This is a genomic window from Psychrobacter aquaticus CMS 56, assembly GCF_000471625.1.
GTDB classification, from domain to species: domain Bacteria; phylum Pseudomonadota; class Gammaproteobacteria; order Pseudomonadales; family Moraxellaceae; genus Psychrobacter; species Psychrobacter aquaticus.
Genome location: NZ_AUSW01000006.1, coordinates 57672 through 115342, shown reverse-complemented (window position 1 = coordinate 115342; position 57671 = coordinate 57672). Strand labels below are relative to the sequence as shown.

The following is a 57671-nucleotide window of genomic DNA, read 5'->3' as shown; positions in this document are numbered from 1 at the left end:
AAAGCTTACTTACGATCAAAAAACGGATCTCAAACGTAAGTTCTCACAGAAAGGTCAAATCTACCAAACGGAAGGTCGTATTGAGCTGATCGCTCACGACATCTCGGATCACTTCCAAAACTTTAAACAGCAATATCTAAAAGGTCAATTGGCTTGTGATTCCAAAGCCTCTGCCATCCGCTACAAGCTTGCGCTAGATAAGATTGGCAAAGTATCATCCGTGGTTGCTATGTCACCGCCTGATACCCGTGAAGGGCATGATACGGTCGATGCAGAATCAAAAGACATCGTACAAAACTGGTGGCAAGCCAATGTTGCACCTGAGTATGGTGGTGATGAAAAAGCTTACACCAAAGCCATTATCGAAGCCTTTAGCCAAGATGATGGTCCTGACATTATGATCGTCGTTGATAAGTTATTAACGGGCTTTGATGAGCCCAAGAATACCGTGCTGTATATCGACAAACCGTTAAAGCAGCACAATCTCATTCAGGCAATTGCTCGAGTAAACCGCTTGCATGAGAAGAAACGCTTTGGTTATCTGATTGATTATCGTGGCATCTTAAAAGAGTTGGATATCACCATTGAGAAATACCAAGACTTAGCGGAACGTACGCAAGGTGGTTTTGATATTGAAGACCTCAAGGGTATGTATAACAGCATGGACACTGAGTATAAACAGCTACCAAGGCTACATAGTGAGCTGTGGGCTATCTTCTCGTCAGTAAAAAACAAGCAGGACGGACAGGCGTTAAGACAAGTGCTAGCGCCTAAGATGCAAGAGGTCGATGGCAGAGTAGTTGATACCAAGCTTAAAGAACGTGATGACTTCTATGCGGCTTTAACCGGATTTTCTAATGCTATGAAAATTGCCTTGCAATCAGCATCCTTCTTTGAAGACAAATCATTCGATAGTAAGCGTGATCGCTACAAAGCCGATCTAAAAGCCTTTGTTAATCTACGCAAGCAAGTCCGTGAAGACGCTGATGAGACTATCAATTACGATGAATACGAAGCGGATATTCGCAGTTTACTAGACAAGCACATTGCGGGGCTTGAGGTAAAAGAAGCAAAGGGCGTTTACCTAGTCGATAACTTAGGGAAAAATATTAAGCCTGAAGCGATGAGTGACGATGAAGCACGTAACCAAACCGATAAGATTACAGGTCGTGTCACTAGAATGATTGAGCAAGACTTGGCTGATGATCCTTATGCGCAAGAGTATTTTTCTAAACTGCTTAAGCAAGCGATTGAAGATGCCAAAGCGATGTTCGATGCACCAGTAAAGCAGTACATGATGTTCTTCGGTCTTGAGCAAGAAGTAAAAGATCGTAACGTCGCGGATGTGCCAAATGAGTTTATTGACGAGTCTGGTAAATTAAACAAACATGCTCAAGCTTATTTTGGTTTGTTTAAGCACTTATTTGATGCTGGTTTCTTAGCGGATAAAGCGTTAGATAATGAGCAGCTTATAAAGTATGCCTTTGCTATTGATAATGCCGTGAACAACGCTGTCGCTGAATACTCAATCAATCCAGCAGAAATAGAAAATGATATCAGTATGAAGTTGCTGCCAATGCTGTTTGCTGATTTGGGTTTAGATAATGCCCAAAAGCTTATAGAAGAAGTGTTGAAAATTACCCGTCTTGGGCTTTCAAGAGAGACAAGAAGCCCACGAGCAGCAAGAGGGTAGTCGCTAATGATTGACAATAACATCGTTTATTATGGTGAAGATAAGATTCACTATGAAGTGGTGCGTAAGGAACTTACCCGCAAGAACACAGCTCACAAGGAAGCAGTCGATCAGCTTGAAAGCTATAGACTTGTCACCGAAAAGACCAAGCCTCGCAAAGTGGTGATTAAGGTGCATCCTGATCAGCGTGTAGTCGCCACAGCACCTATCGATGCTAGTGATGAGATGATATATGATGCGATGATGAAACGTGCTCGATGGATATGGCAAAGCCTGCAAGAATTTGCCAAGCAAAAAGATAATGTATTGCCTAAGCGTTATGTCAGTGGTGAGACTCAGTTTTATCTGGGTCGTCGTTACGTTTTGAAAGTGCTTATTAATTCTGAGGCTGAACCTGGCGTAAAGCTAAGTCGCGGTCAATTAAATGTATTCTTGCCGCAAAGTAATGCACAAATAGACCGGACAATACAAGCTGAAAAAGTGAAAAGTATGGTCGATAAATGGTATCAAAACAGAGCTAAAACCGTCTTCAGTGCCAGATTAAAAACCTTGCTACCAAAGGCTTCGTGGGTAAAAGACGTTCCATTATACAAGGTTTTAATAATGCAGAAACAATGGGGCAGTTGCTCTACAAAAGGCAATTTAATACTCAATCCGCATTTGGTTAAAGCACCAAAAGAATGCATTGATTATGTCATCCTGCATGAGCTATGTCATATAGCTGAGTATAACCATAGTGAGCATTTTTGGCGTTTATTGACGCAGGTGATGCCGAATTGGAAAGAGGTGAAGGCTAAGCTTGATGGGATGGCTGAGCTTTATTTGAATGAGTGAGGGTGAGACGAAAGAATATGGTAAACAATATAGCAAGCACAGGATTCGTTATTAACACTACGTATTAATTGAAATAAAATGCTTGCCTAAGATAGGATTAGTATCCTATTTTAAGTTTAAAACCATTTTCTTCCATATTTATTTGGATACTTTCGCATAAAATTTAGAAACTGATAATGCCTAAAAAAAGCTATCGCTTATCAAGCTCGGTTGCCTTTATTACTAATTTAATCGCTATAACCATTAAATTTAAATTGTTATTTTAGATAAAGTATCTAATTTAGTATTTAAGACACCTGATAGTAATTTTTAAATATATACACGCTGCTGGTTCTGTTGTTGAATTTTTTGTGATATTTGAGTATATAGTTGAGCATTTTCATTTTCACGATCAGTTAGAGTTATTACTAAAGCATAGTTCTCTTTTTCGGAGCTTAAAAGTTCAGCCCATATTTTGTCCTGACGAGTAACTACAATGAACCATTTATCATTAGGATTTCTTTGTCTCATTCTCCAAGTGGATGATTGAACAGTGCCTTTAGATCTCAACTCTGAACTAACATCCCGATTAGATGTAGCATCATCGTTTCTAGTATCAAAATTATGTCTAGTCTCGTTATCGAAATGATTTTGTGCGGATTCAATGGAGTCGTCTTTGATTAGACAAAAACTCATCTTTGTTGCTATATAGTCTTGTCTAGTTGTTTTAACAGCGGGGCAATAAGCTAGTGTCACTCTAATTTCTCTAGAAGCACGTTGTGATCTTAAAAATTCGGGAGATAAAGGTATTTCAATGAAATGATGGTTGTTGTTTTCTATGGCATCTTCTAATAATAGAACTACAACGTTTTCAGTAGATCTGAAAAGCTCGTTTTCATTAATTCGTCCATAACCGGCTATATCTCTACAGACCTCTCTATTCTTGTTAGCTTTGTAACTTTTCTTCAACTCACTCTCAAATGTGCTTTCAATTTCAGGTAGGAGGTTAGCATGGTTAACTAAAAGTGCCCTAAGTAGATTAGAAGAGGCTTCAGGGTAGTTATTAAGAAGTCGACCTGCAAGGTGAGTTACATACGGTGCCGCGAAACTTGTTCCACTCACTTCACTTAATAATGAGCCACCTACAAATTGATTGTTGCAAGTTAATACACCTAAGCCACGACTAGTAGTCTCAAACTGATTACCAAATCGCATTTTTGAAGCTAAGTTCCCCCCAGTAGCTACTAACTCAGGTTTGATCGCTCCTCTTACTGACGGACCACGACGGGTAAAGGGAGAAGGTTGATTTTCGTTAGCAGGGCACAGCTGTGCAATTTCAGGATATCTCTGCTGATCCATAGTAGCGTTATGTCTAGCTAAACTTCCAACAGTAAGCACATTCAAAGCAGGTGCTGGATCGATAATAGTACACGTCTCATGTAAAAGATAATTTGGATATTCGTCTCTCCAACTATTCTCAGGTACGTCAGGATTAGTTGAACCAGTAAAGTTTCCTGCTGAGACTATAAATAGAACATCGAAGTCACGTGCAAGCTTATCTAATATGTATGCTAAGCCACGTATATGTGTGCCATCGTAAGGTGAGTTTTGATTACCAACGGATAAGTTAAAGATACGGCACTGATGTTCTTGTACGAAGTATTCTACAGCCTCAATGATAGAACCCTCAATACAACTTATATCATACTCAGCATTTTCATCTAGAACTTTGCCATTGAAAATCAAGATTTCAGGTTGCCAATAGTTACTTGCTGAACAAGCTTCTAAATCTCCGTATAATGCTACGCTTGCGACCGAAGTTCCATGTCCATTATCATCAAATACGTCCTCTCTACCTCTAATGAAACTTTGGCTTTCTGCTATTGCTGGTGCTAATAAAGGGTGATTGGTAGCAATGCCACTATCCAGAATACAAATTCTAGCTGCATCTTCTGAAGGATGAGGAATATTCCTAGGAAGGGATTCTATACTTACGTTCAATTGATTATAACTGATACCGCTTTCAGGTAATAAGTCAACCATTCTAATATCACAGTGATTCAGTAAATCATCAATAAGATCAGAGTTTAAATCTAAACGATACATTAATAAACTATCTAGATTTATTTTATCAATACGTCTAATTGAATTTGAAGACATCCAATTTTCAAAATTACTACATAATCTTGAACGGTGTGGATGATCAATATTTTCAATAGGCCACAATTCAACATCTAAAGTTAACCTATCTCCCTCTGGAAAGCCTTTATTTCTAATTGCCCAGCTCTTACGATCTTCATTTGTCCAGGTATCAATACTTTCTATCGCTTCTAATATATTTTTATATGTGAGGCTATCGTCCTCATTACCTAGTTTTTGAATGTTATCAGAAAATGTTTCTAAGCCTTCTTTGTCAGTGAAAATAATGCATAGAGTGTTATCTTCTTGACTTATAAAGTTAAGACCATGCTTCACTAATTTCTGTAAATCAACGAAACCACTATAACTGACTTTTAAGATGTGCTTATCAGCTTCAGAGGTAGGGTTTTGGTTTAATACAGTAATCGCATTATTCAAACTTTCAGCTAGTTTTTGCGAATGGACTTTCTTGTCTGGCCTACGAATAGGTTGAATATTAAAGTCTCTTGTCCTACGGGGGTTCTCAAGTGCAATTCTTTTAATTCTTAAGTGTTTATATTCGTTCATTTAGTAAGCCCTATCGACTTTCTCTTGCTAAAGCGTTTTTTAAGTCTTTAGTAGTTAGAAACTCTTGTCCCTTGAGTATCATTCTTTTAATAGCACGGCGTATTACTCTTTCAATATCAGCGCCACTCTTATTTACAAAAAGATCTAAAATTTCCTTTTCTTCTACCTCGAATTCTCTACGTACACCCCTTAGTTTTAAAGAGAGGATTTCTGGCACTAGATTATTTTCAGGGATAGGAAATTCAAGAGTTTCATCAAATCTACGCCAAATGGCAGTATCAAGAATATGCTGATGATTGGTTGCAGCTAAGATTATACTTTTGCCTTGATAAGCATCCATCATTTGTAATACAGAATTAACTAAGCGACGTAGCTCTCCGTGTTCACTAGAATCTGAACGTTCTTTACCAATTGCATCAAATTCATCAAATAGGACAACTAGAGAGTTTTTAGAAATAAAATCGAAGACTCTTCTAAGATTTGTAGCGGTTTCACCCAGCAGCGAAGAAACTATTACATCCAAACGTACAATAGCTAAAGGTAAATCAAGTTCAAACGCTATTACCTCAGCAGCTAAAGTTTTACCGCACCCAGGAGGTCCATAAAAGAGTACTTTTTTAGAAGGTTTCATGCCATAGCTCTGTAAAAGATCAGCACGTCTGTTCTCTTCGATTAGCTCATCAATAGCTGAATGAGTGTTTTTATTTACAATGATTTGTTCTAAAGAACGTTGAGGATGTCGCATATCCAAAAGGGGTAATCCTTGTTCTTTATCTGTAGGAGGTAAAGGGAGTACGTTGCGATCTAGAGGTTTTTCTGACTTCAAATGTTCTCCATACAGAATTTTCTCAAGATCATTTGCCAATAAATGGTGCTGTTTTTGTCGTTCATCCTGAATAACAGCTTCAGTAACCTTACGGAAACTCTCAATATCTCCGTTAGCTCCTGCTGTTATTAACTGTCTGAGAACTTTACCGCTTGCCATTACGTTTACCTCAAGGATCGTAAAAATCGAATATAACCGAAACTATATTATAAGCTAATCCTAAACTGTATCACACTTTAAAATAGTTAATCATTTAGCCACTTTATATAATATCGTAGAGTATAAAATCTTGAAGACAAAACTATATGTTTGTAGCTACTTATTCGAATAGCAAACAAGCTATTACGATTGGCTTGTCTTCTATATTAATTTAACGAACCCGTTCAGCCATTTTTGACTCTAACCATTGTACAACTTCACTTTCTACCCAAGCCACACGTCCATTACGTGCCTTAAATCCATCACGCTCTGTAGATTCTTTTGTCAATTTAACTTGAATAGGGAAGGTGGGATCGTAGCGTTCAGACTTCTTGTCTAACATATCGTAAATTGTCGTACAACTTAGACCAGTAAAGTAAGTAACTTCTTTGATCGGTAGCATTCGAGGCATACGTGTCGCACTTAGATTATCTAAGCCATTTTGATTGTTAGTATTGAAGTTTTCCATGATTAGCTCCTTGTAAGTGAATGAGAGCGTTTCCTCTCATACTCATACCGAGTCCCATATTTATTTACTGCGTCCTATGCTGTCCTTCGGGTTAAGACCTGCTTACCGTTTAGCCATAAAAAAAAGAGCTGATCTTATCAACTCTTTTTTGTCTACATCGCTGAAACGAAGCTATCTATCAACTCACAGCTGTCACGCTTTGCCGTAAGCCTTGTTCAATGCTCGTCACATTATGATTAGCTAACCCATTTTGCTCATATCCTTGATTACTGTTATTAGCATTGCTTGCATCTACTGGGTAAAACTCTTCAAACGCCTCATCGCTATCAATCTCAAAGCATGAGTTCACGTAGCCTTGTTTAGCTGCTACCTCTAATGCTGCTTGATCAAATCCGTGTTCGCTCAGCTCCGCATCAATTGCTTGTGCATCTTGCACCGCTTGTTTGAGTGTCACCCCATCTCTTAGCGTTAAATCCACAAAGTAAATTGGTGTCCGATAGCTTTGTGTGGTGCTTTTACCACGTAGGGTTAGCTGTAGTGGCAAACATGACAGCTTGTTGCCTGATACTGCTGCAAAGTAGCTAAGGCGTGCTGCTAGTGTGCGAATACTATTAAAGCCTGTGGTGCGAAAGATAAAGGCACCAAGCTCATCGTCCTCAGAGAGATTGGCATACAGTCTGCCATAAGGCTTACAAGCACCGCCTTGTGCCAATGGACAGCGATCAGGCGATGGGCATGGATAGCTTTCAACGCCTTTATTGGTTCGACGCTGACATTGCTCACCGTCGCCTACGCATAGTGGGCGTCCGGTCTGCCTATCAAATAGTGTGTACTCAGCTCGTAGGTTTAACTCGGGATCGTTAAACAGCATACGTACCGGTATTTGTCTGAGCTTACCTTGATTATTTGCGCGTAGCTTTTCATCAAGTGGATGATTGATCCAGCCGTCTTTATTCTGCACTTGGCTAGTGATAGTAAATTGATCGTCTTTAGCGGGTAAACGCTTGCCATCCTTTTGAATGACACGTCCAATGCTTATACGACCGAGGACTGGCGGAGTAATAGTTAGACCTTTAATCATGGTGATATTCCTTCTGTATTTTGTTTAGCCGTAAAAAAGCCCACCTACGACGGGTGGGCGTTTATGCACTTATTTGAGTGAGTGGTGTAATTTATTGATTATGTTTGCTGCTTTGCTTAGTTATCGTTAAGAATGACAAAGCGACGACTGCCTTGGCGCGTTTTACCAAACTGCTCGAGCAACTCAGGGTGCGCTTTGGTTAGCGCTTTACTATCAAGACTGGTGCTGTCTTTCGAGCGCTTCCAAGAAATTGCGCCTTTCTCGAACACCGCAATCTCATTGTCGGCAATTAACGTTTGCAGCTGATGCTTTACTTGGTCATGACGCTGCTCTAACTCCTGCATGTAGTCACGGTAGCTAAGCAGTTGCTCAAACAGCTTATTAGCTCCGTCATCTTCACTCAGATCAACTTTGCTTGACGGCTCAGGGGTTGGATAAAGCAGCTTTAAGGCTCTTGCTGCGGATTCAGAATGATCAGGTGTTGGTGGCGTATCAGTTTCCACATATTGCCAGAACAGCCGCTCATGCTCTATTATGCTTTCAATCAGCTTCTTATCACGCTCAACCTTAAATATCTTAGCCTCGTGTCCGCAGAGTAACACGCAGATATGCGCAGCCGTTTTACCTGTGACCGCCAGCTGATGCTGCACTTGGCACGTTACATATAAGGGCACGCCATGCTTCCACAGCTTAGCACCGTGCTCTCCTGCGGTTTTACACTCTAGTATCTGCACCTCATCGCTACCCGTGATTGCGTAGTCTAAGTTAGCCAGCATAAAGTGCTTGTCAGGATCAGGATGCTGCAAGATCGCATTAACGCGGCGTACTTTATTGCCTGTGTGCTGTTGATAGTATTTAGCCACCATGGGCTCCAAGGTATTGCCCCAGTACAGTGGCGAGTAGCCATCAATATCGTCGTCTAGATGTGAATGCAGACGACCGGTCTTGATCATCCACAGCTCAAGCATAGACAAGTAAGGATGGATACCACAAGCTGCTGCTGCGTCAGAGCTACCAATACCTTGCTTACGAACTTGTAGCCATTTCTCATGACTTAAGTTTTTGGTGTTGACCAGACGTTTTGCAGTGGTTGATTGAGTGGTGGTTATGGGCGCTTTCACCTTAACGGTTGCACGCTTGGTTTGTCTTAGTTGAGCGATATGGTTCAATGCGATTGTGTTCATAATAAATTCCTTCATTAGATTTGTTATTGGTTAATACTATTTATTAAAAAGACGGCATAAAAAAACCACGCTCAAGGGCGTGGTTGGTTGTGTTGTTAGATTTTAAACGTCGATAATTAGGCAAGCATCAGTAGCGACTCTTCTAAACCCTTTTGCTTCATCTTCGCCCCTGCACCGAACCATGCTGAATTGAGACGGTTGTCTGTATTCATGGCACGTCTTTCATGATCGACATATTCCGTGATACTGCATAGCAGACCGTAAGCGGTGTCACGAGCGGCATCAAGATCGGCTCCTCGTCCTTGACCGTTAAACATCTGCATTACCTTATTCATCGCTTTGGCGTTTGGTACTGCCTCTTTCTCTTTCTTAGCACTGTTAAATAAAATGATGTTATTGTCCTGATCATTGAACACGCGGCTGAGATAATTTGCTGCTTCCGCTTGAGTGACCCGGCGCTCTGATAACTGCTTCATCTCGTATGAGTGCTCATCCCACTGCTTAACCGACACACCCAATTGCTGCTTGACCTTATCGGCATCAAACGAAGTTGAATGCGGTACTTTTACGACGCCTCCTGAGCCGTCCGCTAAGCTAATTGCTAAAGTGTTATTGCAGACCACACGGATCGATGTGAACTGTGCTGTCGTTGCCAGAGTGCCGTCACAAGCGGTTGCCAGTAACAGATAGCCGTTACTAACGTCTTTGCCCTTAAGCGTTGCTGACTGGCCTGTACGGGCCAATGCCCATAGCTTACGGCCTCCCTTCAATACCCCAGCAGTCTCAAGCTCAAAGTCAGACTGCTCGGTAAGATCACGATAGAATTCTAGAATCTCACGCGGCTGTACTTCTTGATAACGCTGACTAACGACTGATAACGGTTCAAAGTTATCGCTGCGGTATAAAACTTTCTGCTCTGCAAAGGGCAGAATCAGGTTATGCCCTTTGTCATTGTTTGCCATGTAGCTAACATCCGATGACTCAATACGCCAATCAAGCCCTGCTTGCTTTGCCCATACCTCGATAGGCTGCTTAGGGGACAGCTCGTTACCCAAGCCGTGCCAAGGGGTTTCGCCAACGTATGCCATTGATTCGATTAAATGTGCCATGAGAATATTCCTTTTATTGTTGAATAAATTAAGTGAATGAATGGGTTAATTAAAACTACTAAAAACATGAGTACAATTACTACAGCAATACTGCTTGTTCGCAAGCATCGGTAAAGCGTTATTCGGTTGAGCAAGCTCAATCACCGCAGCTAAGGCAATGCCTGCTACAGCACCTATGGCTGGATGGAACTTGAGGGTCTTACAGATACTGACGCCAAGGCTGACTAGCATGGCTGGAGAAAACAGGCTTTCGATAAGTGTGTTGTTAGCATTATCACTCAGCTCATAGACGGCAGATGAGCGACAGCATGGACAGATGGGTTTCATAAGGGCTCCTATTTATTTTGGGCATAAAAAAGGCCTGCACGAGGCAGACCTGAATCAGTTAGGTTAGGCGCTGTATTGACTACAAACGCGCCATCTCATTAAAATAATATATATCTGAGATTACTTTGCTATCGCTTTATGCCTCGACGCCAAGATACGTTGAACCGACTTTGACCAAAGGTACGCATGCCAGGCAACCACAACTTAAGCTGTTGCTCACACTTATCAGGCTTTGTTAGATAGGAGGCTACCCTTACAGCATTCTCAACTTCAAGTGGATTGTCACGATGAATCATACCAATGCCCAATAATCCTTGCTTCTTAAAATCTTCCTTGTTTTCTAGAGTGTTCCAGTTGTAGTAAGTCCCAAGCCCACCCGTTATGCTTTGCCACTTTTCTCCTACCGCTTTACCTAAGTAACCATCTCTTTGTCGCTCTGAGCCATTGTAGATAAGCAAGAGATGACAATGCAGACCGCCATTTATACCGCCTTGTTCTAATGCCCATGCGTAACCTTGCACATGCTCAAAGCACGTCTTCTTGTTACTGATAAGCTCTCGGATTTTCTTCATGTGATCATTGAAACCATCTATCGTCACATAATGGCTGGTTTCTGTTGCGTACTTTAAATCCACCATTACGAATAGCAGTTTTGAATACTGGTCAGTAAGTTTTCTCACTAAGCTTACTAGACTTTTTTGGTTCTGACCTTCGTTATAGCGCCATGCTCTAGTTTCTTCCTCAATATCGTTTTTATACGATGACAGCGTGTTTATAAATCGTTGGGTTTTGTCATGATCCCAAACAACCTCATACGCCGGTGAGTCGCCCACGATAGATTCGGTACTGTCAATAAACGCATGGATGGTTTCAGAATAAAACAAGCCATCATCGAAGATGTCCATGAATGGCTTATACAAGCCATTTAACTGTTTCTTGGTTTCTTCAAAACTGACGTGATCAAATAGCACTCCTCTAACGAGTTTATCAATGTTAGCGACGATTAGAGGTTGATTGAGGTGTAGATATGACATGTTCCTGCTCCTATGAATTAGTGGGTTCATATATTCAGGTTAGTCAGTTTTTTTTAATTACTGGGTTAGCACTCAGTCTGTCAGCTTGAGTAGTTAAGAATATAAGTACCAACTAAGGATAGGTAACCAAGAAACTGCTTTGCACAGGATAAGCTCGGATATTTGTGAAGCTAGAAGTTCTACATGTTCTCATTTTCTAGTCATGCAGTAGAGATGGAGTTACATGATTATAAAGATGAGATGCTAAATTATAACTTCGGAGCACTTTAGCCCATATAGTTAATGGGACAACCTAATTTTTGGTTATTTAAAACTTACAAAAAATCAATGAAATTATAACCAGTTCTCTATAGAATTATCACTTTGTTATTACGCGTGATAAAGGGTTAAGGAGAAAGTTATGGCGTTAAATAGAGAGATATATAATGAAAGAAGATACATACGTAATAAAGTACTATCATTAACAAATAGAGAAGCTGTTTTCCTACGTAATCATCTTGCTCATTCTATAAGCTATGACTTTGAAGAAGTGCCAAATTCAAATGTTAAAAACGGTCTGGTATTAGAGTTTGATAAACGTGGAGATACTAGAGATTTAATTGATGAAAATGTACAACTAATAAAAACGGTTTTACTACCTGAAGTGAATTTTGATTGGTTAAAGAGCAGCTTGAGAGCACGAGTATTTGCATTAAATGTACTGAAAAATGATGATTTATTTCGAAACGCTCGAATAATTTACAGTGACAGCATTATTGATAGAATTTATAGTATTATCGACCATGCGCAAACAATTGAAGATGACAGAATGTCACAAGATGAGATGGCAAGGATATTGCTTGAGATTAAATCAATTTGGGAAAAAATATCTAACGAAGATAATTATACTAAATGGCTTAAGTCAGATGATGGAGAGCAAATAAAATGGGTAATGAATTACCTAAAAGATAAACGCATCTATAAACGTTCTGATATCGATCATTCAGATAACAGTCAAATTAGAGATGCTGTGTTAGCGTCATTAGATTTAATTGATAATCCAAGGATTGGCTTAAACCAAATGAGATCCAGACAATCAGCAGAAAAAGAGCTGATTATTGATAAGATGAAGCGAGCTTGGAGCCAGCAGAAATTTCGTGATAGTGGTAAAACAAAAAAACCTTTCCACTTACCCCTTACTATATCCGCTAATGCTAATCTTAAAGAACTGGCTAAATTTAATAGTCTTACAGACGCTAAACAATTAGAGCAGCTTATTAACTCAGCGCACAAAAAGATCTTTTTCGATGAGGATGGTAAGAGAATATATTAGACTTAGCCTTTTAGCATTAATTGGATATCTTCAGCGCTTAACCCTTTACTTTTCAAAGCCTTTATCAAAGTATCGCTATCTATGTCTAATAGGGATTTCTGATCATTCTCTATTAATGATTGTTCAATCTGCTGACGAGCTGTTTGGAAGTCCACAACTTCACCTTTATCTCTAAGTAAGTCTAAAAAGTCTGCCCATACCTGCATTATCTTGCGACGCTCATCTAAGTGCTGAGCGTGGTTATATACGGCTCTAATGCTACTTTTCTTATCATGAGCCATTTGCTTCTCAATCGCATCACCCATATAGCCAAGCTCATTTAAGTTGGTAGATGCGATATGGCGGAAGCCGTGTCCTGTTTGTTTGCCACCGTAGCCAAGAATATCTAAAGCATTATTGATGAATTCTTCACTATAAGGCTTGTGCATGCCAGTATGGTAGAACACGTATTCATAGTGTCCTGTGATGGGTTTCATCTCTTTCAAAACGGTCAGCATTTGATCTGATAAAGGAACAACGTGCTTACGCGCAATCTTAAGGTTATCAATATCGACACGCCATAGACGGTTAGGGAAGTCGATATGTTCCCATTTCATCATTCTGAGTTCGATAGTACGACAGAAAGAATATGCTAGAAACTTCATACCTAATCGAGTTTGATCGTGACCATGATAGCCTTCAATATCTTGTAAGAGCTTAGGTAGCTCACTAAGCTCAACGTGTTTCATGTGCTTAGTCTTCGCTTTTGGATATAGCTCTTTAAGCCCATCTGTATGATTTACCTCGATTAGGCGCTCTCTCATGGCTCTCCTAAGAATGTTTCCAACGAGATCAATAGTGCGTCTGGTTACTTCTCGTGGTGATGCCCCTTCATTATTAGTCCTGCTTTCAATGTCATCTGCCATTAATTTACAATCTTCAAATGTCACATCTTTTAAAGCAATGCCTTCAAAGCTAGGTATAACGTCTTTGTGCATTCGATTATAGTCCTGCTGATAGGTGCGAGGCGCTACATTGCGCTCACGCTCCTCCAACCATTCAAGCGCATAGTCGTTAAACATTTTTGCCTGTTCGTTGTCTAATTTTTCTTGACGCTTTTTATTTTTTGGGTTAATCCCTTTTGATATTAGAGCTTTAATGTTAGCGTTAGCAACTCTCGCTTCTGCTAAACTCATCTGTGGATATGTACCTAAAGTAGTATTTTTCTGCTTACCATCGAAGCGATACGCACTAATCCAGGTTTTTCTTCCAGAAGATCGTACCCATAGCTGCAACCCTTCTTGATCGCTATGCTTATCAGGGCGTGCGGCGGTACATTTTTCGCTAGGTTTAAGACTTCGAATTTTGACATCAGTAAGCATAGCTTGAATTCCTTATAGAAATTAAAGTAAGCCTTTACCGGAGAGTTGTTTGAGTTATCTGTTGGTATAATTAAATATAGAATTGTCAAACTGTTGGTATAGAAGGCCGTTTTCTAATTCTATACCAACGCTTATACCAACACAATCATTGGATGACCTAGGGATATTTCGGAACACTTGGGAATTTAGAAGTAAGTTATAATAGGGCGGAAGCTTTGCATATAGGGGTTTAAGAGGTTTTTAAGAGGGGTTTAGGCAGAGGATAGAACTAAGATTGGCGGTGAAGGAGGGATTCGAACCCTCGATACGCGATTAACGTATACACACTTTCCAGGCGTGCGGTTTCAGCCACTCACCCACTTCACCGTTTTTAGACGGCTTAGTATAGCCGATACCATTTAGAATGTCACGACTTGCACGCCATCTTTCTTTATTTGCAGACGCCTGCTAGGATAGCGTATAGGCAATAACAAGTATCGATGGTTGAAAGTTGAATGATAAGTTTCGGTAGACTCAAATACGATTTAAAAAACAGCATAATAATGGCAGCGATGACAGCTGTGATCAGTCTGACTTCAGCGCACGCGGATGACTTTACCCAGTGCAGCCAATCTTTTTACGGCGGTGTTTATCCTGAATTTATCAATACCAAGCTCAGCAATCAAACGCAAGCGCTGTGCATGGATGGCTTTGCCGTTATGTATTCGGGTGTGTCACGTACGCCACTGTGGTCGGCAGAGTATTTGAACCGTGATCGTCTACAACAAGCCAAGCAAATAGACCGCGAAGACAGCTTTCATGAAGAAAGCAGATTGCCACAATCGATGCGTGCCTCATTGTCCGATTATTCAGGTTCTGGCTATGACCGTGGGCATTTAGCGCCCAATGCGGATATGGCAACGCGCAGCCAACAGTATGATAGCTTTAGTTTGGCCAATATTGCCCCGCAGTCACCACGCAACAACCGTTATATCTGGCGCAATATCGAGTCTGCTACCCGCTATTTAACCCAGCAGTATGGTGAGGTTTATACGGTCACAGGTGTGGCATTTACCGATAAAAAAACCAAGCAATTGGCTGACCGCGTGCTCGTTCCTAGTCATTTCTTTAAAGCAGTTTATATCCCAGCGATCAATCAAGCTGGGGTCTATTATGCACCAAATGATGAATCAGAACGCATAGAAGTCATCAGCATCGATGAATTGGCCACCGAGATTGGTGTTGATGTGCTACCCGTATTAGATGCCAAAACCAAAACACAGGCATTTGCACTGCCCTTAAAGGCAGGTGAGAGCTCGGATCTACCTGATGCCACAATAGAAGAACCCGCTTGGATGTTATTTGTTTTTGCCATTTTTGAATGGTTATTGGCACAACTACGAGCATAAAGATTCATTGGCTGAGTAAATGCGGACGCTATACAAACCATGTAAAAGGCTGTTAATAAAAGGGATAACCAAATGATTGAACCATTTGCCAACAATCACCAAAGCATGCAAATAGGTGAGCTGGTCATTGAGAATCAAGAAGACAAAATTATCATATATGGTGATGTTGAACTGACTTTAGACGCTTCTGGCTATCAGCAAGCCCAGCAGTTGCACAAACTCACGACTGAAATTATGCAAGCCTTTCAAACTCGTGACTTTTCTCGTGATATTCCTCATAACCTTTATAGTAATAATGAGGTCAAGTCAAAAGAAAATGATGACCAATCGGGTAAAAATATCGACAATCCCTTCCTGTAACTCTTTGATATGGTTTTATTTTTATGGAAATAATAAAGTATAAAAAAATTACTAGGTAAAATCTAAAAATTGCTTATAATGAGGCAAGACATCGCTTATGTCGCGCAAGTCTTTGAAAAAAAGCTTATAAGCCATTGCGACAATTCGCTTCTAAACAGCATAAAATCGCAGCGCTTGTAATAAAAGATTCTAGCAAAGGATAAGCATAGAACATCAGAAACATACTGTTTCGCATCATCATTATATGAAGGGAGTCAATTTATGAAATTATTCACAAAAACCACGTTAGCAGTTGCTGGTATCAGCTTGGCCAGTATGGCATTTGCCGCTGATCCATTGGCCAATACTACTTGGCAGACGTTTGACGAAGGTCAGCCAAAAGGTACGGTAAAAATCACTGAGTCAAATGGCGTATTAACCGGTACACTTATTGCTGCTAATACTGCTAAAGGCAAAAAGCACGTTGGTACGACGGTCATCAAGGGTCTGAAATCTGATGGCGGTGGTAAATATAGTGGGGGTACGATTACTGACCCAGCAAAAGGCAAAGACTATCGTATGACCGCAACGCTAAGCGGTAACACATTAAATATCAAAGGTTACATCGGTCCATTCTCACGTAGTCAGCAGTGGAAAAAGAAATAACCCTATCACTTTTTTGAATAGTGAATGTAGTCCTAAAAAAATCCCGCATTACCGAAAGGTTTTGCGGGATTTTTCTTAGATCAATTTTAACTATATTGATTTCAGTATAAAAACGAGTCAGCGGAATTGGAATGAATTTTTTGTAGCATCGAGCTGCGAAGGCAAAGCAAGCAGGAAAAATTTATACCAGTTCCGCGTTAGAATATAAGGCTAGATGTACTTATCTACCGAACTCTGGATATGCTTCCATACCACATTCGGCAAGATCAGCCCCTTCATATTCATCTTCTTCAGATAGACGTAGGCCAATGACGGCTTTGATAATTGCCCAAACGATTAAGCTTGCCACGAATACCCAAACAAAAATAGTAGCAGCACCAGCAATTTGTCCTACAAACGATGCCGCTGGATTGGTGATTGGTACGATAAGTAGCCCAAACAGACCAACCACACCATGAACTGAAATCGCTCCGACTGGATCATCTATTTTTATTTTGTCTAATGCCAGAATAGAGAGCACAACGATAACACCAGCGATTAAACCAAACAGCGTCGCTTGCAATGCCGATGGTGTAGAGGGTTCTGCCGTGATGGCAACCAATCCTGCAAGTGCACCATTTAAGAGCATGGTTAAATCAGCTTTACCAAAAATAAAACGAGCCAACAATAACGCACCAATGGCACCGCCTGCTGCTGCTGCATTGGTGTTCAAAAACACCATAGCCACTGAGTTGGCGCTAGCAATATCACCAAGCTTGAGTACAGAACCACCATTAAAGCCAAACCAGCCCATCCACAATATGAGGGTACCGAGTGCTGCTAATGGCAAGTTTGCCCCTTGAATAGCGCGTATTTCACCCTTAGGACCATATTTACCCTTGCGTGCGCCTAATAGCAATACGCCTGATAAAGCGGCGGCAGCTCCTGCCATATGGACAATACCAGAACCTGCAAAATCAGAAAATCCTAAATCGCCAAGATTAAATAAGCCAAAAACATCTTTGCCGCCCCAAGTCCAGCTGCCTTCTAGTGGATAAATCACCCCAGTCATGACCACAGCAAAGAGTAAAAACGACCATAGCTTCATGCGCTCAGCCACAGCCCCAGATACGATAGACATACAGGTTGCGACAAACACGACTTGGAAGAAAAAATCAGACGCGGCAGAATAAACAGAATCACCACCAAAGCCATTTTCAGCAGAGGCGGCTAATGCGTCTTCTACTAGTGTCTCACTGCCGGCAATACCACTCAAAAATAAATCGCCGCCATACATGATGGCATAGCCGCATATCATGTACATAGTACAAGCGGTAGCAAAGAGCGCGATGTTTTTGGTTAAAATCTCAACCGTGTTTTTTGAACGAACCAGACCAGCTTCTAACATAGTGAAGCCCGCTGCCATCCACATGACTAGCGCTCCACATATCAAAAAGTAAAACGTATCAAGTGCGTACTGGAGCTCAAAGATTTGATTCTGCATATTAATTCCCCCTTGAATTGATGCAATACAGCTATCGGTAGATCTATAATGTTGTGTCTATAGGTTGGCCTTGCGCTTTAGATAGCGTCTGGACCTGTCTCGCCTGTACGTATCCGAATGACTTGTTCAAGAGCCGTGACGAAGATTTTGCCATCACCAATCTTGCCAGTGCTCGCAATGCGAGTGATGGCTTCGATGGCAGGTTCGACCATCTCATCGATGACCGCCACTTCGACTTTTACTTTAGGTAAAAAATCCACTACGTATTCTGCGCCGCGATAGAGTTCTGTGTGGCCTTTTTGGCGACCGAAACCTTTGACTTCAGTAACAGTGACACCTTTTACACCGATGTCAGAAAGTGCTTCACGTACATCATCAAGCTTAAACGGTTTTAAGATCGCAGTGATTAGCTTCATAAAAAATTCCTTATGTGTGTGATGCCGCAGGTTGATACAGGCATTGTGGTGCATCGTATCGCTGCCATGCTTATTATAAGTCATTCAAGAACTGTGCCAATTTACTCAAGGAGGTAGGTAAGATTGGATTTATTTGTTTAAAAATGACAACAGCATTGGCAAAAATACTACCCATGCTGCGACGATAAAAGTCGTCACTATAAGCGTAGGTAATATGAATCAACCTTTGGCGTTAAACCAATGAAAACTTTATTATAACCAACTTTTTAGGTGCTTGGGGGCGCTATGCATGTATTTCATGTGATGATTTGCTAACCTGATTGAATAGATTGGCATGATGAAAGGTGTAGGACAAAGAACCGGTGTCCAACAATAGTAACGAGCGAAGTCTGATATTGGCATTTATGCGCTGCCCTCAAATAGAGAGCGTAACGCTATAAGCCGCTTACGCTTTGGGAAAGAGGAGGTATGGGGTTTTGGTACTGCCCAGTAGTTTTTTTGTGTCGCTACCTTTTAGCAGTTCGTGCAGACGCGATTGGCCAAAAGCACCTGTCATCAGCAGACCTATATTATTTTCATTTTGATAATAATTTAAGGCGGCCGTAACGTCGCGGCAGTCTAGTAATGCTTTTTTGGACTTGATACCCGCTTGTTTGAGCCGAGCATAAGCTTCACGCAGGGCATCGCAATTTTCAGAGTTGTCTTTACCTACCATGACAATATGAACAGTCAAGGCTCGAACGAGTGACGTTTTACACAGCCAGTTAAGCAGTTTATGAGACGTTGGACTGTTATCAAACGCAAACAACGCATTAGTAGGGGGCAAAAATGGTGCATGAGTCACCAAAATGGGGCAGTGGCTGACTCTGATAAGTTGGCTTAAAGTGGATTTGCAGGTGACATTGTGACCGATGACGATCAATTGCGCTTTGTCATCGACGTAATCAATACTTTGATTGAGATTCTCATGACGATGCAAGGTATAGGTTTTAATTTTATGGTGCTGCTGCGTGCAATAGGTTGTGGCTTGATGTAGTAACAATTTGCCTTGGGATTTTAATTGGCAATTATTTAAATGCTCTTTGGTCGTAAACTGTTCGAGCAAGGTGTTTTCATCATCAATATTGAGGCAGCCAGAATAGTTTACAGCGGCTTTTTGTTGCAAGTTGGGTACAGAGTGCAACAGACCCACTGGTGCTTGTAGACGAATCGAAGCCCACATACTTGCCTCTAATACAGCTTGCACATGATCAGGGCAGTCTAAACAGGCAATCACACTATCTGGCTTTAAATTACTCATAAGATCATCACATTATTCCAATAATAAAAAGGCAGCTGCTTAGCTTAAAGATAAGACGGCGATGCTCGTGCCCAATTTTCTGTGCCAAGACAGCTGTTTATACAACTATCTCACTCATGAACCATTAATCAACGTTAGCTTGGTACGTAGACGCAGTTTTACTTAATCTAGCAGGCCAATATCTCGGCGATCGTGGACAGAGAAGCGATCGATTAACGTTCGGCTCGCATTGTTGAGTCCTATCACTTTGACATCAATGCCTTCACGTTGCAAGCGCATGACCAGTTTATCCAAAGTATCAACGGCGCTTATGTCCCAAAAATGTGCTTGACTGACATCAATTTGAATGCTGTCCAAGGCTTCTTTGGTATCAAAGCTGCCTAAAAATTGCGTCGTAGAAGCAAAGAAAACTTGCCCTTGCACGTAATAATAGCGGCTGTTATTACTGTCATCATACTCGCTAAATATGGTTAAAAACTGACCAATCTTATTGGCAAATGCCAGAGCAGATAGCAGTACACCAACGCCCACACCGTATGCCAAATTGTGCGTAAAGACGGTGGTCAAGACGGTCGCTAACATGACGATGTTAAATGACATAGGATGCGTTTTAAATTCGCGAATAGACTGCCAATTAAAGGTACCGATTGACACCATAATCATCACAGCGACCAGCGCTGCCATGGGGATTTGGCTGACCCATTCACTTAAGAACACCACCATAATCAGCAAGACAACCCCTGCCATCAAAGTAGATAGGCGTGTCCGTCCGCCAGATTTGACATTGATCATCGATTGACCAATCATCGCACAACCCGCCATACCACCAAAGAAACCCGATACCACGTTAGCGATACCTTGACCACGACACTCGCGGTTTTTATCACTGGACGTATCGGTTAATTCATCAACGATCGTCGCCGTCATCATAGATTCTAACAAACCAACGATGGCCAGCGCGATTGAATAAGGCGCGATGATCAGCAAGGTATTTAGGTTTAAAGGAATGTCAGGCAGCAAAAACATAGGTAGCGAATCTGGCAAATCGCCCATGCTACCGACGTTACGAATATCAAGATTCATGTACATCGCGACGGCGGTCAATCCAACGATACAGATCAGCGGGGACGGAATCACGCGACCGATTTTGGGAATAAGTGGGAACAGGTAAATAATCGCCAAACCAGCGGCTGTCATGATATAAACGGTCATGCCGACACGCTCGTTCAGAGGGTTAAGCTCTGGTAGTTGCGCGACAAATATCAATATCGCCAGCGCATTGACAAAACCAATGACCACTGAGCGAGAGACAAAGCGCATCAAATTACCGAGTTTTAAGACGCCCATTACGACCTGAATAGCGCCGCACAATAAGGTAGCCGCCAGTAGATACTGCAAGCCATGCTCGGCGACCAAATCGACCATCACCAATGCCATCGCCCCTGTCGCCGCCGAAATCATACCTGGGCGGCCACCGACAAAACTAATCACCACGGCGATACAAAATGAAGCATACAATCCGACTTTTGGGTCAACGCCAGCGATGATAGAGAAGGCAATGGCTTCAGGAATCAAAGCCAATGCAACGACCAAACCTGACAAAACGTCACCGCGAACGTTGGAAAACCACTCGTCACGTAAGTTATCAATAAAAGATGTCATAAGTACACTACATAGGGTTAGTGGCAAAAAAAGTAATCATTACTCATTCATAAAATGATTGCATCGCTACAAAAATAGCGCTCCAACTTTGTTTTGCGGCAACATGCATGGCATCATGTTGTGGCTTTGAATTGTTAACGGTCAATAATCAGTGTGTCTACTGCTTTGCTTGCTGGTATCACCAATACTCTCACCAATAATAAATACGATGATAAATTCAGTGAAATGACTTAAAAGTATGGTTTAAAACAGACTGCTGAAAGTAAGGTGTTTAAAAATAGTACCTACAATCGTTTATAGCGCCAGCAATGACTTGCTGTAATAGAGGGTGATAGATCATCTAGTAAATAAAAGCCATCGTTTGATATAGCATTCGCTTGATATAGCAGTGCCACAAGGCGAATCGTCGTCAAAGAAAGATGACAATAGCGCGATACATGTAACAACATGCTAAACTAAAATGCTTGATTAAATAGCCAGTCCCATACAGATTGAGGCAGCTATTATAGCATTAGCAATTTAATATAAAAACAGGCGCATAATAGCACAAAGTCATAAAAAACCAGTACCGAAATCTGAACGATACCGTTATGATGCTTCTCATCTTAACGGCATCACTTAGCTTGTTGACACAATAGGTTTGTTGGCTGCCATTTCGCCCGTTCAATAGAAGGAATAGACATGACCACCAATACTACAACAGACGTTTTACTTCATAAAGGCAGTGGTCTACAAGTCGTGGTCGGTTTGGGACAGTCGGGGCTGTCAGTGGCTCGCTATCTGGCCAATCAAGGTTATCAGGTAGCGGTCACAGACGCTCAGGCGGCTCCAAGCTTAGCCAATCAATTGCCAATCGAAATAGTTGTTCGCCAATTTGGGGCGATTGACGCAGAGCTATTGCAGCAAGCGGCACGTATTATTATCAGTCCTGGTATCTCCCTTGCCACCGAAGCCGTTGCCGCCGCCCGTCAAGCAAATATCCCAGTAGTCAGTGATATTCAGCTGTTTTGTGAAGCCTGTAGAGTACCGATAGTAGCAATTACGGGTTCTAATGCCAAAAGCACGGTTACCACATTGGTTGGGCAAATGGCTGCTGATGCGGGAGTTAATGTCGGCGTTGGTGGCAATATTGGCGTGCCAGCACTGACCCTACTGGACAATACTGATATGGAACTGGCGGTACTTGAGCTGTCCAGCTTTCAGCTAGAAACTGTGACCAATTTGGGCGCGCAGGTGGCGACGGTACTGAATATGTCACCCGATCATTTAGATCGTCATGGTGATATGCTTGGCTATCATCAAGCAAAGCATCGTATCTTTCAAGGTGCTAAGTCCGTGGTTATTAACCGCGAAGACGCTTTGACTCGCCCGTTAGTCGCTGACAACTTGCCTAGAGTAAGCACGAGCATTCATGCTCCTGATAAAGGTCAATATGGTCTCATCACTGATCCTGAAGGCCAGATTTATCTTGCGCACGGTACAGAAAGGCTACTATCGGCAGACAAACTGTTGATTAAAGGTCGTCATAATTTGCTCAATGCGCAAGCAGCGTTAGCGCTGGGCGGACTTGTTGGCTTACCACTTGCGAGTATGTTAGAGACCTTACAGCAGTTTACAGGCCTTGAGCATCGCTGCCAATATGTGGCAAGTGCTGCTGGGATTGATTACTTTAATGATTCAAAAGGTACTAATATCGGCTCGACTATGGCGGCCATCGAAGGGTTAGGCGCCGTCTATGCCCCAAAAGACGGTAAACTGTTATTGATTTTGGGTGGGCAGGGCAAAGGTCAACAATTTGGCGAGTTGACCCCTTTTATTAATCAGTATGTGAGCCAAGTACTGATTATTGGTGAGGATGCTCAGCAGATTGAACAGCATCTACGGGCTGCAAAAATCAGTGATGACGTGGCGCTGCATCAGTGCCAGACTTTAGAAGCGGCTTTTGCAACTATTCAACAAGTGACTAAAAGCAGCTTATCACAAGTGCAAGCGGTATTATTGTCCCCAGCTTGTGCCAGTTTTGATCAATATAGTGGCTACGTGGCTCGCGGTGAACATTTTATTGCGTTGGTTAATCAGCTAAAGGTTGTGCAATCAACGAGTCTGGCTGTTGATTAAATGCCTTAATAGCAAAGCATGTTATAGCGGCATATCGATGAGTATTTAAACGTATTCAGCGTTTTCTTGATAAATGATTGTTTTGCTTATAGATTGCTGCTACTGTCAATCATGATTAGGCAGTCGAGGAGCATATTGTGTCATTTGCTCGATCTATCTAAGGCATGTCATCAATTAAGCCAAACTAGTACGATCTACTTTCTTTTTTCAAACGGTGGCGTTTAATAGACGCCGTGTTTTTTCGTTCGTTAGTGTATATAAAATTATGGCGCTCTCTTCTTTTTTTCGTAGCTCGTCCCAATCCAAGCAAGCCTCTGGCTCAGATGGTGTTCTTTCTATGCCGTCAGCACGCGCCATTTTACTATCAAGCGTCGGCTGTATGCTGGTGCTGAGTCTGTTGATGGTGGCCTCTGCTTCTATTCCTTTTGCACTCAGTCGCGGTATGACAGAGCTGTATTTTTTTAAAAACCAATTGCTATATATGACGATTGGTCTGATGGTTGCTGCCCTACCTTATTATGGTGTGTCTTTGCGAACATTATATAAGACTGAAACTCAGTTTATTTTATTGGGTATTACGGGCATATTGTTAGTGGCAACGCTGTTTAGTGCACCGATTAATGGTTCTAAACGCTGGCTGAATTTGGGTGTGTTTAATTTTCAGGTGGCAGAGTTGGCCAAGCTGGTCATGATTGTCTTTGTATCGGACTTTGTGGTGCGCCGCTCTTTTGAGGTTCGTAATGGCCTAGATGGCTTTTTGCGCATTATGTTGGTGGTGGCGTTAATCACTATCCTGCTATTATCACAGCCGGATTTTGGCTCCTTCGTCGTTATTTTGGGTACCATTTTTGCGATTTTCTATATCGCTGGTGCGCCTTATAAGCATTTTTTAGCATTGGGTGCGGCGGCCATTGGTGGCGCTGTGTTGATGGTAACGACGGCACAGTATCGCTTGGTACGTGTGATGTCATTTATGGACCCGTTTGATGATGTGCAAGACACAGATTATCAATTAGCGCGCAGTTTGATTGCTTTTGGTCGCGGACAGTTTACCGGTGTGGGTTATGGTGAAAGCGTACAGAAACTGTCGCATTTACCAGAAGCACATACCGACTTTTTATTGGCAATCACTGGTGAAGAGTTGGGGTTTGTTGGGGTCACCATGGTTTTGGTCCTCGAAGCGCTGATTATCGGTAGTGCCATGCGTATCAGTTATAATGCTTTAAAACGTCGGCAGATGCGTATGAGCTATACAGCTTTTGGTATTGGCGTAGTGTTCATTGCTCAGACGATTATTAATGCGGCGATGAATATGGGGGCGATTCCGACCAAAGGTTTGACCATGCCATTCTTTAGTTATGGGGGTTCTTCTATGCTGATTAGCTTGGTAATGGTAGCGCTATTGCTAAAAATCTATAAAGAAAGCCCTGAGATAGAAAAGAGTCAGTGCCGTTATTATTGATAGGTTTTATAATATTAAGAAGTGTTGAACAACGTCTGACATTTTTTTAAGCTTAAAGCGTCACTATTAGCGTAGTGGCGCTTTTTGGTTTTTGTTGGTGAGAGAAAAAGACTATTTGGGCAGATGAAGCTGTTGTTTGCCTTGTAGCGGCGTGTTGTCCCATTGAGCGATTGCTTGCTTGAGCATATTGGTGGGTGTATCTTTATCGACGGCTGGTTGCTGTAATAGTTGCAAGGCAACAGCGATGAGCTGGCTTGGATCACGTGTATCAATGGGCTGAGCCAGATTTTGCTTGGAGAGCTTTTGCCCATCAGGATGACATATTAATGGCAAATGATACCAGTGATCGATAGCAGGCAAGCGAGCGGCGTGCATGATACTGATTTGCGCCGTGGTCATGGGTAAGATATCCAAACCACGCATGATATGAGTGATTTGTTGTAATCCATCATCGAGACTGGCAGCCAATATATAATTAATCATCCCATCTTGACGGCTAACCACCATATCACCTAGTGTCTGCTGAGGGTTATTCCATTGTAACCCCTGAATACCATCGTTAAAACCAATGCTATAGTCTGGCAGCTGTATGCGTAGCTTATGTTGCTGTCTATTAAGGTCAGCTTTGACACAGCAGCGTGGATAACGTTGTCTAGGAGGCTGTACTTGGTTGATCTCTTCGTAAGTTTTGTCTGGTATTTCTTGTGCCCAATATTGCTCCAAATCTTTACGTGAGCACTGGCAACCGTAAGTCAGCGGACGTAGGGCTGAGGACAGGTAATCATTGTAAATATCTATCCGCTCAGATTGATAAATGACATCGCCATCCCAGTGTAATTCAAGTGCCTCTAAGTCTATCAAAATTTGCTCAGTGAACTGCCGATCACAGCGTTCAGTATCTGTATCTTCGATACGCAGCAGCCATTTGCCACCCAGTGATTTTATGTGGCAAAAGCTGGCAAGGGCAGTCGTCAATGAGCCAAGATGCAATTCACCAGTGGGTGAGGGAGCAAAGCGACCAATTGGTTGTACTGGTATGATTGAAGTGGGCATAGGAGTAGGGTGAGTTTTCAAAGTAGGAAATTATCAGTAGAAAAGATAGGAGATAGAATAATAAATATCTTCGTAAAAAGATATTTGTGAAATGAGGTGTTTTGTTAGTCAAATCAATGTGAGTAAGTTTGAAAGTCTGTATCAGGTATGATGCATGACGCATTGACTAAAAACTAGCCATCTAAAACGCAGCAAGCGACCAATGATATGGTCGCTCGTACTTATATTTACATTAATTATTTACATTAATGATATTTGGTTTAAGCGCCTTGGTTTTGACGTTCTTTAATTTCAGACAGTGTTTTGCAGTCAATGCATTGCGTCGCGGTTGGGCGTGCTTCAAGGCGACGCAAACCAATTTCTACGCCGCAAGTGTCACAAAATCCATAGTCTTCATTTTCGATTTCTGCCATAGATTTATCGATTTTTCGGATGAGCTTACGCTCACGGTCACGCGTACGCAAAGCCAAGGCAAACTCTTCTTCTTGCGTGGCGCGATCGTTGATATCCGGCATGGCACTGGATTCATCTTGGATATAAGTCTTAGTACGATCCGCTTCGCCAATCAGTTGGCTTTTCCAGTCCAATAAAATAGCCTTAAAGTGCTCTAGCTGTGCATCAGACATGTATTCTTCGTCTTCGGCAGGCACATAAGGAGTAAACTTAACTTCACTCGGATTCGTGGTCAGGGTGCTCATATGGGTATCCTACTTTTTCAAATTAATTCAATAAAACGACGTATCAAAAGACAAGACGCTATTAATTTTACAAACGCTATAATTTGTCCCTTTATAAAACGTTTTACCACCTAGTGACACAAATAACACAGCGGATTTAATAATACGGTACTTTAATGTGCTTACATCGATATGTCGATGGTCAGATATATGGTCATACATATTTTTATTTAAATGGTATTGTCTAAATAACGCGAAAAATCACTAACGATAAAAACTCAGCTTATGATCAATGTAACCATTCTCGCTATTATAATTCTGCCTAGCATCAAATATGAAGCGGTCTTCCTTGATTGTATAAGTTGTATCATTGTTTCTCATAATAATGAAGCGATTTTTCACAATGCCAGTATTTTTACTCTAATGGCTCGTTTGCATAGCATCGAAAAATATCCGCTCAAAGCCTAGAAAATAAGGGCTGGCATTAACATTCTTGACAATAAATCTGGGCATTAAGTATCTAGTCTTTCAACCCAGCTTGCAACCGTTCCATTGTTGGCTAATTGCAACCAACGGTAACCGGGGCGCGCGTTTTTATCGTAAGAAAAGTTATCTTCATAAGGTTTGAACTGATAGCAAGTAGAGGGTGTGCTATAGACGGTAACACCTTGACGATGGCGAACTTGCTCTTGGTGAGTATGACCGCTGATAATCACTTTTAAATGTGCAAACGCCGCCATCTGCTCCCAAAAAGTCTCAGCGTTCTCTGCCATATGGTTATCAATCCACTCAGAGTCTACTGGTATCACATGATGATGCAAGGCAATCAGGGCAGGTTTATCACAAGTACTGAGTTTCTCACGCAACCAGTCAATATCGGTAAGCGTGATTTCACCTGCCACTTTACCAGTGATCGATGAATCCAATAACAAAAGTTGCCAATTATCCGTCTCAATAACATGGCGGCTTAATAAGCGTGCGTCAGCAGGTTGAGCGATCAGTTCGCGTTGAAAAAAAGGCAGATGACTGTCCATCTCATCCGTCACGTCATGATTACCAGCAATACAAACAAAAGGAATGTTGGTCGCTTGTAATACCTCAAAAATATAATCGTAGATAGCAGGCTGAACCTTACTTACTAAGTCACCAGTCACAATGATCAAATCACAGCGAGTATCTGTCTGCAACGCTTGCTGCAGCGCCGTCTCAAAACATTGCTGACAGAGGGTTTCATTACTGTTGTCATTCGTAGTATAAGCAGGGGCAGTCGATAAATGTAAATCCGTAATTTGTAATATGATTAACTGCTGATCTGGCGTGCTGATTTTATTGACAGGATAGCTTAGCATTGGGTTAGTCCCTCATCGAATTAAAACAATTGATGTTGCTAGAACGAGTATGAATAAACGGACTACTAATAATTTTTTTCACAGCGTAATGCTACTACGAGTACTTTTACTGGTTCACACCACACACGCTAGTAGTCAATCAGTGCCAATAGCATTAGGGCAATTTTATAACACAAAGCGAATAAAAGCTCTAGCAATATTGATGAAATAAAGTTGGATAAGGCAATAAAAGAAACAAGTTATATGAAGCACGCCATGAGGGTAGTTAATGGCGTGCTGACCAAAATTTTGTGGCTATTATTTTTGAAAATATAAATGCGATAAAAAATAAAATCGCTAATATCAAAACGATAGAGAGTCCAGTTTGGATATCGAGCCAAATACTGCCCCAAACGCCTAAGGTGACGCCAAGCTGTGCGATAAGCAACGATATAACGACCATTTGTTTTGGCGATTTTGACCACAAACGTGCTGTTAGCGCGGGCAATACCAATAAGCCACTGATGAGTAAACTGCCGACAGCTTGTAAGGCGATCGCACAAAATCCTGCCAATACCCCCATGAAAAACAGCCGCTGGCGTGTCGGATTGATACCCTGAATACGTGCCAGCGCTTCATGAGTGGCAATTTTAACTTGTGCGGGCCATATATAGGCAAGCAACCCCAATCCAACCAATACACTACCAGCAAGTAACGGCAAATCTGCCCAATCAAGCTCAAGCAGATTACCGAATAAAAACCCCAATACGTTGGCTTGTTGATCGGTCAATTGGGTTAAGGCCAATAGACCCAAACACAGTAATGATACGGCAACGACGGCCAGTACGGCATCAGCTGGCAGACGCTCATCATCCATAAATACCAGTCCCAAAACCACAGCGATGCTCACCAAGGCGATACCAATGCCCATCGGTAATTGCCACCATGCTGCCAACGCCACACCAAGTAATGTGCCATGTGCTAAGGCATCGGCAAAAAATGCCATGCGTCGCCACAATACCAAACAACCCAAGGGCGCTGATAGTAGCGCTAAAATACTGCCTGCGATCCAAGCAGGGGCAATGATGGCTAACCAAGCAGTCATAACAAATATCCGTAAAAGTTTTATAGAGACTAAAAGCTGTTTTTATGTTGAATAACTTCAGTTTCAGTACATTTGATTCTGGTTGTTATCGTTAAAGCTCGCTTGGTGCGTGGTGCTCACAAGCATGGGGTTGGTGCACATACGGCTGCTCATAATGATGACCAAACAGCTTTTGAAACTCAGTACTAATGGCAAGCTCGCTTGGTTGTCCCTCACAGCAAATGTGTTTGTTCAGACAAATCACTCGCCGACTGCCTTTCATCACCCAGTGCAAATCATGTGACACCACCAACATGGCACACCGCAAAAAGTCAGGCAACTCATCAATGAATTGATATAGCCAAAGTTCAGTATCAGGGTCAAGCCCTTGCATTGGCTCATCTAAAATAAGCAGATTGGGTTTGCTCAATAGGGCGCGTGCCAATAGTACTCGCTGCGTCTCACCACCTGATAGATGCAGCATTTGCCGCGATAGCAAGTGCGTCAATGACAAATTATCAAATATAAACTGTCGTTGCGCGTGCGTTAAGCGTTTCTTATCTGCTTGTGCCAATAAGTCACATACACGTAATGGCAATATCGGTGGTATCGCAAAGCGCTGCGGCACATAGCCGAGCTGCAAAGGCTGATGTGCTATGAGGCTACCTTGAGTCGGATCAATCAAACCTAAAATGAGTTTGACCAACGTTGATTTACCAGCGCCATTGGGACCGATAAGACTGACCGTCTCATTGACAGCGATGTCAATATCAATATGTGAGAGTAAGCGTTGTCTTCCAATGTGATAACTGATATTACTTAAGCTCAGTAGTTGATGGGCAGTGTTACGATTACTGTCATCGATAGTAGAAGTGATTGACTGACTAGACGGAGAAATAGACAAGCTCATGATAGGACAACTGATAAGTGAGTAAAGGATAAAAGTAGTAATAAAGGCAAAGATAAAAATCTCATTATCAAATGCCCATAAAAAATGACGCTATTTTACTGGCAAGCTTGGCAACGACCACTAAGCTCAATGACGCTACGCTCAACGATGAAACCGACATCTTGCTCTGCAAAGCTCATCATTTCTTGCACCGGCACACTGCTACATTCTTGCACCCGCTGACACTGTACACAAATTAGAAATGCGGCTGTATGCTGGGCGCGGGGATGACAGCAAGGAACATAGGCATTGATGGACGTCAGCTGATGTATCAAACCTTCTGCCAATAAAAACTCTAAGCTTCGATACACCGTCGGCGGCGCGACATTTTTTGCGCTTTCTGCTGATTCTTGTACACCTGCATTTGCGTCTGACAAACGAGCTTGTTGTAACTGAGTGATCAAATCATAAGCGCCCACAGGTTTGGTCGCCTGTAGTACTAGCGCATATATTTGCTGGCGCAACGGCGTAAAACGCACTCCGCGCACACGGCACTGCTCCTTTGCTGCCTCGACCCGATCGGTCACATCTTGCGGTGAAAAATGCTGAACATCATGCAGATGCTCACAGACAGATGGGTTAGTAGACATGACGCAAGCTCCTAAAATTGACATTATAACGCCAGATAGTATAAGTGAAGCGCAAAAAAAGGTAAGTAATAAAATAACATAGCACTTATTAATGTTATACTATAACATATTAAAGGTGAGAAATAACCTCACGATCACTTAATGAATCATTAAGAATGTCAGCGCAAGCGCGTTACACCAACTTATAACAGCACACCTGTCTAATAGGACTATCATCGCATGATTGCTCACCATACTCTTAACAAGCCCGCGCATCAGCAGCCGTACACTCAAAAACCCTGTCACCTTTCGTTTTTTGACAACGTACTTATCTGCTTAAAGCGATCACGATATGTAGTGGCAGGCATGTTATTGATACTTGGCTTGTTTGCCTCCTTACAAGTACAGGCAGCAACAGTTAGCGTGAGCAACCATCCGATGTTCTTACTCAGTGAGGCTGTAACCGACGGCACTCCTTCCGCCAATCAAATCTTACAAGCTGGTGATGTGGGGCATCATGGCAGCATTAGTCCCAACGATATGAAAACTATTAAAGACAGCAAATTTGTGGTTTGGTTCGGTGACTCCCTAGAAAACAGTCTGACTGGTAGTTTGAAGACTGCACCAAATGCTATTGCTCTGTTTGACTTTAAGGCCTTTAATCGGCATCCGCTTCGTGATGTTAAAGGTAAACCGATTGCAGGCACGCTCGATCCGCATATTTGGCTCGATCCTGAAAACGCCAAAGCCATTACGCGTGCATTAGCCGTCATTCACAGCCATGCCAATCCAGAGTACAAAGAGACCTACCAAGCCAACGCTCAAAAGTTTGCGCAACGTATGGATAAAGCAGTCGCACAGATACAGCAAGCGTCACAAAAGAATCGTCCTTACTGGGCGTACCATGATGCATATCAATATATTGAAAGTGCTGCAAAAATACAGTTGGCTGGTAGCTTAAGCCCCGATCATCATATTTCGCCAAAGGCCAGTCAGTTACGCTGGTTTAATGAAAACCGCCCTGCCGAACAGATGTGTTTGATCAGTTCAAGTCAACCAGCCAAAGGGCTATTGGCGAAACTACAGCCAGTGCGCACTACCGTGCAAGTCGAAGACATGAGTGACAGTCAAGACTTTGTAGAAGGGTGGACACGTATGACACAGCAAATTAATAACTGTATTAATAGCAAATAAGATAAATTTCAAGGCTTGCTAAACAAATCTTACGATGGCTAAAAAACAAGCGTTTTGCAACCATACATTGCTTGGTTTTAGGCATGTTTTATATTAAATAGTTGATAGGTTTAATATTATGCTTGCATATGGCAGGTATGCTCCCTATAATAAAGAGCGTTTTATTTTGGTTAAAAGTCAATACCTATAGAATAAACCATTTATGGATAAAAGTGTCGTAAGCATGATACAGTAGTCCAAGGCTATAGGAATACCAATGACCAAGCCTGCCAAACGCACCCAAAAAGATAAAATTGGCATTTATATCAAACGTCAAGCATGGATATTGTTTATCCTAATTATTGTTGCTTGGACAATAGATACGATATGGTTGCATAGTGAGCTTACTGTCGCAAAAAGCACGGCCATTGGCGCGCTACTCAGTTTTCTCACTCAAGCTGTATTTGCTTTTTTTATTTTTTGGTATACCGGATATCGCGCGCGCCAACATATTGTTAGCCAGCTTTATCGCGGTCAGATGGCCAAATGGCTATTGACGGTGTTTGGATTCGCACTAATTTTTATTACCGTACAACCCCTATCTGCGCCTGCGCTGTTTATCGGTTTTATGGTAATGCAAATTAGTCACAGTTGGATGTTGTGGCATATACGCTAGTGTTAATCACTATATCAATAGTTAGATGACCAATAGCGCTAGGTAAGAAGTCACCCTGCCGTCCAACTTCTCTATGACTAGTTCCATAAAGTCAAAACATAAAAAACTGTCTCATGATAGTGCAATGATTTTAAAAACGTTAGTATGAACGTTTGCTAACTTGTTCATACAGCGGATAAAAAGTCACAATTGACTTTACACGATTACAACGCTGCATTAATATAGGCAGCTAAATATTTTACTTATGAGCCTTGTACTGAGCACTGGTCACGAGAGTGCGGCTGTTAGTAAATATTACATAATAATTTTGCGTACCTATGCAAGGGCTATTACTGAGTTATCATAAGCCCTTTTTTGATAGCTAAAATTTAACTTAAGCTATCAAATTATGCATAAGTAATAGAGCTATGGGTTGGATGTTATTGGTTACATGGGCGCATTAGCATGATTCATTTGTTTGCTTATCAGCATGTCAATATAGAAGTGCTAAAACCTCATCAGATGACAACCATATTTTTGGTAGTTGATTAAATCGTTGATTAATAAGAAGCTTACATTATGGCAGCCGAGCAAACATCATCAGAATATATCTCTCACCACTTAACGAATTGGACATACGGCTATCTGCCCGGCGAAGGTTGGAAAGTTGCCTATAGTGCCGAAGAAGCAGGGCTGATGGGCTTTAAAGCTATCCACCTTGATTCTATGCTATGGTCAATTGGTCTGGGTATTTTATTTTGTACCGTCTTTTGGATGGTTGCCAAAAAAGTTACCTCAGGCGTACCAAGCAAAACTCAGGCAGCGGTTGAGATGATCGTTGAGTTTGTTGATAACAACGTTCGTGATTCTTACAGTGGTACGTCAAAACTGATTGCGCCATTAGCGTTGACCATTTTTGTTTGGATCTTCTTGATGAACTTAATGGATTTAATACCCGTTGACTTCATTCCCGGTATTGCTGGGCAAATTGGCGCTGCTATGGGCCATGATCCACATCATGTTTTCTTTAAGATTGTTCCAACGACTGATCCCAATATCACGCTTGGCATGTCATTCTCTGTCTTTGCACTGATTATCTTTTATAGCATTAAAGAAAAAGGTTTGGGCGGCTTTGTTGGTGAATTAACATTGCATCCATTTGGCGCCAAAAACCCAATCGTACAAGCGATTTTAATCCCCATCAACTTTATTTTAGAAGCAGTTACCTTGATTGCTAAGCCAGTTTCACTTGGTTTGCGTCTATTTGGTAACATGTATGCTGGGGAATTAATTTTCATACTGATTGCTCTAATGCCGTTTTGGATTCAATGGGCGTTATCGGTACCGTGGGCTATCTTCCACATCTTAGTTATTACACTTCAAGCGTTCGTATTCATGATGCTGACGATAGTTTACATGTCGCTTGCATCATCAACTGAACATTAATTAGACATTCAATAGGTAAATGAGGATACATCAATGGATCCAGTATTAGGTGGTTACACAGTTATCGCAGTAGCACTACTTATCGGTCTTGGCGCACTTGGCACAGGTATTGGTTTTGCTATTTTAGGTGGCAAATTCTTAGAAGGTGTTGCGCGTCAGCCAGAACTTGGCTCACAATTGCAAACTCGTATGTTCATCGTAGCAGGTCTTCTTGATGCTATTCCGATGATCGGTGTTGGTATTGCTATGCTATTGTTGTTCGCTAACCCTCTAGCAGGTTAATCCGAAAGCTCAGTTGTAAATGTTTGGTAGGTGGAGATTTGCTATCAAATATAGTCAAGATTTGACTGCCAAACATGATCAATGAAACTGATTTTTCATTAACAAAGAGGTGATCACGTGAATATCAATTTTACCCTCGTCGGTCAAGCCATTGCTTTTGCAATATTTGTGATTTTTTGCATGAAATTCGTGTGGCCACCACTTATCGGTGCCATTAATGAGCGTCAGCGTAAAATTGCTGAAGGCTTGAATGCCGCAGAAAAAGCAAAAGCAGATTTGGCAACCGCGGAGCAAGATGTCCAGCAGGAGCTTGATCTTGCAAAGACTAAAGCTGCTGCTTTAATCGAGCAAGCGAACAAGAGTGCTAACCAACTTGTCGAAGATGCAAAAGTTCAAGCCCAAGTGGAAAGCGAGCGCATTCGTCAACAAGCTCAAGCGTCTATCGACCAAGAGATCAATCAAGCGCGTGAGTCATTACGTGCCCAAGTTGCTGAACTGGCTGTACTTGGTGCCGAAAAGATTTTGCAAGACAAAGTCGATGTGCAAAAACATGCCAGTATGTTAGATCAACTGGCGGCGAAGCTGTAATTGTGAGGATATAATGGCTGACTTATCAACCTTAGCACGACCGTACGCTAAAGCCGCGTTTGACTATGCCAACGAAAATGGGGTAGTAAATGAGTGGGAAAACTTCTTATTTATTGCCAGTACCGTTGTCAATGACAAGTCGTTCAGTACTTGGCTAGACAATCCAGCTGTTTCTGCTGAGCATAAGTCAGCTGCTTTGGTCGATCTTTATGATACGCAAGTAGCTAGCGCTAATGATTCTGCTTTTAAGCAGTTATTAGGTGAGACTCGAGGGGTTCGCCCTGACAGTAGCGCCAGCTATCCAAAAGTATCAGTAGCACTTAGTAACTTCGTTAAACAGTTATCAGAACAAGAGCGTCTGGCACTGCTTCCTGAAGTTTATGAGCATTATCGCCGTCACAAGGCCATAAGCTTAAAGCAGCTTGACGCATATGTGACCTCTGCCTACCCATTGACCGATGCCCAGCGAGACATGCTTCAAACGCGTCTTGCTACCTCGCTAAATGCTAGCGTGGTGATTCATGAGTCAGTCGATCCGAGTTTATTGGCAGGCGCTACGATTAAAGTCGGTGACAAAATCATTGATGATTCGATACGCGGCAAGTTACAACAGTTAAAAACACAGCTAACTGCCTAATGCCATTCATCAACGCAGCTATTAATATCTGCGTGGTAGTAAGAGCATTTAAGTCAGTGGGCGGGTTATCATAAATTAAAGGAAACAAGGCAATGCAACAATTGAATCCAGCGGAAATCAGTAACCTGATTAAGCAGCGTATTCAAGACCTTGATGCGGGTGCAACTGCAAAGAATGAAGGCACGATTGTCAAAGTATCTGACGGTATCGTGCAGATTCATGGTCTTGAAGATGCCATGTACGGCGAAATGATTGAGTTTGAAGGCGAAATCTACGGAATGGCGCTTAACTTAGAGCGTGATTCTGTCGGCGCGGTAGTACTTGGTGATTACCTAAAGCTGCAAGAAGGTCAAAAAGCCTATTGTACTGGTCGTATTCTTGAAGTACCAGTAGGTCCTGAGCTGCTAGGTCGTGTTGTTGACGCCTTGGGTAATCCTATTGATGGCAAAGGTCCTATCGATGCCAAAATGACTGACAAAGTCGAAAAAATCGCTCCGGGCGTTATCGATCGTCAATCAGTAGATCAGCCAGTAATGACAGGCTATAAAGCTGTTGATACCATGATCCCAATTGGTCGTGGTCAGCGTGAGCTTATTATTGGTGACCGTCAAACGGGTAAGACCGCGATGGCTATCGATGCGATTATCGCGCAAAAATCATCTGGCATCAAATGTGTGTATGTTGCAATCGGTCAGAAACGTTCGACTATTGCTAACGTCGTACGTAAGCTTGAACAGACTGGTGCACTAGCATATACCACAGTAGTGGTTGCTTCGGCATCAGAGCCAGCAGCATTACAATATATTGCTCCGTATTCAGGTTGTACGATGGGCGAATACTTCCGTGACCGCGGCGAAGATGCACTGATTGTATTTGATGATTTATCAAAACAAGCTGTTGCTTATCGTCAGATTTCACTATTGTTACGTCGTCCGCCAGGTCGTGAAGCATATCCTGGTGATGTCTTCTATTTACACTCACGTTTACTTGAACGTGCATCACGCGTAAATGCCAATTATGTAGAAAAATTCACCAATGGTGAAGTAAAAGGTAAAACGGGTTCTTTGACGGCTCTACCTATCATTGAAACTCAAGCTGGTGACGTTTCTGCATTCGTACCAACCAACGTGATTTCAATCACTGATGGTCAGATTTTCTTAGAATCTAGCCTATTTAACTCAGGTATTCGTCCAGCAGTAAACGCTGGTATCTCGGTATCTCGTGTGGGCGGGGCAGCTCAGACTAAGATTATCAAAAAGCTATCTGGCGGTATCCGTACAGCTTTGGCTCAGTATCGTGAGTTGGCAGCATTTGCTCAGTTTGCCTCAGATCTTGATGACGCCACGCGTGAACAGCTTGATCATGGTGAACGCGTTACTGAACTGATGAAGCAAAAGCAGTATCAGCCAATGTCGGTTTCTGAGCAAGCAGCTGTTATCTATGCTTCAAACGAAGGGTTTTTAGCTGACGTTCCTGTTGAAAAAATCGGCTCTTTCGAAGAAGCTTACTTACGTTACATGCATGATGAGCAAAGTGAATTGATGCGTGAGATTGATGACACTGCGAACTACAATGACGATATCGCAGGTCGTTTAAAGTCAGCTTTAGAGACCTTTAAACAAAATCACAGTTATTAATTTAACGGGTTAAGCCGACTTGGTTATAACGGTTATTTATAAAGTGGCGCGTTATCTGATCAGATATTTGCGCCATTGTCCTAACCATTGACGGTATCAGATCGCGTCATGCACAAAATATAAAATACTATTTTATAAGAATAATGTTATATATTAAATGATTGTTGCATGCGCCAATGCTTTTTAACCCTCTTATATTGGAATCATTATGGCAAGCTTAAAAGAGATACGTGCCAAAGTCACCAGTATTAAAAGCACCCAGAAAATTACTCGCGCTATGCAGATGGTAGCGGCAAGTAAAATGCGCCGTGCTCAAGAGCGCATGGAAGTGGGTCGCCCGTATGCTGATAGTATGCGCCGGGTTATTTCACATTTGGTGCATGCCTCATCAGACTACAAACATCCGTATATGGTATCGCGCCCAATCAACAAGGTAGGCTATATTGTCATTACCTCTGATCGCGGTCTGGCGGGTGGTTTGAATATTAATCTATTCAAGGCTTTATCTAAAAGTATCCAGCAATATCAAGACCAGTCTGTACAAACTGAGTTTGCAGTCATTGGTGCTAAAGGTGTGAGTTTTTTCAAAAACTTTGGTGGCAAAGTTACCTCAGCAGTCACTGATTATGGTGATAAACCCACGTTTGAGCAATTGAACGCACCTGTTCAGGCCATGCTTGAGGACTATAGTAACGGCAATTTGGATCGTATCTATGTGGTATATAACAAATTCGTCAATGCCATGACTCAAAAGCCGACAGTCAACCAGTTAGTGCCTTTACCAGAGGGATCGCTAAATGATGAAGACAGCGGTATACAGACAGAACTTAGCTGGGATTATATCTACGAGCCTGACATCAAGACGTTGATTGATGAATTGCTTGGCCGTTATATTGAGTCGATTGTTTATCAAGCGGTAATGGAAAACATTGCTTCTGAACAATCTTCACGTATGGTTGCGATGAAAGCAGCAACAGATAATGCTGGTGACCTTATTAACGATTTACAGTTGGTTTATAACAAGCTGCGTCAAGCGGCGATTACCCGAGAAATCTCGGAAATCGTTGGCGGTGCTGCTGCTGTTTCATAATTGACTACACCTATATATAGAAGTTCAAGGAGAACGCAATGAGTAGCGGTCGTATTGTACAGATTATTGGCGCGGTTCTTGACGTTGAGTTCAACCGTAATGAAGTTCCTCAAATTTTTGATGCTTTGCATGTGGATGGTACCGAAACCACGCTAGAAGTACAGCAACAGCTAGGTGATGGTATCGTACGTACTATTGCGATGGGTTCAACCGAAGGCCTAAAACGTAACTTAGCAGTGACCAACACTGGTGCACCGATCTCTGTGCCGGTTGGTATTGGTACACTTGGTCGCATTATGGATGTTCTTGGTCGTCCTATCGATGAGGAAGGTCCGGTTGTTGCTGATGAGAAATGGTCTATTCACCGCGAAGCGCCAAGCTACGCAGATCAGTCAAACAGCACAGAGTTGTTAGAGACTGGTATCAAGGTTATTGATCTACTTTGCCCGTTTGCTAAAGGTGGTAAAGTTGGTTTGTTCGGTGGTGCTGGTGTTGGTAAAACCGTCAACATGATGGAACTGATCAACAACATCGCTCTTAAACATGAAGGGTTATCAGTGTTTGCTGGTGTTGGTGAGCGTACTCGTGAAGGAAATGACTTCTATCACGAAATGCAAGAAGCTGGCGTTGTAAACACCGAAGACTTTAGCAAATCTAAAGTAGCAATGGTATATGGCCAGATGAATGAGCCACCAGGTAACCGTCTACGTGTGGCATTGTCTGGTTTGACAATGGCTGAGTATTTCCGTGATACCAAAGATCCTGCTACTGGCAAAGGTCGTGACGTGTTATTGTTCGTTGATAATATTTATCGTTATACGCTAGCAGGTACTGAAGTATCAGCATTGCTTGGCCGTATGCCGTCAGCAGTTGGTTATCAGCCAACACTTGCTGAAGAGATGGGTATGCTACAAGAGCGTATTACGTCAACTCAGTCAGGTTCAATTACTTCAGTTCAGGCTGTATATGTACCTGCGGATGACTTGACCGATCCATCACCAGCAACCACGTTTGCTCACTTGGATGCAACGGTTGTACTAAGTCGTGATATCGCGTCGCAAGGTATTTATCCTGCGGTTGATCCATTAGACTCAACGTCACGTCAGTTAGATCCACAAGTGATTGGTGAAGAGCATTACAATGTTGCTCGCGGCGTGCAAGAAATTCTGCAACGTTATAGAGAGCTTAAAGACATTATTGCTATTTTGGGTATGGATGAGTTATCAGAAGAAGATAAGCTCGTTGTTTATCGTTCGCGTAAGATTCAGCGCTTCTTGTCACAGCCATTCCACGTTGCTGAAGTCTTTACTGGCGCGCCGGGTAAATATGTACCACTACGCGATACCATTGCTAGCTTTAAAGCAATCATTGCTGGTGAATATGATGACTTGCCAGAGCAGGCTTTTTACATGGCCGGTGGCATCGATGAAGTAGTCGCCAAAGCAGAGAAAATGAAATCTACTGCCGCGTAAGTTGTGTTAGCATTTGCTAAAGGGCAGATAGGCGCTATGACAAGTCTATTTGCCAGTAAGTAACGCATCGCAGTTTTGATTGTGTTTTGATCGTAAGGAGTTAAGTATGGCAACGTTACAATGTCGCGTCGTAAGTGCTCGTGAAGAGTTGTATTCAGGCGAAATTAGCATGTTAATAGCTACTGGTACCGAAGGCGAGATTGGTGTATTGCCAGGTCACACACCGCTTATTACTTTGTTAAAACCGGGTGCAATGCGAGTGCAAACACCAAACGGTGAAGAAGAAGTGATTTATGTATCAGGTGGTGTGTTAGAAGTACAGCCAAAAATGGTAACAGTGTTGGCAGATACGGCAATGCGCGCGCACAATTTGGACGAAAGTAAAATTGTTGAAGCACGCAAAAAAGCTGAGCAGATGCTGGTTAATCAATCTGATACGGTACAAACGAATGCAGCTTTGGCCTCGTTGGCAGAGTCAGTGGCACAGTTACAGACCATCCGTAAGTACAAAAACCGCGCTTAGTCTTATTGTTGAAAAGGCTAAATTTTGCCTGTAATAAAAAACAGTCCATCATGGGCTGTTTTTTTACGTCTATTCCACCATTATTCATTCTGTTATATAGCCTACGAGAAGCAAGATCAATCATCCTATATGGCTTTTTCGCAATATCAATACTGATTATTAAGGAATAAACTAATATTAAGAAATCCCTAAAATGTTGCTGGCGACAATGCTAATATATCGTTATATTAGATAGGATAGACAGTAATCTCAATATCAAAAAATATCATGAGCTGAGTCGAAAATAATCAATATATGAAATACAGCATTTGCACTTTTTCCTTGCTACTTAAAGTGTTGGACATGATATAAGTATTGATTGAGCATAAAAAGTACGGCTACGACGTCAAAACCATAGATATATTTTTGTACAAATTTAAACAGTGAAAAGAGGATGAAAATTGTCTTACTCACTGTTATGCACTAAAGCATATAATTTTCGGACGTAAACTAAAGTTTTGATAGGTGTAGTTTATAGGTTTTGTTAACGACTATAAGCTATAGTATAGGAAGCTGAGTGTTTAATAGTATACTGTGCTACCAAGTTTGTAACAGCTATACGAACATCAATTGTACCGCTTTAGGGTGCTATTAATTTTACCGCTCTTACTTTTACTGATTTTAAATGAGATGTATTAGAGGATATAACAATGACAACGAATGAAGAAGACAACACCCCCCGAATCTTAATTGTTGAGGACGATGAGCGTCTGGCCATGTTGACCCAAGATTACTTGGTCAAAAATGGTTTAGAAGTAGCAATTGAAACTGATGGTAACCGTGCTATTCGACGTATCGTCAATGAGCAGCCAGATTTGGTCGTACTTGATGTCATGCTTCCTGGTAGCGATGGACTTACGGTATGCCGTGAAGTACGCCCTCATTACCAGAATCCTATTTTGATGTTGACTGCTCGTACTGAAGACATGGATCAAGTCCTAGGTCTTGAGATGGGTGCTGATGATTATGTTGCAAAACCTGCTCAGCCACGCGTATTATTAGCCCGTATTCGTGCTTTATTACGTCGCTCAGAAAATGCACCGTCAGAAGATGTGCCACAGCGCTTGGAGTTTGGCGAACTAGTCATTGATAATGGTGGTCGCTCAGTTAATTTAGGTGATGAGTTGGTCGATTTTACTAGTGCTGAATATGATCTGCTATGGTTGCTTGCTTCTAATGCTGGTCGTATTTTATCACGTGAAGATATTTTTGAGCGCTTACGTGGCATTGAGTATGACGGTCAGGATCGCTCAATTGATGTACGTATTTCGCGTATTCGTCCAAAAATTGGCGATGATCCAGAAAATCCAAAACGTATCAAAACCGTTCGTAGCAAGGGTTATCTGTTTGTGAAAGAAGGCAACTGAGTCAATTTTCCTAATATGGCTGCTTACTGATTCTTAGTGTTCAATAAAAAACCAGCCTATATGCTGGTTTTTTTGTGGCTAAATTCTAATTTTTAAACTTAAATGCGACGTTATGTGGTTTAATTAAGCCATTATTGTGGGTGCTGACGAACAATCTATGTGGCTTTAGGCGATTATCACTTATAAGTTAAAATATAGCAGCCAAAATTGGTCTTTATTCAATAATACTCGATATCATTTATAATGCAGTATTCATATGCTGAAAACGATATCAGCAATTTTTATCTATTAAGTTGGTCACGGCACGTATGTCATTATTTTCTTCTTTTAAACACAGTATTTTTGTTCGTATTTATGCTGGACTACTCATAGTCTGTTTGTGTGTGGCATTATTTGCCCAGTTATTGATGGAAACAATCAATAAAGAACGTGTGCAGTCTTATCGTGAAAATATGGCAACGGGGGCTTTTCATCTTGTTAGTGAAGGTATCTCGCATCAAGACAATGAAGAGCAGCGTGAATATTGGTTGTCCGATGCCAGTAGCTTGTTTGGAACAAAATTTAGTATTGTGCCTATTAAAGACACAGATTTTAATGCCAGTGAACTACGGCGTTTCGAAAATGGCAATACAGTCGTTCGTTATTTTAATCAACCTGTATATGCTGATGTCTATTATCGTTTGCCAGACAATCAAAACGTCTTGACGGCAAGAATATCAGAGGTGACTGAGCAGCAAGTACGGGCAATCGCAGTGTTCTTATTGGATGATTTGTCTTATCAGATGACGCTGTCCGACAAACGTGCACGTTTGGCTCAGCTAGAAAAGAAGTTCTCTTTTCCGCTAGAGTTTAAGGCGGTAAATGCATTGAATTTGGACACCGATCAGATGGCGCGCTTGCGCCGTGATGAGGTGGTCATTTCATTACAAGATACCAGCAGTAGCAAAAGTAACTCGGCCATTAGGGTGATAGTACCATCTGAGATCAATGACATGGCTATTTTGATCGGTCCTGTACCCTTGTTTAATTGGTTTCCACTCAATCTAATCATTAGTATGATTTTGATCAGCATGTTCTTAATCAGTTTGGGTGTGTATGCCCTTATTTTTCCACTTGAGCGCAAATTACAACTGATTCAAGTGGGTGTTAACGAAGTCAGTAAAGGCAATCTTGATATTCAAGTTCAGGTAATCGGGCAAGATGAGATTGCACGTTTATCAGCGACTTTTAACGCTATGACTTCCCATATCAAGCGTTTGATTGAATCCCAGCGAGAGCTGACGAGAGCGGTGTCACATGAATTACGTACACCCGTTGCTCGTATTCGCTTTGCCGTAGATATGCTTGCGGATACGGATGATGAAGACTCACGTTTTATGCAGCGCGATTATATTGATGAAGACATCGAATCGCTTAATGGTTTGATTGATGAGATGTTGACCTATGCCAAGCTTGAGGAAGGATCACCAAAATTAGACTTGAAGCCAGTGAACCTCAAAGAATTACTTGAACAAATTGAACGTGAGACCAACGCTTTAGGCAAACCTATTAAAATAGTGACTAAGCTACCAAATGCGAAGGTCACCGCTGTTGCCGATCGACGTTATCTGCACCGTGTGATTCAGAATTTAGCAGGTAATGCTCTACGCTATGCAGAAACGACAATTATTATTAGTGCTGGCGTCAAAAAGGGCAATGCTTTTGTGTGTGTTGAAGACGATGGTCAAGGTATTCCTGAAGCGGATCGCGAAAAAGTTTTCATTCCGTTTTCACGTTTAGATGACAGCCGTACACGAGCGTCAGGCGGCTATGGCTTAGGCTTGTCTATTGTATCGCGTATTGCTTTTTGGTTTAATGGTGGTATGAAAGTCGATGAAAGCCAAGATCTTGGTGGTGCTCGGTTTATAATGACATGGCCTATCAAACCATTGGCACAAATTCTTGCGGCGGATGAATTGACGCAAGAAAAAAGTGAGAGTGATTTTGATGAAAAATAATGTAGCTGTGTAAAATGATGGCTCATTTTTAAGTGGATTTATTGGTAGCTAGTTAATTTTTCAAAAAACTCATCTCAGCAGTACTGTGTTCTTTATTGTGTTTTGTTTAAAGCAAATCGACTAGAGCTGTCTATAAAGGAAGATAAAAGATGCCGTATTTATTTGGTGGTTTGGTACTTTTGAATGCGATAACATTAGGTTATTATTTATTCTTACAGCAGCCAGCGGCTACTCAAACGCTAAAAGCGGCGAAAGCGGATATTACTCAGCCATTGGAGTTTACCAATAGTGCCAAGTATATTCCGCCTGCCATTGGGACTAGAGAGTAGTTTGGGCAAGTTAAAACAATTCCGCCTAAGCCTTTAAATGCATCTCCAGTCGTTTTTCCTTCATTTTTAGCCTTCTTTATCCAGTGTGCCATTGTCAAAAGCAGGTGCTTTTTCTGTGTCGGCCACGATTGTTGTATCTCCAGCAACCTTAGAAAGTAGAGGAATACGCACGCATACTTGTAAGCCACCATCAGGATGATTGATGGCTTCAACTGTACCATGGTGCAGTCTTGCGATACGACCTACAATAGCAAGACCTAGACCACTGCCTTGCGTGGTACGCGCCGTTTCGCCGCGCTCAAAGGGCTGCATAATACGTTCTAATTGATCTTCTGCTACGCCATCACCGCAGTCACGCACGCATATTATGAGCTGTTCTTGTGCTTCTTTATTAACAACGTTTTCACTGACAATATCACTATCTTCCTCTACCACGGTTTCTATAAAGGTTGGTACGACAGTCGCTGACAGATAAATCGGTGGTTCACCATAACGCTTTGCATTGTTCACCAAATTTATAATCAAGCGTTTAATGGACATGGGGCGTACGGGGACAACTTCGTTACACCCTGATTGGTAAATAAATTCCATCGGTGAGAACTGCACCATGATTTCATTAAAGATAGTGTCTAGATTGGTTAGGCTAACAGGCTCATCGGAGCCGTCTTTCATAAATGAGATAAACTGCTCTAAAATCGCATCCATATCTTCAATATCGTAAATCAACCCTTCACGAAAAAAGTCATCTGGTAGCATCTCGGCGGTCAAACGCATACGAGTCAATGGAGTGCGCAAGTCATGTGAAATGCCAGCAAGCATAATGGTGCGTTCTTTTTGCGATTGATTTAAAGTGGTAAATAGACGATTGAATGCCATATTTACCTGACGTATTTCTGTAGGGCCTTTTTGCGTTGGTAAAGTGGTGGCATGACCAAGGCGAATATAGTTGGTGGCCGCGCGCTGTAAATACCGCAGTGGACGATTTAATTGCCGCGCTAGCAAAATAATGGTCAGTAGCGACAAAATAGGCAGTCCAATGAGGAACATGACCAATAATCCTGGACTATACTGCGAATAATAAACCACGGGTTCACGAATCCAAAAACTGTCATCACGACTGTCTTGCACCCAAAGCTGCGGTGTCGGTTTAAATTTAAAATAAACCTCAACAGGCCGACCTAACTGCGCCCCAATTTCGCGTTGTAAGACATCGGTAAAAACACCGACAAACGCCTTATCAGCAACTTCTGGAAAGTCATTGGGATTGTTCACCACCACCACATGAGAGTGCTGATAAATCCACTGACGTACCTCAGGACGGTCTTGCCAGTCTTCATTAACGCTATTCATTAACTTCAGCTCGCTCGTCAAATAACGTGCATGGTTTTTGAGCTCAGGCAGATAAAGGCTGCGCCAAAAAAACAGAATCGACAAGCTAACACTGATAAGAACAATAAAAGCGACCATCAGGGTTGTCAGCCACGTGTTAGAGTAAGAGCGTGGTCGCCAATTTTTCCGAAGAGGTTGTGGGTTTGAAGGGGTCATAAAAATCCAACAGATTAAGAAAGAAGCTTTATTAAATTTAGTATGGAAACAGTGATTTGTTTATCTACTTTTAAAGCACGGTTTTATTGTTATAAGTATAAGCGCCATCATTTTAATGATTGACCGTGACATGATGCTATAGAGTAGCACAATAAACCAACAACACGGCTGGTTGAAAATCTGTGCCTATTATCAATAACGTTTTACATCAACGAGCATTTAAGCTATTGTTAATAAATAATTAAATAAGCACAGTTTATGTTTTCAATAAATCAAGACTGTGATATAATTATGCCCTTTTTGGTATACCTGCGAAAGAGAGAATTCACATGGTTGTTATTCGTTTAGCACGGGGCGGTGCCAAGAAACGCCCATTTTATCAAGTAGTTGTTGCTGATCAACGCCGCGCGCGTGACGGTCGCTATATTGAAAACATCGGCTTTTTTAACCCACTCGCTAAAGAGTCTGAAGAAGCAGTACGCCTAAACATGGAAGCGTACAATGCGTGGATCGCAAAAGGTGCACAACCTTCAGATCGCGTTGCTTCATTGGCAAAAGCTTACAACAAGTCTGCAGCTCAAACTGAAGCAACTGCTTAAGTTTTCGTTGTTACTGAGCCGCTGATAGCATAATTTTGGCAATACTCAGTAGACTTTAGAATACATAGCGTAACTGGTCTGACCAGGGTGCGCCATTAACTGTTTATCGCTTTTGACTCAATTGTTTTTACAGTTGTTGTTTTAATCATTTTAGGTTAGCCGTTATGTCATCTGTTCCAAACGCTAGTTCCCTTATGAAAATCGGTCAGCTAAAGAAGCCTTATGGCATCAAAGGTTGGCTTTGGGTATTTAGCGATACGGATGATCGTACAGCGATATTCGATATGCAGCCGTGGTGGATGAAAACTGCCACCGGCATGAAACCTTTGACTGTCAAAGCGTGGCGTGAGCAAGGAACAGGAATTGTGGCTCAATTTGAGCAAGTTCCTGATCGCAATGTTGCTGAGACCATGAACGGTGTTACCGTTTGGGTTGAACAAAACGTCTTGCCTGAGACAGCAGAGGACGAATATTATTGGTCGGATTTGGTCAGTCTGCGCGTTCTTAACGAGCAGGATGAGTATCTAGGCAATATCACTGAAATGTTTGAAACCGGTGCCCATGATATCATGCGGGTAGCGGCAAATTCAGACAGTTTGGATAATGAAGAGCGCCTGATTCCATGGCACAAGCAAACTGTTATACAGGTCGATATAACTGAAAAAACAGTGCTGGTGGCATGGCCGAGTGATTATTGATACAACGTTTAACTTTATTGTGAAGTGTCGTCAATATTCATACCGATTTATTTAGCCGTTATTAGCCACTGCGCAAGTAGACATCAGATGTATTTCGCCGTCATAAGTATTTTTCCTGAAATGTTTGCCACGATTCGTGAGTTTGGAATCACGGGGCGGGCATTCACTCAGAAGCAAGTGACGATTGAATGCATTAATCCACGTGATTATACCACTGATAACTATCGCCGTATTGATGAACGCCCGTATGGTGGCGGTCCTGGGATGGTGATGATGGCTGAGCCATTATCAAAAGCCATTGAGGATGCGCGCCAACGAGCCAGTCAATACGGATGTCGTGTCGATAGTGAGCATTGTCCGGTGATTTATATGTCACCACAAGGGCAGACGCTCAGCGAGAGTAGTGTGGTCAGTATGGCTAAGTATGATGGCATGATTTTATTATGCGGTCGTTACGAAGGTATTGATGAGCGCTTACTGTCGCAGTATGTCGACATGGAAGTATCACTAGGTGATTATGTGTTGACTGGTGGCGAGTTGCCAGCAATGGTGTTGATGGATAGTGTGATACGTCGTCTGCCCGATATTATGGGTGATGACAAGTCAGCTGAGCAAGACTCGTTTGTCGATGGCTTGCTTGACTGTCCACATTATACTAAACCGCATGAGTTTGCTGGTATGGCTGTACCTGAGGTTTTACTTTCAGGTCACCATGCCAATATCGCTAAGTGGCGCTTTAGTCAGCAAGTCAGTCGCACGCAAGCGCGTCGTCCCGACTTATGGCAAGCGTTTACCCCAACGGTCATGCAAGCGAAGTGGTTAAAAGCATTGGCAAAAGCAGAAAAAAAGTAGGTTTTTAAAATCTGACTTGATCATTATTAAGTTTGATAAACAGTTGAGCAATAGAATTTTGAGCAATAATAAAACGAGTCATAGCATAATGGCCGTTGGTTATAACCCATTTACGTTGTGTCTCACTATAAAGAGATGCGATTAATTATTACAAACAGGTGATATGCGTCAAGCCTCTATTATCTAATGTGAGGAGATAACTCTCATGAGCAACAAGCATCCATTGGTTCAGGTCATCGAAAACGCTCAATTGCTTGAGCGCCCAAGCTTTGCACCCGGCGATACCGTTGTGGTTCAAGTAAAAGTACGTGAAGGCGATCGTGAGCGTTTACAGGCTTTTGAAGGCATTGTAATTGCTAAGCGTAACCGCGGCCTAAACTCAGCGTTTACCGTACGTAAAATCTCAAGTGGCGTCGGTGTTGAGCGTGCATTCCAATTGCATTCACCAATCATTGATAGCATTGAAGTGAAACGTCGCGGTGCTGTTCGCCGTGCGAAACTATACTACTTACGTGAGCGCTCTGGTAAATCAGCCCGTATCCGCGAAAAGCTTCCTGCTCGTTCAGTTGCTCAGAAAAAAACTGACGCTGGCGTACCTGATGCAGTTGATACTGCACCTGGTATTTAAGCAGCAGCTTATTGCTCTTAGTTGATCGTAAAATTTTAGGTTGATTAAAAGCAAGGTAAAAGTAGATACAAGCCCTTATTCATAGGTTTATTTATAAATAAGCGGGCCATACCAAAAAAGACAAAACCCCAGTCTATGCGAATGCTAGATTGGGGTTTTTGTATACCTAGATTAAAGTTTTGACGTTAGCTTTAAAGACCCATGCTAATCATCAATATTGTCCACATGGCTACTTTGATCTTTAGATTTACTGTACTTACGTAGTCGAATGTAGATCGTCTTAGTGACCGTCGCAATAATTTTTTGCTGATCATCGACTAGATCTGTTTCGTATTGGCGAAATACTGCTTCACCATTTTTTGCCAGCTCTTGAATAGTAGTAATTTCGGTACTAGGAATCTTCATTCGGGCAGTTACTTTGCTGGTGCCCGGTGCGATGAATTCAACATGTGAGCTCTTATCCCAGACCACATAACTGCTACCCAATTGGTGCATGAGCATCAACATATAAAATGGGTCAACCATTGAATATAAGCTACCACCAAATTGGGTGCCAACGATGTTTTTGTTTAGACGATTCAGTCCCATGCTTACCACGCATAATCCTTGATCGAGGTCGATGTGGTCAATTTTGATACCCGCACCAATGTAAGGGGCATAAGTATTGATGCGCAGCTTAATTAAATGCGGTGTTAGCAGCGGCATGATGTTTTTCTTAGCGTTGCGTTTTAGTGTTTCAAAGTTGAAGGGTAGTAAACTCATAGACTTGTCCTGTTGCCTTTTCTTGATTTTTATCGTGATATCGGTAGCACTATTTTTGAGTGGGTGATATTAAATGATAGTGGATAAAAAATATTTAGCATAGTTAAAAACCCTTATATTCGCTAGCCTTAAAGCGTAACCGAAATACAGTTTCCATGATTATCGTAAAGTAATCTTTAGTATTTATTATAAATATCTTTAGTATTTAGTTGTATGATAAAAAATATTTAGATGTAAATTATTCTTAGTAAAAATGTCATTTATTTTGTTTGCAAGCTTATATTAGCGCTTTTCATTCCTGATAGTTTCCTATTAAGTTTAATTCCTTATTAAAAGAAAAATTTTATTTATGTATTATAACGATACGCTCAGTATCTTTCATTTATCTCAAGTTCGCATTTCCTTATCCCATCGAATAGAATGGTTCCCAGCTTATGATGACCGCATAGTCATTTGGTGAAGGCCAAACCAAAAAAATATCTGTCAATCAAAAACGTAATCGATACAAGGAAATGTGATGAGTAACATTCAGACCCGATATTCAGGGTCTAATCCGCCGCCATCAAACCAAGCCAATCAAGACAGCGAGTTGCAAGGCAGTTATATAGACTTGCATAAGCCAAGCTCAAGCTTTGACAGTCGTGATGCTTATCTCAACCATGAACTACAGATTATGCAGCCAAAGCGCTGGCGTGCCAACTTGCCATTTCGTGATTATCGTTTTGAATATGAGGATACCATTCCAGCGATGGCAGCAACGATTGGTAAAGTGGTTATGGTGGGTGCCATTGCCGCAACTTTTGCTGGGCCACTTGGTTTGAGTGATGCGTTCGTTTTAGAAAACGTCCGTTATGAGCTATTGATTGTTGCATTTTTTGTCATTTTATTTTCAGGGTTTTTATTACCAACAGCCAATCTTGCTGGTACTCATGGCCCATTAATTCCACTGATTCCTATTGTTGTTGCCGCTGGTGGTCATCCAATGGCTTTTGGTTTGCTCATTGGGGCTTTTGGTTTGTTGCTGGCAATTAGTAAAGGAGGCAGTTTACTCGCAAACCTGACAAGTAAAGGCGTGTGTGGTGGTTTGCTGCTTTATCTAGGCTTTATTGGCACGATTTCGCAAGTTAAGAATCTGTTTACTTGGGCAGAAGGCATTGGCATGGCACACATTGCTTTTGTGGTAATTTTGCTTACGATTATCCTATATGCAGTACTAGAAAATTTCCAAAAACGTTGGCTAGCAGTGCCCTTAAGTTGTTTATTGGGTGGTGGTGTTGCCTTTGCCATGGGCGCACCGTTTGCGTTTGAAACCGCACCAGGTCTGCCAAATATGAATCCGATGTATTGGTGGGGTGAAGACACGGGCTGGATGCTAGGATTGCCTACTGTTGAGAGTTTTATTGTGGTGCTACCATTTGCGGTACTAGCGGTAGCCATGTGGTCACCGGACTTTTTGGGTCATCAAGTGTTTCAAAAAATCAGCTATCCAAAACGCACTGAGCGTGTGCTCATGGATATCGATGATACGATGACCAGTGCCTCAATTCGTCAGGTGGCAGGCTCATTACTCGGCGGTGCTAATTTTGCTTCGTCATGGGGTACTTATATTGTGCCAGCGGCGATTGCGAAGCGGCCTATTCCAGCAGGGGCAGTACTTACTGGGGTATTCTGTCTCATTGCAGGGATCTGGGGTTATCCAATGGATTTAGCTATTTGGGAGCCAGTGATGTGTGTGGCGCTGATTGTCGGCGTTTTTATTCCCCTGCTTGAAGCGGGAATGGAGATGACCCGTGAAGGTAAGACGACGCAATCCGCTGCGATTGTCGTATTTGCTTCGGCCTTAGTAAATCCAGCGTTTGGTTGGTCGATTACTTTGGTACTTGATAATCTAGGACTCATTGGCTCTAAAGAACGCAGTGCCAATCTCTCAAAAATGAATCGATGGATTATTCCTGTTATCACTTTCGTGATCTTGACTGGGGTAATGGCTGTCGTTGGTATGTTGCCTGGTATTCCAGCGTTGCTACCGAATTTCCGTCATTAAGTAAGCTTTATTTGACGTAAACGACATTTTAATAAATGAAAAGGTCAGTTTTGTGCTGGCTTTTTTTGTGGGTATGACTGGGTTTCTAATTGGCTTGCAAAATCAGTCATGTCGCCCCATAAATGTTGGTATTACTCACATTTTTGAGAGCAAAAAATTCTATGGTTACTGTCTCAGAATCGAGTCTTGTCGATGACAAAAAAGCCCGTCTTAAGCATTTGATTCAGCGCCTGCCAAATTTGCCAGGGGTTTACAAAATGCTGGGTAAAAACGGCGATATTTTATATGTTGGTAAAGCCAAATCGCTAAAAAGCCGCGTAAACAGTTACTTTGCCAAGACCATCGATCATCCAAAGACACGGGCATTGGTTGCGCGGATTCACAATATTGAGACCATTATTACGCGTAGTGAGACGGAAGCGTTACTACTTGAGCAAAACTTAATCAAAGAATACCGTCCGCCTTATAATGTCCTATTGCGTGATGATAAATCATACCTGTATGTGTTTATTTCAGCGGATAAGCCTTATCCTAGATTGGCTTATGGTCGCGGTAAAGGCAATCATCAAAAAGGTCGATTCTTTGGCCCTTTTCCTTCGGCGCATGCGGCCAAAGAAACCTTAGTTTTGATGCAAAAAATGTTTCAAATGCGCCAATGTACCAATACGTTTTTTAAACAGCGTAAGCGCCCTTGTCTTGAGTATCAAATTAAGCGTTGCCGTGCGCCTTGCGTAGGCTTAGTTTCACCCGAGGAGTATGCAGAGGATGTCAATAATACCATTCGTTTTCTAAAAGGCGACTCTAGCGACATTCACAGCGCTTTGATTGAAAAGATGGAAGCTTCGGCTGAAGAATTAGACTTTGAAAAAGCGGTGTTTTATCGTGATCAGTTGTCTATGCTACGTGAAGTACAAGCAAAACAAGCCGTTTATACCGTACAAGGTGAAGCTGATGTGATTGCGATTGCTAGTCAGGCAGGTATGACTTGTGTCAACGTGCTGACCGTCCGTGGCGGTCGCGTACTGGGTGGCAAGAATTATTTCCCTGACGTTGATAGCAGTGAGCCATTGGCAGATAATTTATCAGCCTTTATTAGCTCATTTTATTTTCAAGTGACCGATGATTTGCCCGCAGAAATAATTTTAAGTCATGAGTTGCCGGATCAAAATGCCGTTAGTGAAGCACTGGCGACGCATTTTGGTAGTAAGGTCGTGATGAAGACCAATGTACGCGAAGATCGTTCAGAGTGGCTGGATTTGGCAAAATTGAATACCAATAATGCGCTAAAAACCAAGCTAGGCGATTATCTGGAGCTACATGCACGCTTTGGGGCGTTAAAAGATGTCTTGGCCAATGTCACTGATCGTACTATTGACCGGATTGAGTGTTTTGATATCTCTCATACGATGGGGGAGGCGACCATTGGCAGCTGCGTGGTCTTTGATCAAGGTGGCTCGCGCAGGCGCGATTATCGTCAGTATGCGATTCATGATATTGTCGGTGGCGATGATTATGCCGCGATGAAGCAAGTATTGACGCGCCGTTATAAAAAACAGCCACTGCCTGACTTGTTGCTGATTGATGGTGGTAAAGGGCAGCTGGGCATAGCAAAAGAAGTACTGACAGAACTAGGCATCCTTGGTGATACGTTGCTTATTAGTGTGGCAAAAGGTGAGGGACGTAAAGCGGGTCTTGAAGTATTGCACTTTATTGATCATGAGCCGCTTGATTTGCCTATGGATAGCAAGGCGTTACATTTATTGATGCACATTCGTGATGAAGCGCACCGTTTTGCCATTACCGCGCATCGTAAAAAACGTGACAAGCGTCGTTCATCGTCAGTGTTAGAGGTTATTCCGGGACTGGGTGAAAAGCGCCGCCGCGATTTACTCAACCACTTTGGTGGTATGCAGCAGTTGTTAGGTGCATCACAGCAAGAATTGGCAGGTGTGCAAGGCATTGGCCCAGTTCTGGCGAAGACGGTTTATAAAGTATTGCATGAGTAGGAGTAATCATCAGTATAAAAAAATGGGATTGTCATGGATGCTTTTACGCACTAATGGCAACCCCATTTTTTAGTCTTTTAGCAAGCGAGTCGTTATTATTCAGCGGCTTTTCTTTGATAAGTCACAAACTTAAAATCTAACGCGCTTTTTTCATCGTGCATCTGCTCAGATTCTGCTGCTACTATAAAAGCATCTGGCAATTCTGGATAAAACGCATCACCGTCCGTGATATCAGTGTCCACATGAGTCAGCTCAATACGATCGGTATACATCATAGCGTCACTAAAGACGCGTTCGCCACCAATCACCCAAATGGTATCGAGATGCGCACCGTGAGCAAGGCTGGCTGCTTGCGTTAAGGCATCGTCTAAATTATGTACCACATAAGCGTTATTCTTGCCGATCAGACCTTTTTGCTCAGCATAATCTAGCTGTGTCGTCACAATGAAGCTCACACGTTTTGGTAATGGCTTGCTATCCATCGACTCAAAAGTCTTACGACCCATAATAACAATGCCCTGAACAGCGCCGTCATTTTCTTTAGTCGTCATCTGTTTAAAATGCTGCAAATCTGCTGAGATATGCCACGGTAGCTCGTTACCCTTACCGATACAGCGATTGCCACTAATAGCGGCGATTTGGGCGACTTCAGTACGGGCGTAACTCATAATCTATCCTTATTGTTCTCATGAAAAAAGAAGTAAAAACCGCTGTTTATATCGCTACTTTTGCTTTGATCGCTGGATGTGACTCATAACCATGAACGCTAATGTCTTCATAGTTAAACGCAAAAATATCATCGACATCGGGATTGAGCGTCAATGTTGGCAACTGATAAAGCGAGCGAGTCAGCTGTAATTCAACTTGCTCACGGTGGTTTTGATAAATATGACAGTCGCCACCCGTCCAGATAAATTCGCCAACGTCTAATCCGCAAACTTGTGCGACCATATGGGTAAGCAAAGCATAGCTAGCGATATTAAATGGTACGCCTAGAAATAAATCTGCTGAGCGCTGATACAACTGGCAGGACAGTTTATTGTCCGCGACAAAGAACTGAAACAGCGTATGACAAGGTGGCAAGGCAACTTGCTCTGCTTCACTGGGATTCCAGCCAGACACAATCAAACGTCGTGAATTGGGATTGGTTTTGATTTGCTTAACAACTTGCGCAATTTGATCGACGCCATCGCTATGATAGCTGCCGTCTTCAAGCTTACTTGCGCCATAGTTGCGCCACTGATGACCATAAACGGGGCCCAAGTCACCCACAGGACGATTGAAGCGAGCCGTCTGCTCAGCGGTTGCCCATTCATTCCAAATGCGCACGCCATTTTTTTGTAAATAATCGACATGAGTACTGCCGCTTAAAAACCATAATAGCTCATAAACAATGGATTTAAAGTGGACTTTTTTGGTGGTCAACAGTGGAAACCCTGATGCCAAGTCAAAACGTAACTGCGCGCCAAAATGGCTGAGCGTACCAGTACCAGTACGGTCACCTTTTTCCATACCTTCATTCAGAACCTGACGCAGCAAATCCAAATAGGCTTGCTCATTTTTACTGTTAAGGTTGCTACTGTTCATAAAAATGCTCTTCTATGCTATCAAAGCATATTATTAATTTGATACTCGCTAAAAATAACGCTTAATAAGCGGCTTGCTTACCCCAATCGTAGATGCCGCGCTTGTAAGCGTAACCAATCAAGAACAGGCCAATAACAATCATTGGCGCACTTAACATCTGTCCTTTGGTCATCCAACCTAACAATATGAATCCTTGGTCAACGTCTGGCTGACGAAAGAACTCAATGATAAAGCGGCTAAAACCATAACCCAACATAAAGACGCCAGTCACTGCCATACGTGGACGTGGTTTTGATGAGTACCACCACAAGAATAAAAATAACAGCAGGCCTTCAGCAAAGGCTTCATACAGCTGTGACGGATGACGAGGCAATAAATATTGACCATTGACCTCAGTCATAATGTCTTGCAGCGCAGGGTTGGCTTGTAGTTGCTGCATATCAAAGCTAGCCGCCTGCGGAAAATAGGTGAGCCAATTATAGCCACCATCAGAGACACGGCCCCAGAGCTCGCCGTTGATATAGTTACCAATACGGCCAAACAATAAACCTGTCGGCACGCAAGGCACGATAAAATCGAGCACTTGAAACGGCGTTTTTTTGTATTTACGAGCAAAGTACAGCATCCCCAGCATGACACCGATCATGCCGCCATGGAAAGACATGCCTCCTTCCCAAACCTTGAGCAGATAAGCAGGATTTTGTAGCAGCTCACCGAATTGATAAAACAACACATAACCGACACGGCCACCTAAAATGACACCAAGCGCACCAAAAAACACCAAATCGGAGACCATGTCGGTCGTCCAACTGTCACGTTTGGTACTGCGATACCAAGCCAAACCGTAAGCTGCGGCAAATGCCAGCAGATACATCAGGCCATACCAATGGACTTCGACAGGTCCAAGGGCTAATGCTACAGGATCATACTGAGGATGAATCATCATAAGGGCATCATAATATTGGTAATAAGATGTCGCTCATAATAGCAAAAATAGCCAGTGAGGCATACCAAATTACGGTTAGGCCAATCTTATGGTAACAACTTATCCGCTACGGGTAATATCTAGCAAGAAAACCAGAAAACCGCTAAGATATAAAAAATTACTGAAGATAAGCATCATAATAAACATTGCGTCATTATATTTTATGAAGCGTTAGATAATGTGGGCTTGCGCTACTGTACTGTATTAACGGATTAACCGTATTTTTAAGGAATGATTATGCAAGCTAAGTTATCAAAAATGACAATATTACCTAAGTTTTTACCCTCTAAAAAACAGTTGACGCCACTGAGTTTATTTAGCTTGGCGGCTTTAGGTTTGACGCCTGCTCAAGCAGCGAACAGTAGTATTGAGCAAGTGACTGTTTATCAAGGGCTGGCGAGCGTGACACGTTCATTACCGATTACAGGTAGCGGTGAGCAAATCGTTATATTTTCGTGTTTATCGCCTTATATGGATAAAGAAAGCCTCAGCGTACAGGCGGTGGGCAATATCAATGTTGGTGAAATCAGTATTGAAGAGTTGATAGGAGAGCAAGCCGCTCAGTGTCAATATCAAGGCGATGCGAAGGTGCAGACGCAGCAAAACACCCTAGCCAGTATCAATGCTGAATTAGAAGCGGCGCGCTTAGCAAAAGGCTATTTGCAGAATTTGACCACAGTCACGCAGGTCAATACGGACGGAACTATCGCCAACAACGTGCGTGATATAGAGACGCAAGCGACCAGTCTTAACCAAAGGATTTTGGAGATCGGGCAGCGTCAGGCACGCGCACAAGACGCATTGAATCAGCTCATGGCAGGTAGCGTAACATCAACTTCTAATAATGTGACACAGGTGAGTGTACGCACCGCCAGCCGCTCGCCAAGTACCCTTAAATTGCATTATCAGGTGCAAGGCGCAGGTTGGGAGCCTACCTATCAAGCACGCCTAAACACCAATAGCGAGCAGATAAATATCACCGCCTCTGCGATCATCGCCCAACAAACGGGCGAGAATTGGACCAACGTCCCTGTGACCCTCAGTACCGCTAACCCTAACCAAAGTGCGACAGGGCGACTGCCTCATGTGCCGCGCCTGTCACTTTATGAAGAAAACCAACATGTTCAATATGTAACCCCGATGTCGGATAACACACCTGTTGTGGTATCTGCAAGAGAGGGCTATAGCGACGATTCTAGATCACCAAATATGGTACCGCTACCGAACTTTACGGTCAGCAGCCAAAACAAAAACGGCATCATTGAGTATCGATTACCACAGTTAGTGACGATTCCCAGTGGTGGTAGACGAGTACGTACGGTTATTGGAGAGCAATCTGGTAGTAGTAAGTTATGGGTTCGAAGTACGCCGAGTGTTGAGACAGCTGCTTATTGGTATGCGTCTGCACCGTTTTTAACGTCAGATTGGGTAGATGGTTCATTACAACTGTACCGTGATGATAACTACGTTGGACAATCACGCTACAACTATCAGATGTTAAAAGAGCAGGGGATTGGCTTTGGTCGTGATCCAAGCATGATGGTCAAGGAGATAATTAATGAAGACAAGCAAGGTGAGAAAGGCGTGCTGAGCCGTACACAAACCCTCACAACGACCAACGCCTATCAATTTACCAATCAGCATAACCGTCCTGTGCGCTTGCAAGTATTGGGTAGTGAACCCATCAGCCGCGATGATAGTCTAAAAGTTACGGTCACTCATACGCCGCCTGTCACGGAGCGCAATTGGAATGATAATCAAGGCATGGTAGCGTGGGAATTTGACTTACCAAGTAAACAGTCACAGGTGATACGCTCAACGTCTCAAATCAGTTACCCTGCCAATAAAGTATTGAGTGGTGATCGATAAATGATACTTGCTCAGAAAATCAGTTTTAAGTGATGATTTTTATTTTTACCAAGAATCTCGCGCACAACAGACTATTATAAAAGGAATACTATGTGTATCGTCGCTATTGCTTGGCAATTATTTGATGAGCTGCCTTTAGTGGCGTTTTCCAATCGTGATGAATTTCTGGAGCGGCCAACTGAGTCGTTACATCAATGGTCTGATCAGCCTATTTATGCTGGGCGTGATAAGCAAAGTGGTGGTACGTGGTTAGG

Annotated in this window: 53 protein-coding genes and 1 tRNA gene (2 of these 54 cut by a window edge); 29 read left to right on the top strand and 25 right to left on the bottom strand. The window is 42.3% G+C overall.

Annotation, left to right across the window (positions count from 1 at the left end; genetic code table 11):
• Both M917_RS00805 and M917_RS00800 read left to right on the top strand, forming a co-directional pair.
• Window positions 1–1693, top strand: the 3' portion of a protein-coding gene (locus M917_RS00805) for a type I restriction endonuclease subunit R (protein WP_021812844.1). It extends 1637 nt beyond the left edge of the window; the window shows 1693 of its 3330 coding nt (coding positions 1638–3330); its start codon lies off the left edge, out of view; it ends in the stop codon at window positions 1691–1693.
• A gap of 6 nt (window positions 1694–1699) precedes the next feature.
• Window positions 1700–2527: a M48 family metallopeptidase gene (locus M917_RS00800; RefSeq protein WP_021812843.1), complete on the top strand. Its 828-nt coding sequence runs from the start codon at window positions 1700–1702 to the stop codon at window positions 2525–2527.
• 309 nt (window positions 2528–2836) lie between these two features.
• On the opposite strand, the gene M917_RS00795 is transcribed toward M917_RS00800, so the two are convergent.
• The 8 genes from M917_RS00795 to M917_RS00760 form a co-directional block, all read right to left on the bottom strand.
• The gene (locus tag M917_RS00795) at window positions 2837–5212 is read right to left on the bottom strand and encodes a S8 family peptidase (protein WP_021812842.1); all 2376 of its coding nucleotides are present in this window, start codon (window positions 5210–5212) and stop codon (window positions 2837–2839) included.
• Between the two features lie 10 nt (window positions 5213–5222).
• On the bottom strand, window positions 5223–6197 hold the full coding sequence (locus M917_RS00790; RefSeq protein ID WP_021812841.1) for an AAA family ATPase: 975 nt from the start codon (window positions 6195–6197) through the stop codon (window positions 5223–5225).
• Window positions 6198–6408: 211 nt separating this feature from the next.
• Entirely contained in the window at window positions 6409–6705 is a 297-nt protein-coding gene (locus M917_RS00785) for a helix-turn-helix transcriptional regulator (protein ID WP_021812840.1), read from the bottom strand.
• A gap of 178 nt (window positions 6706–6883) precedes the next feature.
• Window positions 6884–7786 carry a recombination directionality factor gene (locus M917_RS00780; RefSeq protein WP_021812839.1) on the bottom strand — a complete coding sequence of 301 codons (903 nt, stop codon included), beginning with the start codon at window positions 7784–7786 and terminating at the stop codon, window positions 6884–6886.
• Window positions 7787–7902: 116 nt separating this feature from the next.
• Window positions 7903–8970 carry a YqaJ viral recombinase family nuclease gene (locus tag M917_RS00775; RefSeq protein ID WP_021812838.1) on the bottom strand — a complete coding sequence of 356 codons (1068 nt, stop codon included), beginning with the start codon at window positions 8968–8970 and terminating at the stop codon, window positions 7903–7905.
• A 116-nt stretch (window positions 8971–9086) separates the two neighbouring features.
• Entirely contained in the window at window positions 9087–10079 is a 993-nt protein-coding gene (locus M917_RS00770) for a DUF932 domain-containing protein (RefSeq protein ID WP_021812837.1), read from the bottom strand.
• A gap of 45 nt (window positions 10080–10124) precedes the next feature.
• Window positions 10125–10406, bottom strand: coding sequence for a hypothetical protein (locus tag M917_RS00765; protein WP_021812836.1), 282 nt, complete (start codon window positions 10404–10406; stop codon window positions 10125–10127).
• Between the two features lie 128 nt (window positions 10407–10534).
• Window positions 10535–11440: a YagK/YfjJ domain-containing protein gene (locus M917_RS00760; RefSeq protein ID WP_021812835.1), complete on the bottom strand. Its 906-nt coding sequence runs from the start codon at window positions 11438–11440 to the stop codon at window positions 10535–10537.
• Window positions 11441–11840: 400 nt separating this feature from the next.
• Between M917_RS00760 and M917_RS00755 the strand changes: the two genes are divergently transcribed.
• Window positions 11841–12752, top strand: coding sequence for a hypothetical protein (locus tag M917_RS00755; protein ID WP_021812834.1), 912 nt, complete (start codon window positions 11841–11843; stop codon window positions 12750–12752).
• 2 nt (window positions 12753–12754) lie between these two features.
• Here the strand turns inward: M917_RS00755 and M917_RS00750 are convergent, their stop codons facing one another.
• On the bottom strand, window positions 12755–14113 hold the full coding sequence (locus M917_RS00750) for a tyrosine-type recombinase/integrase (protein WP_021812833.1): 1359 nt from the start codon (window positions 14111–14113) through the stop codon (window positions 12755–12757).
• A 275-nt stretch (window positions 14114–14388) separates the two neighbouring features.
• Window positions 14389–14479: transfer RNA gene (locus tag M917_RS00745), tRNA-Ser, on the bottom strand.
• 176 nt (window positions 14480–14655) lie between these two features.
• Between M917_RS00745 and M917_RS00740 the strand changes: the two genes are divergently transcribed.
• The 3 genes from M917_RS00740 to M917_RS00730 all read left to right on the top strand — a co-directional run bounded on the left by M917_RS00740 (window position 14656) and on the right by M917_RS00730 (window position 16506).
• Complete coding sequence (locus M917_RS00740) at window positions 14656–15501, top strand: DNA/RNA non-specific endonuclease (protein ID WP_227500797.1); 846 nt, start codon at window positions 14656–14658, stop codon at window positions 15499–15501.
• A gap of 72 nt (window positions 15502–15573) precedes the next feature.
• Window positions 15574–15861, top strand: a complete 288-nt coding sequence (locus tag M917_RS00735) for a hypothetical protein (protein ID WP_021812831.1) — start codon at window positions 15574–15576, stop codon at window positions 15859–15861.
• 261 nt (window positions 15862–16122) lie between these two features.
• Entirely contained in the window at window positions 16123–16506 is a 384-nt protein-coding gene (locus tag M917_RS00730) for a DUF2147 domain-containing protein (protein ID WP_021812830.1), read from the top strand.
• Window positions 16507–16726: 220 nt separating this feature from the next.
• Here M917_RS00730 and M917_RS00725 read toward each other — a convergent pair whose 3' ends face one another.
• From M917_RS00725 to M917_RS00710, 4 genes are all read right to left on the bottom strand, one after another.
• Window positions 16727–17989, bottom strand: coding sequence for an ammonium transporter (locus M917_RS00725; protein ID WP_040641507.1), 1263 nt, complete (start codon window positions 17987–17989; stop codon window positions 16727–16729).
• 77 nt (window positions 17990–18066) lie between these two features.
• Window positions 18067–18405: a P-II family nitrogen regulator gene (locus tag M917_RS00720; RefSeq protein WP_010197981.1), complete on the bottom strand. Its 339-nt coding sequence runs from the start codon at window positions 18403–18405 to the stop codon at window positions 18067–18069.
• A gap of 445 nt (window positions 18406–18850) precedes the next feature.
• Entirely contained in the window at window positions 18851–19705 is an 855-nt protein-coding gene (locus M917_RS00715) for a universal stress protein (protein ID WP_021812827.1), read from the bottom strand.
• A 162-nt stretch (window positions 19706–19867) separates the two neighbouring features.
• Window positions 19868–21367, bottom strand: coding sequence for a SulP family inorganic anion transporter (locus M917_RS00710; RefSeq protein ID WP_021812826.1), 1500 nt, complete (start codon window positions 21365–21367; stop codon window positions 19868–19870).
• A gap of 681 nt (window positions 21368–22048) precedes the next feature.
• Here M917_RS00710 and murD point away from each other — a divergent pair.
• Entirely contained in the window at window positions 22049–23485 is a 1437-nt protein-coding gene (gene murD / locus M917_RS00705; protein ID WP_021812824.1) for a UDP-N-acetylmuramoyl-L-alanine--D-glutamate ligase, read from the top strand.
• Window positions 23486–23750: 265 nt separating this feature from the next.
• A complete protein-coding gene (gene ftsW, locus M917_RS00700) occupies window positions 23751–24947 on the top strand; it encodes a putative lipid II flippase FtsW (protein WP_200861729.1) in 1197 nt (398 codons plus the stop codon).
• 111 nt (window positions 24948–25058) lie between these two features.
• Here the strand turns inward: ftsW and gluQRS are convergent, their stop codons facing one another.
• The 6 genes from gluQRS to M917_RS00665 all read right to left on the bottom strand — a co-directional run bounded on the left by gluQRS (window position 25059) and on the right by M917_RS00665 (window position 30628).
• Complete coding sequence (gluQRS, locus tag M917_RS00695) at window positions 25059–26000, bottom strand: tRNA glutamyl-Q(34) synthetase GluQRS (protein WP_021812822.1); 942 nt, start codon at window positions 25998–26000, stop codon at window positions 25059–25061.
• A gap of 260 nt (window positions 26001–26260) precedes the next feature.
• A complete protein-coding gene (gene dksA / locus M917_RS00690) occupies window positions 26261–26698 on the bottom strand; it encodes an RNA polymerase-binding protein DksA (RefSeq protein ID WP_021812821.1) in 438 nt (145 codons plus the stop codon).
• A gap of 491 nt (window positions 26699–27189) precedes the next feature.
• Window positions 27190–28026 (bottom strand): metallophosphoesterase, encoded by an 837-nt coding sequence (locus M917_RS00680; RefSeq protein WP_021812819.1) that lies wholly within the window; start codon window positions 28024–28026, stop codon window positions 27190–27192.
• A 265-nt stretch (window positions 28027–28291) separates the two neighbouring features.
• Window positions 28292–29110, bottom strand: a complete 819-nt coding sequence (locus M917_RS00675) for a metal ABC transporter permease (protein WP_021812818.1) — start codon at window positions 29108–29110, stop codon at window positions 28292–28294.
• A 91-nt stretch (window positions 29111–29201) separates the two neighbouring features.
• Window positions 29202–29999, bottom strand: coding sequence for a metal ABC transporter ATP-binding protein (locus M917_RS00670; RefSeq protein WP_021812817.1), 798 nt, complete (start codon window positions 29997–29999; stop codon window positions 29202–29204).
• Between the two features lie 95 nt (window positions 30000–30094).
• A complete protein-coding gene (locus M917_RS00665) occupies window positions 30095–30628 on the bottom strand; it encodes a Fur family transcriptional regulator (RefSeq protein WP_021812816.1) in 534 nt (177 codons plus the stop codon).
• Between the two features lie 219 nt (window positions 30629–30847).
• Here M917_RS00665 and M917_RS00660 point away from each other — a divergent pair, with 219 nt between their 5' ends.
• The 13 genes from M917_RS00660 to M917_RS00600 all read left to right on the top strand — a co-directional run bounded on the left by M917_RS00660 (window position 30848) and on the right by M917_RS00600 (window position 43842).
• Window positions 30848–31801, top strand: coding sequence for a metal ABC transporter substrate-binding protein (locus M917_RS00660; RefSeq protein ID WP_084606098.1), 954 nt, complete (start codon window positions 30848–30850; stop codon window positions 31799–31801).
• Window positions 31802–32057: 256 nt separating this feature from the next.
• On the top strand, window positions 32058–32456 hold the full coding sequence (locus tag M917_RS00655) for an ATP synthase subunit I (RefSeq protein ID WP_021812814.1): 399 nt from the start codon (window positions 32058–32060) through the stop codon (window positions 32454–32456).
• 558 nt (window positions 32457–33014) lie between these two features.
• The gene (gene atpB, locus M917_RS00650) at window positions 33015–33881 is read left to right on the top strand and encodes a F0F1 ATP synthase subunit A (protein WP_021812813.1); all 867 of its coding nucleotides are present in this window, start codon (window positions 33015–33017) and stop codon (window positions 33879–33881) included.
• A gap of 33 nt (window positions 33882–33914) precedes the next feature.
• Window positions 33915–34163: a F0F1 ATP synthase subunit C gene (gene atpE, locus M917_RS00645; protein ID WP_010197960.1), complete on the top strand. Its 249-nt coding sequence runs from the start codon at window positions 33915–33917 to the stop codon at window positions 34161–34163.
• A gap of 117 nt (window positions 34164–34280) precedes the next feature.
• The gene (locus tag M917_RS00640) at window positions 34281–34751 is read left to right on the top strand and encodes a F0F1 ATP synthase subunit B (protein ID WP_021812812.1); all 471 of its coding nucleotides are present in this window, start codon (window positions 34281–34283) and stop codon (window positions 34749–34751) included.
• A 13-nt stretch (window positions 34752–34764) separates the two neighbouring features.
• Window positions 34765–35388, top strand: coding sequence for a F0F1 ATP synthase subunit delta (locus tag M917_RS00635; RefSeq protein WP_021812811.1), 624 nt, complete (start codon window positions 34765–34767; stop codon window positions 35386–35388).
• 92 nt (window positions 35389–35480) lie between these two features.
• On the top strand, window positions 35481–37025 hold the full coding sequence (gene atpA, locus M917_RS00630; RefSeq protein WP_021812810.1) for a F0F1 ATP synthase subunit alpha: 1545 nt from the start codon (window positions 35481–35483) through the stop codon (window positions 37023–37025).
• Between the two features lie 208 nt (window positions 37026–37233).
• Window positions 37234–38115 (top strand): F0F1 ATP synthase subunit gamma, encoded by an 882-nt coding sequence (atpG, locus tag M917_RS00625; protein WP_021812809.1) that lies wholly within the window; start codon window positions 37234–37236, stop codon window positions 38113–38115.
• 38 nt (window positions 38116–38153) lie between these two features.
• The gene (atpD, locus tag M917_RS00620) at window positions 38154–39587 is read left to right on the top strand and encodes a F0F1 ATP synthase subunit beta (protein ID WP_021812808.1); all 1434 of its coding nucleotides are present in this window, start codon (window positions 38154–38156) and stop codon (window positions 39585–39587) included.
• A 106-nt stretch (window positions 39588–39693) separates the two neighbouring features.
• Complete coding sequence (locus tag M917_RS00615) at window positions 39694–40110, top strand: F0F1 ATP synthase subunit epsilon (protein ID WP_021812807.1); 417 nt, start codon at window positions 39694–39696, stop codon at window positions 40108–40110.
• A gap of 689 nt (window positions 40111–40799) precedes the next feature.
• Window positions 40800–41516 carry a response regulator gene (locus M917_RS00610; RefSeq protein ID WP_021812806.1) on the top strand — a complete coding sequence of 239 codons (717 nt, stop codon included), beginning with the start codon at window positions 40800–40802 and terminating at the stop codon, window positions 41514–41516.
• A gap of 308 nt (window positions 41517–41824) precedes the next feature.
• Window positions 41825–43513, top strand: a complete 1689-nt coding sequence (locus tag M917_RS00605) for an ATP-binding protein (protein ID WP_021812805.1) — start codon at window positions 41825–41827, stop codon at window positions 43511–43513.
• A 149-nt stretch (window positions 43514–43662) separates the two neighbouring features.
• The gene (locus M917_RS00600) at window positions 43663–43842 is read left to right on the top strand and encodes a hypothetical protein (RefSeq protein ID WP_021812804.1); all 180 of its coding nucleotides are present in this window, start codon (window positions 43663–43665) and stop codon (window positions 43840–43842) included.
• Window positions 43843–43908: 66 nt separating this feature from the next.
• On the opposite strand, the gene M917_RS00595 is transcribed toward M917_RS00600, so the two are convergent.
• Window positions 43909–45387, bottom strand: a complete 1479-nt coding sequence (locus M917_RS00595) for an ATP-binding protein (protein WP_040641505.1) — start codon at window positions 45385–45387, stop codon at window positions 43909–43911.
• A 329-nt stretch (window positions 45388–45716) separates the two neighbouring features.
• Between M917_RS00595 and rpsP the strand changes: the two genes are divergently transcribed.
• The 4 genes from rpsP (at window position 45717) to rplS (ending at window position 48164) form a co-directional block, all read left to right on the top strand.
• A complete protein-coding gene (gene rpsP / locus M917_RS00590) occupies window positions 45717–45986 on the top strand; it encodes a 30S ribosomal protein S16 (protein ID WP_021812802.1) in 270 nt (89 codons plus the stop codon).
• Between the two features lie 164 nt (window positions 45987–46150).
• Entirely contained in the window at window positions 46151–46684 is a 534-nt protein-coding gene (gene rimM, locus M917_RS00585; RefSeq protein WP_040641503.1) for a ribosome maturation factor RimM, read from the top strand.
• Between the two features lie 87 nt (window positions 46685–46771).
• The gene (trmD, locus tag M917_RS00580; RefSeq protein ID WP_040641500.1) at window positions 46772–47536 is read left to right on the top strand and encodes a tRNA (guanosine(37)-N1)-methyltransferase TrmD; all 765 of its coding nucleotides are present in this window, start codon (window positions 46772–46774) and stop codon (window positions 47534–47536) included.
• 205 nt (window positions 47537–47741) lie between these two features.
• Window positions 47742–48164, top strand: coding sequence for a 50S ribosomal protein L19 (gene rplS, locus M917_RS00575; protein WP_021812799.1), 423 nt, complete (start codon window positions 47742–47744; stop codon window positions 48162–48164).
• 204 nt (window positions 48165–48368) lie between these two features.
• Here rplS and M917_RS00570 read toward each other — a convergent pair whose 3' ends face one another.
• Window positions 48369–48926: a DUF4442 domain-containing protein gene (locus M917_RS00570; RefSeq protein WP_021812798.1), complete on the bottom strand. Its 558-nt coding sequence runs from the start codon at window positions 48924–48926 to the stop codon at window positions 48369–48371.
• Between the two features lie 517 nt (window positions 48927–49443).
• Between M917_RS00570 and M917_RS00565 the strand changes: the two genes are divergently transcribed.
• Window positions 49444–50970 carry a DUF3360 family protein gene (locus tag M917_RS00565; protein WP_021812797.1) on the top strand — a complete coding sequence of 509 codons (1527 nt, stop codon included), beginning with the start codon at window positions 49444–49446 and terminating at the stop codon, window positions 50968–50970.
• Window positions 50971–51131: 161 nt separating this feature from the next.
• Window positions 51132–52976, top strand: a complete 1845-nt coding sequence (gene uvrC / locus M917_RS00560; protein WP_021812796.1) for an excinuclease ABC subunit UvrC — start codon at window positions 51132–51134, stop codon at window positions 52974–52976.
• Between the two features lie 95 nt (window positions 52977–53071).
• Here the strand turns inward: uvrC and M917_RS00555 are convergent, their stop codons facing one another.
• From M917_RS00555 to lgt, 3 genes are all read right to left on the bottom strand, one after another.
• The gene (locus M917_RS00555; protein ID WP_021812795.1) at window positions 53072–53644 is read right to left on the bottom strand and encodes a dihydrofolate reductase; all 573 of its coding nucleotides are present in this window, start codon (window positions 53642–53644) and stop codon (window positions 53072–53074) included.
• A gap of 46 nt (window positions 53645–53690) precedes the next feature.
• Window positions 53691–54563 (bottom strand): thymidylate synthase, encoded by an 873-nt coding sequence (locus tag M917_RS00550; RefSeq protein WP_021812794.1) that lies wholly within the window; start codon window positions 54561–54563, stop codon window positions 53691–53693.
• A gap of 61 nt (window positions 54564–54624) precedes the next feature.
• Window positions 54625–55509, bottom strand: coding sequence for a prolipoprotein diacylglyceryl transferase (gene lgt, locus M917_RS00545; RefSeq protein ID WP_021812793.1), 885 nt, complete (start codon window positions 55507–55509; stop codon window positions 54625–54627).
• Between the two features lie 276 nt (window positions 55510–55785).
• Between lgt and M917_RS00540 the strand changes: the two genes are divergently transcribed.
• Both M917_RS00540 and M917_RS00535 read left to right on the top strand, forming a co-directional pair.
• Window positions 55786–57417 carry a DUF4139 domain-containing protein gene (locus M917_RS00540; RefSeq protein WP_021812792.1) on the top strand — a complete coding sequence of 544 codons (1632 nt, stop codon included), beginning with the start codon at window positions 55786–55788 and terminating at the stop codon, window positions 57415–57417.
• A gap of 90 nt (window positions 57418–57507) precedes the next feature.
• Window positions 57508–57671, top strand: the 5' end (the start) of a protein-coding gene (locus tag M917_RS00535; protein ID WP_021812791.1) for an NRDE family protein. The gene runs 652 nt beyond the window's last position; only the first 164 of its 816 coding nucleotides appear in the window; it begins with the start codon at window positions 57508–57510; its stop codon lies beyond the right edge, outside the window.

Bases quoted from the DNA above. Each gene is read 5' to 3' on its own strand.
- M917_RS00800 (WP_021812843.1), top strand. From the start codon at position 1,700: ATGATTGACAATAACATCGTTTATTATGGTGAAGATAAGATTCACTAT.
- M917_RS00795 (WP_021812842.1), bottom strand. From the start codon at position 5,212: ATGAACGAATATAAACACTTAAGAATTAAAAGAATTGCACTTGAGAAC.
- M917_RS00790 (WP_021812841.1), bottom strand. From the start codon at position 6,197: ATGGCAAGCGGTAAAGTTCTCAGACAGTTAATAACAGCAGGAGCTAAC.
- M917_RS00785 (WP_021812840.1), bottom strand. From the start codon at position 6,705: ATGGAAAACTTCAATACTAACAATCAAAATGGCTTAGATAATCTAAGT.
- M917_RS00780 (WP_021812839.1), bottom strand. From the start codon at position 7,786: ATGATTAAAGGTCTAACTATTACTCCGCCAGTCCTCGGTCGTATAAGC.
- M917_RS00775 (WP_021812838.1), bottom strand. From the start codon at position 8,970: ATGAACACAATCGCATTGAACCATATCGCTCAACTAAGACAAACCAAG.
- M917_RS00770 (WP_021812837.1), bottom strand. From the start codon at position 10,079: ATGGCACATTTAATCGAATCAATGGCATACGTTGGCGAAACCCCTTGG.
- M917_RS00765 (WP_021812836.1), bottom strand. From the start codon at position 10,406: ATGAAACCCATCTGTCCATGCTGTCGCTCATCTGCCGTCTATGAGCTG.
- M917_RS00760 (WP_021812835.1), bottom strand. From the start codon at position 11,440: ATGTCATATCTACACCTCAATCAACCTCTAATCGTCGCTAACATTGAT.
- M917_RS00755 (WP_021812834.1), top strand. From the start codon at position 11,841: ATGGCGTTAAATAGAGAGATATATAATGAAAGAAGATACATACGTAAT.
- M917_RS00750 (WP_021812833.1), bottom strand. From the start codon at position 14,113: ATGCTTACTGATGTCAAAATTCGAAGTCTTAAACCTAGCGAAAAATGT.
- M917_RS00740 (WP_227500797.1), top strand. From the start codon at position 14,656: ATGGCAGCGATGACAGCTGTGATCAGTCTGACTTCAGCGCACGCGGAT.
- M917_RS00735 (WP_021812831.1), top strand. From the start codon at position 15,574: ATGATTGAACCATTTGCCAACAATCACCAAAGCATGCAAATAGGTGAG.
- M917_RS00730 (WP_021812830.1), top strand. From the start codon at position 16,123: ATGAAATTATTCACAAAAACCACGTTAGCAGTTGCTGGTATCAGCTTG.
- M917_RS00725 (WP_040641507.1), bottom strand. From the start codon at position 17,989: ATGCAGAATCAAATCTTTGAGCTCCAGTACGCACTTGATACGTTTTAC.
- M917_RS00720 (WP_010197981.1), bottom strand. From the start codon at position 18,405: ATGAAGCTAATCACTGCGATCTTAAAACCGTTTAAGCTTGATGATGTA.
- M917_RS00715 (WP_021812827.1), bottom strand. From the start codon at position 19,705: ATGAGTAATTTAAAGCCAGATAGTGTGATTGCCTGTTTAGACTGCCCT.
- M917_RS00710 (WP_021812826.1), bottom strand. From the start codon at position 21,367: ATGACATCTTTTATTGATAACTTACGTGACGAGTGGTTTTCCAACGTT.
- murD (WP_021812824.1), top strand. From the start codon at position 22,049: ATGACCACCAATACTACAACAGACGTTTTACTTCATAAAGGCAGTGGT.
- ftsW (WP_200861729.1), top strand. From the start codon at position 23,751: ATGGCGCTCTCTTCTTTTTTTCGTAGCTCGTCCCAATCCAAGCAAGCC.
- gluQRS (WP_021812822.1), bottom strand. From the start codon at position 26,000: ATGCCCACTTCAATCATACCAGTACAACCAATTGGTCGCTTTGCTCCC.
- dksA (WP_021812821.1), bottom strand. From the start codon at position 26,698: ATGAGCACCCTGACCACGAATCCGAGTGAAGTTAAGTTTACTCCTTAT.
- M917_RS00680 (WP_021812819.1), bottom strand. From the start codon at position 28,026: ATGCTAAGCTATCCTGTCAATAAAATCAGCACGCCAGATCAGCAGTTA.
- M917_RS00675 (WP_021812818.1), bottom strand. From the start codon at position 29,110: ATGACTGCTTGGTTAGCCATCATTGCCCCTGCTTGGATCGCAGGCAGT.
- M917_RS00670 (WP_021812817.1), bottom strand. From the start codon at position 29,999: ATGAGCTTGTCTATTTCTCCGTCTAGTCAGTCAATCACTTCTACTATC.
- M917_RS00665 (WP_021812816.1), bottom strand. From the start codon at position 30,628: ATGTCTACTAACCCATCTGTCTGTGAGCATCTGCATGATGTTCAGCAT.
- M917_RS00660 (WP_084606098.1), top strand. From the start codon at position 30,848: ATGATTGCTCACCATACTCTTAACAAGCCCGCGCATCAGCAGCCGTAC.
- M917_RS00655 (WP_021812814.1), top strand. From the start codon at position 32,058: ATGACCAAGCCTGCCAAACGCACCCAAAAAGATAAAATTGGCATTTAT.
- atpB (WP_021812813.1), top strand. From the start codon at position 33,015: ATGGCAGCCGAGCAAACATCATCAGAATATATCTCTCACCACTTAACG.
- atpE (WP_010197960.1), top strand. From the start codon at position 33,915: ATGGATCCAGTATTAGGTGGTTACACAGTTATCGCAGTAGCACTACTT.
- M917_RS00635 (WP_021812811.1), top strand. From the start codon at position 34,765: ATGGCTGACTTATCAACCTTAGCACGACCGTACGCTAAAGCCGCGTTT.
- atpA (WP_021812810.1), top strand. From the start codon at position 35,481: ATGCAACAATTGAATCCAGCGGAAATCAGTAACCTGATTAAGCAGCGT.
- atpG (WP_021812809.1), top strand. From the start codon at position 37,234: ATGGCAAGCTTAAAAGAGATACGTGCCAAAGTCACCAGTATTAAAAGC.
- atpD (WP_021812808.1), top strand. From the start codon at position 38,154: ATGAGTAGCGGTCGTATTGTACAGATTATTGGCGCGGTTCTTGACGTT.
- M917_RS00615 (WP_021812807.1), top strand. From the start codon at position 39,694: ATGGCAACGTTACAATGTCGCGTCGTAAGTGCTCGTGAAGAGTTGTAT.
- M917_RS00610 (WP_021812806.1), top strand. From the start codon at position 40,800: ATGACAACGAATGAAGAAGACAACACCCCCCGAATCTTAATTGTTGAG.
- M917_RS00605 (WP_021812805.1), top strand. From the start codon at position 41,825: ATGTCATTATTTTCTTCTTTTAAACACAGTATTTTTGTTCGTATTTAT.
- M917_RS00600 (WP_021812804.1), top strand. From the start codon at position 43,663: ATGCCGTATTTATTTGGTGGTTTGGTACTTTTGAATGCGATAACATTA.
- M917_RS00595 (WP_040641505.1), bottom strand. From the start codon at position 45,387: ATGACCCCTTCAAACCCACAACCTCTTCGGAAAAATTGGCGACCACGC.
- rpsP (WP_021812802.1), top strand. From the start codon at position 45,717: ATGGTTGTTATTCGTTTAGCACGGGGCGGTGCCAAGAAACGCCCATTT.
- rimM (WP_040641503.1), top strand. From the start codon at position 46,151: ATGTCATCTGTTCCAAACGCTAGTTCCCTTATGAAAATCGGTCAGCTA.
- trmD (WP_040641500.1), top strand. From the start codon at position 46,772: ATGTATTTCGCCGTCATAAGTATTTTTCCTGAAATGTTTGCCACGATT.
- rplS (WP_021812799.1), top strand. From the start codon at position 47,742: ATGAGCAACAAGCATCCATTGGTTCAGGTCATCGAAAACGCTCAATTG.
- M917_RS00570 (WP_021812798.1), bottom strand. From the start codon at position 48,926: ATGAGTTTACTACCCTTCAACTTTGAAACACTAAAACGCAACGCTAAG.
- M917_RS00565 (WP_021812797.1), top strand. From the start codon at position 49,444: ATGAGTAACATTCAGACCCGATATTCAGGGTCTAATCCGCCGCCATCA.
- uvrC (WP_021812796.1), top strand. From the start codon at position 51,132: ATGGTTACTGTCTCAGAATCGAGTCTTGTCGATGACAAAAAAGCCCGT.
- M917_RS00555 (WP_021812795.1), bottom strand. From the start codon at position 53,644: ATGAGTTACGCCCGTACTGAAGTCGCCCAAATCGCCGCTATTAGTGGC.
- M917_RS00550 (WP_021812794.1), bottom strand. From the start codon at position 54,563: ATGAACAGTAGCAACCTTAACAGTAAAAATGAGCAAGCCTATTTGGAT.
- lgt (WP_021812793.1), bottom strand. From the start codon at position 55,509: ATGATGATTCATCCTCAGTATGATCCTGTAGCATTAGCCCTTGGACCT.
- M917_RS00540 (WP_021812792.1), top strand. From the start codon at position 55,786: ATGCAAGCTAAGTTATCAAAAATGACAATATTACCTAAGTTTTTACCC.